Source organism: Haloferax sp. KTX1, from assembly GCF_902410085.1.
GTDB lineage: Archaea > Halobacteriota > Halobacteria > Halobacteriales > Haloferacaceae > Haloferax > Haloferax massiliensis.
The window spans coordinates 57372-111248 of the sequence record NZ_CABPRH010000009.1 but is presented as its reverse complement, the minus strand read 5'-3'; the positions used below and the strand labels follow the sequence as shown (position 1 = coordinate 111248).

Sequence of the window (53877 nt, the reverse complement as noted above, 5' to 3'; positions counted from 1 at the left end):
CACGGACGCCCAAGTCGCATACGTCGAACCCGACCCCGACATCGCCGAGGCAGTCGTGCAAGGCCTCGGCTTCGGCGACGCCGACGGCGACGACATCGAGGTCCCGGCCGAGTCTGTCGAGACGGTCACCGACACGGAGCTTCGCGTCGCAAAGGACCTCTGAGCCGCCGCCCGCGACGAATCGCTGTTTTCCGCCGCGAATCTCGACGCGTGAGCCGCGCGACAGTCGAACTGACGGCGTGACTCCGTGTTCCGTGTTCGGTCGACTATCGGTGACGTGGGATATCCAATTCTGTATAGCGATATTCAGTTGACGTGTGGCGTAGCAGACGGATTCCTGACCAATCGAAGACAACAGGAACGGGACGAAGAGACGAACCGCTGACAGCTACTTCGCCGTCGAGACGATTTTGATGACGTCTCCCTCTTCGAGTTCGTGGTCTTCGGCGATGCGGCGTTTCGCTCGCGCGTCGACCGCGTGGAGGTAGCCGTCGCCGATGTCGGAGTGGACCGCGTACGCGAGGTCCCGCGGCGTCGACCCCCGCGGGAGGAGGAAGGCGTCGGGGAGGACGTTGCCCGTGCCGTCGGTCCACTTCGACTCGTTTTGGACGGGGTAGACCGTGATGCGGTCGAGCACGTCGTAGACCGCGGTGTCGATGGCCTCCTGCGTCCCGGTGCCGCCGTGGTCGCCCATCAGGTCGCGGATGCGTTCGAGGCCCTTCTCCTGTGCGCCGCTCACGTCGCCGACGAGTTCGAAGTCGTCGTCGCCGGGGTGGTAGTCGATGATGCCCGCCTCGCGGGCCCGCCGGAGCGCGAGTTCGCCGTCCGCCGTGGCGGCGATGACGGGCTTTCCGGTCTCAGCGAGTCGTTCGAGGTTTTCCGGGGGCGCGATATCCACCTTGTTGGCGACGAGGACGATTGGCTTGGTCCGCTGGCGAATCGCGCGGGCGAGTTCGACCCGGTCAGCGTCGTCCCACTCCCTTGGGTTCGGCGAGTAGTCGAGGTCCCGCAGGACGGCGGCGATGTCGTGCTCGCTCGCGCCGACGCCCGTCAGGAGGTCGGCGAGGGCGTCGTCCATGTCGAAGTCGGGCGACCGCGACTTGCGGACCACGGACTCCCAGTTCTTGTGGACGATGCCCGCGAGCCACTGTTCGAGTTCCTCCTCGATGAAGTCGACCTCCTCGACGGGGTCGAAGCTCCCCACCTCGACGGGTTCGCCCTCGGCGTTCGTCCCGCCGGAGGCGTCGACCACGTTGACGATGGCGTCGGCGTTCGTCAGTTCGTCGAGGAACTGGTTGCCGAGGCCGCGACCCTCGTGCGCGCCGGGAACGAGACCGGCCACGTCGACGAGTTCGACCGGGACGTAGCGGATGCCGCCCTCGCAGTTGCCGCAGCGCTCGTCGCGGTCGAGACAGGGACAGCGGGTGCGAGCGTGCGTGACGCCGCGGTTCGCGTCGATAGTCGTGAAGGGGTAGTTCGCCACGTCGACCTCGGCGAGCGTCGAGGCCGTGTAGAACGTCGATTTGCCGGCGTTCGGCTTGCCGGCCAACGCGAGAGAGAGCATGGCTCGACGATGGTCGCGGACGCGGAAAAACGCTCGCGTGCGAGGAAGCGCGAGCGACGAAAGAGAGACCGGCGCGCAGTCAGTCCGTCAGTCGCCTGAAGGCGGCGCGGCCGGCGAGCACCACCCCGCTCCCGAGAATCGCGAGGAGGCCGCCGAAGACGACGAGGTACGGAGCGGCGTAGGCGACGGCGACGACGAGCGCCCGGAGGGCGACGAACGCGCCGTTCACCGACTCGGAGAACGCCTGTAAGACCGGCGTGTCGTACCACTGCGCCGGACCGGGCGGTCGCTCGGACAGCGAGACGCGGACGGTCGAGAGGGCGGCCCGCTGTTCGAGCGACTCCCGTTGGGCTTCGAGCCGCTCGATTTCGGTCTGGACCTCGGTCAGGCGCTCTTCGACCGCGAGCACGTCCTCTGTCGTGTTGGCCGACTCGTAGAGGTCGCGGAGGCGGTCGCGCTGGGCGCGGAGGTTGCTCAGGCGCGCTTCGAGGTCGACCAGTTGGTCGGTCACGTCCTCTGAGTTCGTCTCGACGCGCTCGACCTCGCCGAGGTCCTTCATGTCGGTCATGAACGCCGAGAAGTCCTCGGAGGGGACGCGAACGACGAGTTGACCCGAGCGATAGGTCCCGCCGCTCCGACGGTTGACGTACTCGTTGGAGTCGCTGACGTAGCCGCCGTAGGATTCGGCGGTCGATTCGACCGCGTCGCGCGACTCGTTGAACTCGTCGACGGTCAGTTCGATCTGGCCGTTCCTGATGACCGCCCGTCGCTGGACCTGCGGGAGGTCGTCGCCGCCCGCCTGTTCGACCTCGGCGGAACCGGACGCGTCGGCAGTGAGCGAGACGCTCTCCGACCCGCCCGCACCGCCGTCCGCCGCGCCGCCGGTACACCCGGCGAGGACGACGAGGAGGGCGACCGAGAGAAGTTTCAGTCGATTGTCCATAGACGACACTCTCGACGCGAAGGAATAATCGTTGGGTAGGCACAAACGGCGACTGTTGCTATCGCGGCCCGCGGGTGGCCGCGGTCGCTCGGTCGGTTCCGACGCCGACTACTCGGCCTCGCGGGGGAGGTTGTCGCGGTGGATGCGCATCTCGCCGCGGGCGCGCATCGTGCCGTCGACGTGCGCGCCGGCTTCGAGCACGAGGTCGTTACAGGACACGTCGCCGAGAACGCGCGCGTCCTCGTGGATTCGGACCTCGCCGTTTCGGGTGGTGACGTCGCCGTGGATGCGCGTCCCGCTCCCGACGACGATATCGTCGCGGGCGCGGAGGCTCCCGAAGACGTTGTCGTCCTCGGCGAGGTCGATGGACTTCGCGCGGATGTTGCCGTGGATTCGGCAGTCGGAGCCGACGTGCGCGGGCGTCGAGACGCGCCACGCGTCGTCGGAGACGGTGGCGTTCCGGGGAATCACGAGCGGGTCGTGCGGCGACTCACCGGAGAGGGTTTCTGCGAGTTCGTCGGCCGCCTCGTCCTCGCCGAGCCGGAGGAGCTGCGAGAGGACGATGAAGTAGAACACGAGCGTCGGAATCGGGTTGCGGATGACGATCCAGCCGTTGGCCTCGAACCCCTCTTCGATGTCGACGTCGTCGCCGATGTCGAGGTCGCCAGAGACCATCAGGCGACCGGCGATGTGGACGCGCTCGCCGAGGTAGGCGTTGTTGCCGACGAGGACGTTGCCGGCCACGTCGTCGAGCATGTCGAGTCGGCAGTCGGCTTCGGCTTCGATGTCGCCGCCGAAGGTGACGCGCTCGCCCGCGAAGACGTTCCGCCCGCGGACGCCGAACTCGACGGTGCTCTGCCCGCCGACGACGACGTCGCCGTCGGTGACGAGGTCGTGTTCCTCGACCGTCGTCCCGTCGGGGATTTCGAGCGCATCGAGCGGGTCCGTACCCAGTGACACGCTCCGAACCAACACCCGTGCCGTAATAAACCGTCCGCAAGACGAGCGTCAGACGCGACGGAGGCGGCCGGTTTCGCGACGACGACGCGTATTTAACTACGCGCGGGGTACAACGAGAGGTATGACGATTCTCTCTTTCGACGACGACGGCGTAGACGTGGTCTACGAGGGAACGGAGTTCCGCCTCGAAAAGGCCCTCATCGAGGAGGCCATCGGGAAGTCCTACCCCGACGTGACCGACCACGAGGTGCTGAAAATCGTCGAGAAGGAACCCGCTCTCTCCGGCGAACCCCGGCGCGTCCGCGACATCCTGAACTCGTCGTAACCGCCGCCTGAACGACCGCCCCCTCGGTTTCCGCGTATCGATCTCGAATCACGCGCGCTCGTCGCGCGAACTCAGAGCCGAAGTCGCTCTTCCAGACAGACTTTGACGATGGATTTCCCGATAGCCGCGCCGCCGGCGAAGGGGTCGAGTTTCGTCTCGCCCGCGCGCTCGCGGTAGGGGATGGGAACCTCGGCGATGTTGTAGCCGCGCATCGCGGGGCGGATGAGGAGTTCGGCGGACAGTCCCGTGTTCTCGGTCCACTCGATATCGTGGAGGAGTTCGCGGCGGTACGCCCGCATGCCGGTGGTCGTGTCGTGGACGGTCGCGCCCATGAGGAAGCTGGCGAGGCGGGCGAACGCGACGTTGCCCGCGCGGTTGAGTCGGGGCATCGTCTCCGCGCCCGTCGTGATTCGGTCGCCGGAGACCACGTCGTAGCCGTCGTTGATGAGGTCGAGGAACTTCGGGAGATACTCCATCGGATAGGTGTCGTCGCAGTCCGTGGTGACGACGACCGGCCGGTCGGGCGCGAGCACCGCGGCCTCGACCGCGACGCCGTACCCCTGCGGCTCCTGTTCGATGACGCGAGCGCCCATCTTGCGGGCGATTTCGGGCGTCCGGTCGTCCGAGCCGTCCACGCAGACGACCTCGGCGCGCCCGTCGGTAATCCGGTCGATGTCCGCCAGCACGGCCCCGATGGCCTGCTCTTCGTTGTACGTCCCCATCACGACCGCGAGGTCGTCGAAGGTGAACTCGGTCATTGGGCGGGGTTGTCGACGGCCGCTCTTGAGCGTTTAGGTTTGCCAAAACCGGAGGCGACGCGAGCGCCGGCGTTAGCTCAGTCCGCGGGTGTCGGGCTGGTCTTCCAGCTCTTTGGCGTGGTCGACGAGGTAGTCCATGAGGCGGGTCGCCGACGCCTCCACGTCGTCGAGTTCGTCGCTGGACTGCCCGCTGACGCGGACGGAGAGTTCGTAGAGGTCGAGTTCGACGTGCGGGACAGTCTCGTCGCCGTTGCCGTTGCCGTCGTCGCGCTCGTCGGTACCGCCGTCCGCCGCCTCGACGGCCGCGTCGGCATCGACTGGCTCGTCGCCGTCGGTCGGCTCGGTCGCCTCGGCCGCGTCGGCTGGCGAGGTCGAATCGGCGGTGTCGTCCGCCTCGGGGTCGGCGTCGGGGTCGTCGGTCATGTGCGGCGCGTCGCTTCGGGGGATGAAAAAAGCGCGGGGTTCCGTCACGCTCGCTCGGGTCGGCTGTCGTCCCGCCGCGGGCGCGAGCGAATCAGGCGACGCCCGGCTCAGCCGAGTTCGGCGTCGAGTCCCTCGCAGGCGCGGTCGTGGAGGCGACCGGTGACGGTCTCCATGAGGCGTTCGAGGTTGACGGCGTCCTCGCGGTTGTACGAGACGAGCGTGTCGAGCGACGACTGATCGCCGCGCTCGTACTCCCGCCAGAGTCGGACGGCGTCGCGCCCGGAGATGTCGGGGCGGTCGCGGTCGATGCCGATGTCCTTCTCGATTTGTTTCAGCCCGCCGGTGAGGTCGAGCGTCCGGCACGGATACATCAAATCGACGTGCGGCACGTCGATAGAGACGTCGAACGAGGTTTCGAGGAACGGCACGTCGAAGCGCGCGCCGTTGAACGTCGCGATGAGTTTCGCGTCGACGAACTGCTCGCGGAGGGCGTCGGCGGTCAGGTCCTCGCCGCTGACGAGCGTCGTCGTCTCGCCGTCCCGATGGAACGAGACGGTCGTCACCGAGTCGCGCTCGGGCGAGAGGCCGGTCGTCTCGATGTCGAAAAAACACGTCTCGTCGCGGAAGTTCTCGTACAGTCGCCAGCGCTCGCCCGAGGGGAAGCAGTCGTCGAAGAACCGCGAGTCGCCGTCGTCGAGGTGGGCGGCGGCGTCGGCGATGAACGTCTCGATTCGGTCGCCCGTCTTCGCGCCGACGAGCGAGGCGTCGAACTCGTCCCAGTGGGTCGACCCGGCCCGCCAGAGGTTCCGCTCCGTCCGCTCGCCCACGCCGCGGACGGGGATGAAGCTGTTCTCGATTCGCATGTCCGACAGGGGGGCGTCGACAACCCTAAATGCGTCGTCGTGGGGCGACCGCCGCGGTCGCCGCAGTCGGAGGCACTCGCGCCGCGGGCGTTTTACCCGCACGGCGCGAAGCCGGGGGTATGTGCGGCCGCTACACGCTGTTTACCCCACCGGAGGAACTCGAAACGCGGTTCGACGCGACGCCGACGCGCCCGCTTTCGGCGCGGTACAACTGCGCGCCCGGTCAGGAACTCCCGGTCGTGACCAACGACGCGCCCGAAGAGTTCCGCTTCCTGAAGTGGGGACTCGTCCCCTCGTGGGCCGACAGCGCGAGCGTCGGCAACGACCGAATCAACGCCCGCGCGGAGACCGTCCGCGAGAAGCGGAGCTTCGCCGACGCCTACGAGGCCCGCCGGTGTCTCGTTCCCTCGGACGGTTTCTACGAGTGGGTCGACCGCGGCGGGGACAAACAGCCCTACCGCGTCGCCTTCGAGGACGACCGCCCGTTCGCCATGGCCGGCCTCTGGGAGCGATGGACGCCCCCGACGAAACAGACCGGGCTCGGCGACTTCGGAAGCGGCGGCCCCTCGCGCGAACAGGAACCGCTGGAGACGTTCACCGTCGTCACGACCGAGCCGAACGACGTCGTCTCCGAGCTACACCACCGAATGGCGGTCGTCCTCGCGCCCGACGAAGAGGAGACGTGGCTCCACGGCGACCCCGACGAGGCGGCGGCGCTCCTCGACACCTACCCCGACGACGAACTCACGGCGTACCCCGTCTCGACGCGGGTGAACAGCCCCGCCAACGACGGCCCCGAACTGATAGAGCGAGTCGAAGCGTAGCGCGCCGGGTGAAATCGTCGGAATCCGGTCGTCTCGGCGACTCGAACGCGAACCGGCCGGGGTCGACGGGACCTCGGATTTTCCGAAATCGGTCGAACCCGAGAACAGGGATTGAGTATAGCGAGATGCGATATACGAGTCTCGAATCGGACAATCGACGACCGGGCAGAGAGACCCGATTCCGGAGAGTTGGCGACTGAGCCGCGTTGACGCGGAAAATCGCACTCCAGCGGTCGATGGCGTTTAAGCCTGCTCAGCATCACAGTGCGACAGCCGCGTCACGCTCCCGGTTCGGGTTTGTATCGCAGTCGGGAGTAACAGGGTGCATCGGCGGCGAGTCCGGTCGCGCAGACGGAGTGCGTCATCGCATCCGGGATTCGAGGCAGTCCGTTCGAACGAGTCACCAGCCGAGAGACGGTTCGCTCGAACGGGTCGTCCGCCGAACGAGTGAGTCGGTCAATCCGGCCGCGGGCGAGGCACCGAAATCCCGGACTCATGGAGCCCGTCAGGACGGCCACAGCGCGCTCGAACGCCGCTTCACCTGAGAGGGAGCCACGCCCCGAGTTACTGTTCTCACCGCGAGGAAAGGGCAGTGAAGGCGTCAAAAGAGAACGAATCGAGCCGGCAAGGACCTCGGTTGGATTCGTCTTCGAGTGCATTCGGAACGGCGTCACCCGGGTGTTGCGTGTTCGAATCAGACAACACCCACCGGAGTTCTTCGAGATAGAACCCACATAATAATAGACGATATCGATTTGAAACGAAGCTCCGTCCGGCGACATATATTCAGAGTAGAATGGCGGATATAATCGGTGAAATTTCCGAATTTATTCTAGTTGAAATATAGCCGTCCGAGAGAACGTAGATGACGCGTCGCCACGAGTATATTTCTGAGACAACGTACAGAAATTATGGACAGAATAGATCACGCCTAGTTGAGAGAAATAAAACGGTGACAAAACCAGCGCTATCCAATAATATAATAATTCAGTAATACTGAGCGTGGAATAACGAAACTCGTATAAGTGGTTCTTCCATGCGTTACTCCGGGGGTAACTGGTTGGAGAAGAACCATCCAAAAAGTGAATATGATCACAGAACTGAGATTGTACTGTGCGGGATTCGACCTAACGAAAGCAACGGAATGTCGTCCGAGTCTCAGATTCGTTCGAAACGCCCGAAATCGGCATTCTCCGGCGAAATTTAATATCCCGAATACTGCATGCAGATGGCCGAAAATGCGATGGCAGTATTCAGGATAACCCAGATTCGCCGCCGAAAATCCGCATGTACTGCTCAGGATAATCTCACTTATTCTGGACTGTACCGGTAGATTAACTATCGACCCCCGTGTCGACCCGTCCATGAGCGACGAGGCCGACCGCGCGACGGTGCAAACCTACCTCCCGGCCCACCAGAAGGCCATCTGGAAGGACCACGCGGACCGACTCGGGATGAGCCAGAGCGAATTTGTCAGAACGATGGTACAGGCCGGCCGGCGCGATTTCGATGTTCCTCCGAGAGGCGATAAAGCGACCACAACCCCCGGGGTCGAAGGGGTGGAAACGGGCCTCCAGAACGACGGTTCGAATCAGGACGAAGTGGGTGAAAATAACGATGGGTTCGAGGCCCGAATCGTCGAGGCGCTCGCGGCCGATTCGCATCGGTCGTGGGACGACCTCGTTTCGGCGCTGACCGACGACATCGAAGACCGGCTCGAATCGACGCTGCAGGAATTGCAGTCGAGCGGTCGAGTCGTGTACAGCGGGCGACACGGCGGCTACACGCTGGCGGAGCGCGATGGCCGCTGAAAACCCCGCCGAGGCGGAAGACCCCGTCGGCTACTTCCTGCAGGATATGACCTATCACGGGAAGACCGACCGGACCCGCGACGCCTACGAGCGCGTCCTCCGGGCGTTCGAGTCGTTCCTCGGCGACCCCTCGCGGAACCCTTCGGGGACCGCGCGATCGGTCGGCGACGCGACTCACCGCGACTGCATGGCGTGGATACACACCCTGCGAAACCGCGACGTCGCGCCGAGCACGGTGGCGACGTACGCCTCCTACCTCCACCGGTTTTACGCCTACATGGCGCAGGTCGGCGCGTTCGACTCCAACCCGATGAGCCTCGTGATGGAGGAGATGGACGAACGAATCGACACGAACCCCGCCCGACGCGAGCTTTCGGTCCCGCAGATGCGGGAGTTCGTCCGCGGAATCGCCCATCCGCTGGAGCACGCGCTGGTAGTCACCCTCCTCAAAACCGGGATGCGCGTCGGCGAACTGTGCAACCTCGACCTTCGAGACGTGTCGCTGGCGGCGGAGGCGGATACACCCGTAAGCGATGTATCGACCCGCGCCGCCCTCGACGGGCGCGGCCCGTCGATGTACGTCGCCGCCGACCCGAGCGTCGGGAGCGTCACCAACGGCGAGGAGCGAACCGCATCGAACAAGCGAAAGCGGTCGACGGTCGTCCCCGTGGACGACGAGTTGGAGAATGTTCTCCTGCGCTGGTTGGCGATTCGACCGGATTCGCCGTCACCGGCCGAACCGCTTTTCGTCGGCACAGCCTCGGGGTGGGGCCGTCGGCTGGACCCCGACGCCGTCCACCACGTCGTCACCTCTCACGCCGCCGACGCCGGCTGGTACCGGGCGGGCGGTGACCGGGAGGAAAACGTCACACCGCACTACTTCCGGCACTTCTTCACGACCCATCTCCGGGACCGCACCGGCGACCGCGGCATCGTCAAGTACCTCCGCGGCGACGTGGCCGGCGACATCATCGACACGTACACCCACAACTGGGGCGACAGAGTGCGCGAAACGTACGAATCGAACATTTACTCGCTCCGCTGAGGTGCGTGATAGCTGTTCGAAGCGCGACTTGTAAATTGTATCTCGCTATATCGAATTGGTAGGGTACGCGACCTATCGTTTGACGCCCGTCGCCTCGATTTGGACGGCGGCGTCGTTCGGGAGTTCGGAGACGCCGACGACGGTCATCGCCGGTCTCCGGTCGTCGAAATAGGCGCCGTAGGCCGACTCGATGGCGTCGATTCGGTCGAGGTCCGTCGTGTAGACCGTCGTTCGGAGCACGTCGTCTAAGTCGATTCCAGAGCGTTCGACGGCCACTTCGACGCGTTCGAGCGTGCTCGTCGTCTGGCTTCCGACCGACGGGAGGCCGTCCGTCGTCTGTTCCGGTTCGGGATACTGCGCGTCGAAGAAGACGAGTTGCAGGTTCCGCTTTCGGGCGCCGGAGCCGACAGTCGCCTTGAAGTGGTCGCTCTCGTATCGGACCGCATCGCCGTTCATACCTGTTCCTCCGTGGGATTCGTCCGAATCTGGTTCACGGTCGTACTACCCCGCCAGCGGCCATCGACGTATCGCTAGCATGTACTAATCCGGGAGAGATGTTCCCACGCGGGGGACGAGAGGGTCAAACGGACGCTTGACTCATACCGGCCTCTTTATCGACGGAGCGAGAACGACGCCCGAGACCGTGAGTTCGTTGCTCCCGCTGAAACCCGCCGCAGCATCGGTTCGAGACCGGGGACTGAGCCCGCTTCTCGTCGAACTCGACGACGACGACGCGGACGAAGTCCTGTCGGCGCTCTCGTCGGCCACCGCGAGGCGACTTCTCGCCGCCGTCTACGACGACCCGTGCCCCGTCTCGGAACTGGCCGACGAACTCGACACGACGCTCCAGACCGTCAGCTACCACGTCGAGCGATTGGTCGACGCCGAGTTGATAGAGCCCGTGACGACGTGGGTCTCCGCACAGGGCCGCGAGATGGCCGTCTACGGTCCGACCCGCTCGGCCGTCGTCCTCTTCGCGGGCGCGGAGCGAACCGAATCGAAGCTCTCGTCGGGGCTTCGGACGCTGGTCGCCGGCGTGGGCGTCACGCTGGTCGGAAGCGTCCTCGTGCAGGCGCTGTGGACCGCGCGACGGCCGCAGATCAGGTACGCAACGCCGGCACCGACCGCTCCCGCCCCCGAGCCGAGCGTCGCGGAGTTCGTCTCCGCCTTCCTCGCCGGCCCCGGCGCGCTCGTCCTCCTCGTCGGCGTCGCGCTCGCCGTCCTCGTGAGCCTCGGCGTGAGCTGGACTCAAAGGCGCGTTTGAGCCACACACAGGGGGAAGTGACCCCTCCGCGTCGGGAGAGCTGTGCAACGACGAACCCTCCTCGCCGCGACCGGAACCGGCCTCGCGGCGGCGCTGACGGGCTGTATCGCGAGCGCCGGCGACGGCGCTGACGACGCTGACGACGACGGAAACTCGCAGACTGAGTCGACTCCCGACCCGACACCGACGCCCGAACCGGTCGACGCCGTCTCGGTCGCGACCGGAGAGCGCCTCACGGCCGTCGTCGGCGGCGGCCCCGCCAGCGACGACGGGACGCTGAAACCGCACCACGTCCGCCTCGAAAACCCGACCGACGAGCCGTGGACCGCCCGTATCGACGTCTCGCGTCCGCTCGGTGCGGGCCACGCGGAGACCTACGAACTCGACCACGACGCGACGGTGAACGTCTCGCTTCGCGTCCCCGCGGACTACGAGGTGACGGTTACCAACACCGACTCGGACGCCGTGGCGACCGACTCGGTCGGTCCCGACGACTTCGGCTGCAACCGCTCGTGGACCGCGTTTTCGCCGGTCGACGGCGGTGTCTCGGTCTCCGGGGCATCCACCCGGATGGCCTGCGGGCCCCGGGTAGTCGCGGCCGACGACGCGGTCACGGTCGCGCTCGGCGACGGGTCGCTCCCGACCGAGGCCGTCAAGCCCCACGGCCTCGCCGTCGCGAACCCGACCGACGCGGCCGAGGTCGTCGAGTTCGCCTACGAGACGCCCGCGGGCGCGGTGGCCTTCGGCGGCGCATACCGCCTCGAACCCGGCGCTCGGGTCGGGGCGTCGCTGACCGAAGCCCGCGAGGTCACGCTTCGCGTCGCTCGGCGGAACGAATCCGGCGAAGAAACGACCGAAGCAGTCACCGTCGAAAAATCGCAGTTCGACTGCAACGCGTCGAACACGACCGTCTCGCTCACCGACGACGGCGGCTTCGAAGCGCGGACGCTCTCGACCCTGATGTTCTGCGGCGACGCGGAACCGAAAAACGAGTCGTCGGCGTAGGGCGTCGGTCGGCGGTCAGACCGTCAGTTCGGTCTCTACCTCCGGCGACGCGATGGCCCGTTTGACCGTCTCGGCGGCCGGCGTCGCCTCCGCGACGTTCTCCATCAGGACCGTCTCGCTCGGGAACAGGTGTTCGCCGAGGACGAGGCCGTGTTCGCGTGCGGTCGACCCGGTCATCGTGAGGTAAACGCCGATACCGGTCTCTGCGATGGCGGCCTCTTCTTCGGGCGCGCCGTTCGGATACGCGAACGTCACGTCGTCGAGACACCGCGTGCCGAGAACCGCCTCCACGAGGCGCTCGTAGCGCGGCGAGATACACAGGTCGCCCGCGTAGTCCGCGACGAAATCGCGGTCGAGTTCGGAGCCCGGCGGGAGGAGTTCGGGGTCGGCCATGAGCGTGTGATAGACCGTGTCGCCGAGCCCGGAGACGACCCGAACGTCGGTGTCCATCGGGTCGATGCGGGCGTTCACGTCCTCGATGCTCCCGAGGCCCTCGGGGCGGAGTTTGACGACCTCTTCGAGGACGAGGTCGGCGCTGTCGAAGCCGAGGCCGAACTCGTGGGTCCGGAGGGCGCGGAACGGCTCCTCGCGCCCGACGAGGTGGATGTCCACCCCGTCGATTTCGAGGACGACGCTGTCGAAGACGATGCGTCGCGGCATGCCGTCTCGGTCGTCGCGCAGGAGCGTGTACTCCGGCGCGGCCGGGTCCGAGAGGTCGCTGTAGTCCGCGAGTCGCTCGTACACGTCATGTTCCGGCTGGGTATGGCCCTTCGTGACCGACTTCTCGTATCGGAGTGTCGAGGTGATTTCGTCCGCCACCTCGGCGATGCTCTCGGTCGTGGCGAACCGTTCGAGCACCGCTTCGAGGGGGCGACCCTTTCGCGGAACAGCGACGCGCACCGTCTCTGTCATCATCGGAACGTCGGGGCGGCCCGCTAAACAGGTTGCGCTTCGGGAAAACGTCTCTCGGGAAAAAGCTCGGAAGCGCTACTCCGCGTCGTCGGTGTCGCCGTCGTCGCCGGCGGCCGGACCGCCGCCCATGCCGGTGCCGAACGCGCCAGCGAGGCGCTCGCGGAAGGTTTCGAGTTCGGCGACGGTGTCGTTCAGCTCTTCGATGTCGTCGCGCAGGGCCTCGATTTCCTCGTCCGCCGCGGCGTCTTCGACCCGCGATTGCACGTCCGCGAGGCGGTCGTCGAGCGCCTCGCGCGTCTCCACGATGTCCCCGTCGAGTTCGGCGATGTCCTCGCGGATGTCGCCGACCTCGGCGTGGAGCGTCGAGGCCTGTTCGGTCGCTTCCGCCGCGTCGGTTTCGGCCCCTTCGAGCCGGTCGACCGTCTCGTCCAACCGACCGGCGATGTCGTCGAGACGCTCGCGGACGGTCACGAGCTCCTCCTCGCGCTTGGCGAGCGTCTCCTCGACGCTGTCGAGACGGGCGGAACCGGCGTCGATGTTCCGCGAGGCGGTTTCAAGCCGCTCGTCGTGGTCCTCGAACCGGCCGTCGTGGTCGTCCAGTCGCCCCTCGACGGTCTCGAACTGCTCGTTGTGGGATTCGAGCCAGCCGTGGTAGTCGTCGAGGGTGTCGTCCGCGGTTTCGAGGTCGGACGCGAGGCCTTCGAGCCGGCCGTCGTGGTCGTCGAGGCGGCCCTCGGCGTCGGCGACCCGCGTGGCGACGCGGTCGGACCGCTCGTCGACCGCGGCGATGGTCTCTTCGGCCGCGTCGAGCCGGGAGGCCGCGTCGTCGACCGACTCGACCGCGCCGTCGACCATCGAGTCGAGGGCGTCGAGGTCTTCGCGGAAGTCGGCCATCTCGTCGCGGAACTCGGAGACGAGTTCGTTCCCGGTCCCCTCCTCGTCGATGAACTCCGCGAGCGCGTCGGAGTACGCCGCGAGGTCCTCCATCTGCGACTGGAGGCGGCGGATGCGAACGTCGGTGCTCCGGCGCGTCTCGGCGTCGACCGCCTCGCGCAGGACTTCGAGGTCCTCCTCGTCGGCCGCGCCCGACCGAATTTCGGCTGCGAGCGCGCCGACGAGACCGCTCGCGTCGGTCGCGGGCGCGCTTCCGGCCGGAGCCGCGTCGGCGGTCTCGTCGGCGTCGGTCGCCGAGTCCGCTTCGGCGTCGATGTCGAAATCGCCCCCGGCGTCGGGCTCCACCGCCGGTTCGGGGTCGGTATCGGGCTCGGGTTCGGGCTCTTCGAGATGTGCGGTCACCGCCGGTGTGGTGTCGGCCGCGACGGCGCGCGGGCCGACGGATTCGGCGGTGCCGGCGGCGGCGTCCGCGTCGTCGGTGTCGTCATCGCCGAGCACGTCGTCGTCGGGCGAAGGTTCGACCGGCCCGTCGCCCTCGTCGGACGTCTGCGACTCGGGTGCGTCGGCGTCAAGGTCCTCGTCGTCTCCACCGCGGAAGGCGGCCGCGAGGTCGCCGTCGCTCGGCTCGTCGTCGAGGGCTTCCGCGTCGGCGGTCGCGTCCGCCTCGGCGTCGACGGCGGCTTCGGGCTCAGAATCGGCGTCCGCGGGCGCGTCGAGGACGACTTCCCCTTCGTCCTCTCGGTCCGCATCGACGGCGGACGACTCGTCTCTGGGCGGGTCGCGGTTGCCCGCGAGCACGTCCCGGACGATCTGACTGCGGTCTTCGCCGAGGATGTCGTCGATGTCGTCGGGGTCGATGCCGCCGTCGACCGGGATGCGTTCGAGCGTCGGCTCTTCGAGGAAATCAGTCTGGTCGTGGCCGTCGGTGATGCGGATACCGTAGACCGTCACGAGTTCCTCGCCGGGGTCGAGCGTCCGCTCGTACTCGACGCGGTGGTCCTTGTAGGCCGTCCAGTTGTCGCTCTCGAAGTCGGGGTGGAACCCGACGCTCTCCATCGGGAACGACTCGGGGATGCGGTCGATGACCCGTATTCGGGTCGCCTCGTCTCGCGTCGAACTGATGACGAACTTGATGGCGGGAACGGGAAACTCGTCGGCGGCGAAGGTCTTTTCGACCGTGACCTCGCCGTCGGAAACCGAGGTAACCCCTTCGGACTCGCGGCTCATGGCCGCCACTTTCCCGACATCCATTATAAAACAACCGGGGACCGCGAAGTCACCCCGACGCCGTCTTTCGATTAGACCGTTCCGATGGGATGACTGTCGGTCGGCGACGACCGTCGCGGGGCCGCCGTCGCCGGAATTTCGGTCCCGGACGCGGCCTCAGAGGTCGACGCGATCGCCGATTTCGACGAGTTCGAGCGAGCGGGGGGCCTCGAAGCTCTTGGCGTGGTGATGCAGCGCCTTCGGGTCGGCGGTCAGACCCTTCCACATGTCCCAGTGGGTCGGCACGAGGCGGTCGAGGTCGAGGTCGCTCGCGGCCTCGATAATCTGGTTCTCGTCGTTGTACCACTTCGTGCGGACCGGCTCACCGGTCTCCTTGTCGGGGATGTTGCCGACGGTCCCGAACGCGAGGATGCCGAGGTCGAGGTCGTAGCGCTCGCCGATGTCGGCGAACTCCTCGGCGGGCTTGGTGTCGCCCCCGTGGATGAACGTGCCCGACTCGTGTTCGAAGACGTAGGCGACCGGGTGGCTCGCATCGGGGTCGTAGGCGGGTTCGACGTGGACGGTGAACTCGCCGATTTCGACGCTGTCGCCCTCCGCGACCTCCTCGAACTGGTCGTCGGAGAGGTCGTAGTCGTCGAACCACGCCTCGTCGTCGTAGGCGACCGAAAGCGAGTCGTCGGGGGCGACGAACGTCGCGCCCGTGTTTTCGAGGATGGGCGCTTGACTCGGGCCGTGAACGTGGTCGGTGTGCTCGTGGGTGGCGAGGACCGCGTCGGCCTCGGTCACGTCCTCGGGGTCGAACGGGACGGGTATCATGCGGACCGTCCGCGGCGGGTCGCCGATGCCGACGTACGGGTCGACGAACAGCGTCGTCCCCTCGCTACCCTTGATGACGAACCCGTTGCAGCCCAGATACCAGATGGCAACCGTCTCGGGGTCGGCCGACTCGACCGCGCGCGGGAGCCAGTCGCTCCAGTCGCTGACTGTCATAGAAACGTGTCCTCACGCGGGGGGACTAAGCGTTGCGCTCTCTCCCGTTGGACTCGTCGAGCGGGAGCGGACCGCTCGCCCTCTCCCTCTTCCTCCCGGCCGCCTCGACCGCGGCTTCAAAACGAGTGACTAATCTGAGAACGAGCGGCCGGATGTATCAGAACTAGATAGAATTTGAGGACATATGTGTCGTATAAGGTGTCACCCTGACAAGATATTTAATGAGTGAACTCATGCTACCAAACACCATGTCAGGAACTCACAAACAAACGGCGAACTTCTCTTCGATGGCTCGGACGATGCGCGCGTGCGGTGCGTGGGAAGCGGTCTCCCCGCTGGACGACGACTCGCGGCGAACGGACGAGTTCTGACGCGACCGAGAACGACAGTCCGACCCCGGTCGGGCGACGCGGCCCCGCACTTATCTTCTTCGACGCGGTCCGATACCACATGAGCGCAGTCGCAATCCGCGGTATCGACGAACGCCGAGGCGACGACGACAGCGATACTGACACCGACACCGGCGGACGCCGAAAAGAGGTGCCGCCGTGCGCGTGAGCGTCGTCGGCGGCAGCGTCGTTCCCGCACCGGTCGAGACCATCGCGGAAGACGTGGGTCGCCTGCTCGCCCAGCGCGGCCACACGGTCGTCTGCGGCGGTCTCGGCGGCGTCATGGAGGCCGCCTGCCGCGGCGCGAAGGACGCCGGCGGCACGACCATCGGCGTCCTGCCGGGCGAGGACCGCGACGAGGCGAACCCCTACGTCGACGTGGCCGTCGCGACCGGTCTCGGCCACGCGAGAAACGCGCTCGTCGCGATGAACGGCGACGCCGTCATCGCCGTCGACGGCGGCGGCGGGACGCTCTCCGAGATCGGCTACGCCAACGTCTTCGACCGCCCGACGGCCGGAATCAGGACCCAACAGGTCGGCTCGCTGGACGGCTTCGAACCGTGCGACTCGCCGGAAGCAGCCGTCGCATTCGTCGAAAACGCGGTCTGAGAACCCAGTTCGGTCGCGCCGTTCGTGCTACGCGTCGGCGACGCCCTCGTCGCGCTCGACGCAGTCGCGGAGCAGGTCGTCGACGACGGTCTCGCGGAACGACTCCCAGTCGGTCGTCGACGCCCACAGCCGGCCGGCGTCCGTCGGTTCGAGCGCGTCGCGGCCGCGCTCGCGCTCGCGCGTCGTGACGAACCCGTTCGCGGCGAGTCCCTCGACGGCCACGTCGAGTCTGGGGGCGAGCGCGTTCGAGAGTCGCTTTTCGAAGCGGTCGCCGGTCACGCTGTCGCGGGCGACGCCCACGCAGAACGAATCGAACGCCGACCACGTCTCCTCGTCGCGCGCGCCGGCGACGATACCGTGGTGTTCGGCGCGCTCGCGGAGTTCGGCGGCGACCGCGCGGCGGGTCCGCGGGCGGGAGCGCGGCGGCCCCGCGACGAGGACGGACAGCACCGCCGCTTCGAGGTCGCCCAACGGCGAGAGCGCGTGGGCGTCGAGTTCGAGGCCCGACTCGCCGGTCGCCGGGCCGGACTCGTCGAGTTCGGAGAGGCTCGTCGCGGCCGCCGTGGCCCGCTCGGAGAGGTCGGCCGTCCGTTCTGCGACCGGGGCGGCGGCGGCCGAGAGCTGCGACCGGGCGTCCAGATAGGCGTCGAGGTGCGCCTCGAAGCGGTCGAGCGACTCGAACAGCTCGATGGTCGCCCGGTCTTCGAACTTCCCGAAGCGCGCCTCACAGCTCGTCCGGAAGCGCCCGACCAGTTCGCGGGGGTCGTCTTCGACCGACGCGAGCAGGCGGCTCTCGGCGTCGAGCCACCCGTCGAGCGCGTCGAGGACCGCGTTCGGGTCGCGGGTGTCTTCGGGGTCCGGGCGGGGGGCCTCGGACTCGACGAGGTCGGCCAACTGTTCGCGGGCGCGGCCGACGTAGGAACTCATCGCGCCGAGCGGCGAATCGCCGCCGGAGCGCGCCCCGCGAGCGCCCGCGGGGCGGCCGACGCGGGAGTTCGGACGGGACCGGCGGGAGGGGCGTGACTCGCCGCTGGCCTCGGCGAGCGCGTCGCGCAGGTCCGACAGGGCGATGCGGAGCGGTCGAGCGACGGCCGCGGCCGCGGGGCCGTCGGCGACGCGCCGGAACTCGGCGAACGCGTCCGACGCGGCCTCGACGTCGGCGACGAGCGTCCGGAGGTCGTCGATGGCGGCGAGGTCGGGACGGTCGGTCGCGGGAATCGCCAAGAGCGAGACGGTCCCGCGGTCGAGGTCGCCGCCGTCGACGAGGGCGGTCCGCGCGGCGTAGAACGCGGCGGCGACCTGCGGGGGCGCGCCCGAGAGGTTCACTCGCACGTCGCCGTCCGCGGCGGCCTCGCGGAGCAGGTCGGCCGTCGCGGCGTACAGTTCCTCGAACGACGCGGTGAAGGGGAGCCGCGCTTCGTCGAGCGTCCCCCGGCCCGCGAGCCGTTCGGAGACGGCTTTCGCGGCGCGGGCGCTCGCTCGCGGCGCGCCGGGCGTACAGTCGTCCGGGTCGCGACCCTGCTCGGGGTCGGCCTCGTCGCGGACCAGCCGAACCCGGTCTGCGTCGACGTCGGCGGCTTCGAGCGGGGTGACGACCCGCTGCACGTCGAGTCCGAGAACGGAGAGGTGGGTCGTCGGCATCTGTCTGACCAATTCGCTACCTGTACCCTGAATGTTGTGGTGCTCCTGAGAGCCGCCTGTCAGAAGCGCCGGCGCGGCGTCAGACCCACGAGCGGATGAGGTTGCGGCCGACGACGCCGAGGCCGAGCATATCGACGACGAACAGGATGACGCCGCCGACGATGGGGACGAGCGACAGGACCGCCGCGACGAGCGCGCCGACCGCGACCGAGACGCCGAGCGGGGGCGACCCGCCGGAGGCGGTGCCAGTCACGAGCGAGCCGAGGAGGACCGTCGAAACCGCGCCGCCGACGATACTAAGCAGGATGAGCGCGAGGAACCCCGGAATCGCCACGATGAGGCCGATGATGGTGATTGCGAGGAGGACGAGGACGATGGCGCCGCCGATGCTGACGCCGAGGCCCCAGAGGAACGACCCGCCGGGGTCGTCCCGAATCTCGGCGATGGCGTCTCTGGTGTACGCCGGGGCCGCGGCGACGAGGATGCCGCCGACGACGAGGTCGATGAGGAAGCTCCCGCCGGCGCGGAACACCGGCGAAATCTGCTGTGCGGATTCGAGGTTCTGCGCGGCGGCGGTCCCCGCGAGCGCGAGGACGCCGAGCAGGCTCAGGAGGACAGTTCGTGTTCGTGGAGGGACCATACGTGTCCGTCGAATGGCGACTCGTATAGGTATTCTGGATGGACTGTCAGAAGATCGGACACGTCCGAAGCGAGGCGGAAGAGTCGAAACAGGACGCTCCCCTCGGCGGCGTCGTGAGAGCCACGCGCCGAGGCGGGGGGCTCACCGGGAGTCCCGGGCTACCAGGTTCCGTGGAACGTGTCGAATTCGAGGGAGTCGAGGGGTTCGTCGCCGACGGCGATGCGGTACTCCTGCGGCGTCAGCATCGGCTTGTGGAACCGCGGACCGTCGTCGGTCGTGATGCGCGGACAGCCGGTGTTGACGAACGCGTCCATGTCGAAGTTCCGGAGCCGGTCGGGCGTCACCTCGTCCATGGTGATGAGATAGGCGTTGTCGTTGTCCTCCAGAATCTTCTCGGCGATTTCCATGCGGCCCTGACCGATTTTGGTACAGAAGATGACGCCCCACTTCTCGGCGTCCATCGCCTTGTGGACCGAGGCGTAGCGCTGTTTCATGAACTTCCGCGTGTCGGCGATGGTGACGACGTTGTTGACGGGGTCGGCGATGACGACGTTCTTGTCGGGGTGTTCCATCGCGAGGCCGAGCGGGTGGAACTTGCCGCCGCCGACGTAGAGCACGTCGTCCGCCGGGATGTCCGCGGAGGCGTAGTTGCAGCCGAGGACCTGTCCCTCGTAGGTGAGGCGGTCGTCGCCCTTGCGGGTCTGGACGGTGTAGCCGCGCTCTTCGAGCCAGTCGCACATGTCCTCGAAGCGGTTCATGTGCTGGGCGGTGGTGACGAGGCCGACCTCGTCGCCCTCGATGTCGTCGAGCGCGTCCTCCATGATGGGGAAGGGGTCGACGTTGGAGAACAGCGGGACGTAGATGATCTTGTCCGACTCCTTCATCGGCGAGTGGCCGAAGTGGACGAACACGTCGGTCCGCCGCATGAGGTAGGTGTCGAGGTCGCACGCGCCGTAACACGGCTGCCCGGAGAGCATGAACGTCACGTCGTCGTCGCAGAGCTGTCGGAGGTCGTCGGCGACCGCCGGGCCGCGGCGCTTCAGCCCCTCGGGGAACTGGAGGCCGACGCGCTTGGCGTCGCGCTCCTCGATGGCTTCGACGATCTGTTCGAGTTCGTAGTCCCACTCCCGGTCGTGCTTGAGCGACATCCCGGTGTTTCGAAGGTCTCCCTCCGAGGTGGCGTCCTGACTCATTGCCCCATCGTTGCGGACGGAGCCGTTTAACCACCGCGCTTCCCCACGAATGAGCGTCACACACCCGCACGCACGCCGAAGCGAACCGCGGCGTCGACGGCGGCGTCACCCGGTTACCCCGTTGTCACTCGGGGATTCAAGGCTCGCGGCGGCCTACCGCCGTCCATGCCAGACATCCCCCTCGAACACGTCCACGTCGAACCGTCGGAGCCGGGCGACGGGCCGGCTCCCGCCGTCGTCCTGCTCCACGGCCGCGGCTCGAACGAGCAGGACCTCCTGTCTATCGCACGGGAGTTCCCCGACCACGTCCACGTCGTGAGCCTCCGCGCGCCCGACCCGCTGCAGGGCGGCTACACGTGGTACGAACTCGACCTCTCGGGCGGCGGCCTCCACCAGAGCCAGCCCCACGCCGAGCAGTTCGAGCGCTCGCGGACCCTCGTCCGCGAGGCAATCGCCGGCGCGGTCGAGGCGTACGACATCGACCCCGACCGAATCGGCCTCCTCGGGTTCAGTCAGGGCGCGATTACCAGTCTCTCGCTCCTCCTCGACGACCCCGACGACTACGCGTGGGTCGTCGCGCTCCACGGCTACCTCGCTGACTCGCACGCCGACCTCGACCCCGACGGCATCGCCGGCAAGCCGGTGTTCGTCGGCGGCGGGTCGATGGACCAGGTCATCCCGGCCTCGCGGGTCGAACGCGCGGCCAAGCGCCTCCGCGAACTCGGCGCGGACGTGACCGCGAACGTCTACGGCGCGCCCCACGGCGTCGGCCCGGACGAACTACGGGACGTGGTCGCGTTCGTCGAAGCCCGCGTCTGAGCCGCCGTCTGCGGAATCACCCGTTTCCCCGTTCGGCAGGTTGAAACCGCTCGCACCCCAACGCGCGGCTATGAGCACGCAGACGACGCGGCTCGAAGAACTCGGGCGCGAACTCGGCGAAGCCATCGCCGACCATCCGAAGTACGAAGCCTACGAGGAGGCGAAGGCCGCCGTCGAAGCCGACGACGACGTGCAGGAACTCATCACCGAGTTCAACCAGCTCCGCGAGGAGTTCAACGTGTCCCGGCAGATGGGCGAAGCGACCCAAGAGGGGCTCCGAAAGGTCCAAGCGGCCCAAGAAGAACTCCACTCCGAGCCCGTGATGGAGGAGTACCTCCTCGCGCAGGCCGAACTCGTCGGCGAGTTGGAGAAGATTAACGAGGCCATCTCGGAGCCGCTTGCGGTCGACTTCGGCGGCGAGGCCGGCGGCTGTTGTAACGACTGAGGACGACTCGGCGCGACTCGTTTTCGCCGCAGGTTCAAGTACCAAGCCGGGGCCAGCCCCGGCTATGTTGGCAATCGCGGGCGGCAAGGGCGGCAGCGGGAAGACCACCACGACCCTCGGACTGGCGAGCGCGCTCGACGGCCCGGTGCTCGCCGTCGACGCCGACAGGGACATGCCGAACCTCCACGCGATGGCCGGCGTCGAACGCCCGGTGGACGCCGCCTCGGGCGCACCCGTCCGAGAGCCGTCGGTCCGGTCGCATCCGACCGACTCGACCGTCTCCGTGCTGCCGGCGCCCGCCGGGGCCGACGACGACGCCTTCGAGCGGTGGCTCCGAACCGCCGCGGACGACGAGCGGCGCGCGGTCGTCGACTGCCCCGCGGGGGCCGGCCCCGACGCCGCCGTCCCGCTCCGCGTCGCCGACGGCGTGGTCGTCGTGTCGCCGCTGTGCGCGCCGGCGCTCCGCGACGCCGCGAAGACGGCCGCGATGGCGCGGGCGCTCGGCACCCCCGTCGTCGGATGTGTCGTCTCGCGGTCACGAATGGCCCCCGAGGCGGTGTCCGACCTCGTGGGCGCGCCGGTGCTCGGGACCGTTCCGGAGGAGTCGTCGCCAGTCCTCACTCGTCCGACAGTTCGGGCGGCGTACAGTCGGATAGCCGACAGGATATCGGGGAAGGAGTAATATGAGCCTCCGCCTAACACACGGGCATGTCTCGACTGGCGACGGGAATCGACGTGCTCGACCGCCAACTCGGCGGGGGCATCCCCGCGGGGAGCATCGTCCTCCTCGCCGCCGACCCGGCCAGCCAGTCCGAACTGTTTCTCCACGAACTGACGACCACGCGGGGGACGCTGTGGCTGACGACGGTTCGCTCCGCCGAGGCCGTCACCGACGCGCTCGAACGGAACCCCGGTCCGACGGGGAACCCCACCGTGCGCGACGTGGGCGGCGACGCCCCGCTTGACGCGGCGAGCAGTCTGGTCCGCGACCTCCCGGAGGGCGCGAACCTCGTCATCGACGTGGTCGACGTGCTCGAACGGAGCGAACCGCCCCGCTACCGGCGGTTCCTCAACGACCTCCAGACCCACATGGTCAACACGCGGGGGCTGACCGTCCTCCACGGCCTGAAAGGCGAGACGGTTCCCGACAACCGCGACCTGACCGAGCACATGGCCGACGTGGTGTTCGACCTCGATACGAAGATAGACGGCTCGGAGATCGTCAACCGACTCGCGGTCCCCAAGTTCCGCGGGGGGCGGGCGCTCAACGAGACCATCAAACTCCGGCTGGCGGAGCGCGTCACCGTCGACACCAGCCGCGACATCGCCTGACCCGAGAGTCGCGTCCGGCCGGGAGAGAGGTCGCTTAGAACGCGAAGTAACCGAACGTGGCGAGCGTGACGACCGCGGTGAGCGCCATCCACGTCCGGGCGGACAGCGCCGCGCCGCGGGAGAAGACGTAGGCGAAGTACGGTACGAGCGGGGAGAGGCGGTAGACGAACGGCACCTCGATACCGGCGCCGTATTCGAGCGAGAGCGTCAATGCGACGGCACAGAGCCCGGCGACGAGCGCGACTTTCACGTCTGTGATGTCGCGGAACTCGTCCGTCGCGGCGTCGTCTGACGAAGCCATAGCTACGAGGCGGTCGGAAGGCGAGTGTCAAGAAGCCGCCGATTCGCCGGGACGGCGAGGGCGGTTGACTCGCTTACTCTTCGTCGGCGTCGAGTTCCGCGGCGAGTTCGTCGGCGTCGATGTCGACGTCCTCGATTGCCTCTTCGATGTCGGCGCCGCCCGCGCCGCCCATCATACCGCCGAGGCCGCCCATGCCGCCCATGCCGCCCTCGATGGTCTCCTGGACGATGACGCGGTCGATGTCCAGCCGCTGCATGATGTCCTGGGCGATCTGCTGCTTGGAGAACATCCACTGCTGGTTCATCGTCATCTGCGGCGTCGCCTCGATGTAGAGCGTGTCCTTCTCGACGGTGACGGTCTCCGTCTCGGGTTCGGCGTCCTCGTCCTCGTCCTCGTCGGACTCGACGACCTGCTCCTCTTCGACCTCGTCCGTCTGAATCCAGACTTCGGGGGCCTGCTGGAGGTACATGCCGAGGAGGCCGGAGGCCTGCTCCTCGCGGTCGTCGACGAGTTCGAGCACTTCGTACTCGTATTCGAGGTCCTCGCCGGCGAGGGGGTGGTTGAAGTTGACGCGGGCGCGACCGCCGATGATGGTCTCCAGACGGCCCTGGTCGCCGTCGATGGTGACCTGCGCGCCGGGGTAGCGGTCGTCCTCGTCGATCTTGTTGGCGCTGACCGTGCGCACTTCGTCCTCGTCGTACTCGCCGAAGGCGTCGACCGCCGGAATCTCGACGGTACCCTCGTCGCCCGCCTCGGCACCGATGAGGGCGTCGTCGACCTCGGGGAAGACGTGGCCGGCGCCGACGATGACGACGCGGGGCTCGAACTCGTAGCCCTCGACGTCGATCTCGGCCTCTTCGGCCACTTCTTTGTCCGTCGTGTCGACGACGTCGCCGTCCTCGATCGTTCGCACCGTGTACGCGAGGCGAACGAAGTCGCCGTCCTGAATACCGGACTCGACCTCTTCATCGACCTGCTCGGCCTCCGCCTGCTGTTCGTCGCTCATACACGCTACGTGACTCGTGCGACCCTTAAGAATCACGTTTCGCCGTCGCGGCGCGTTCGAGGCGGCCGACCGCCGGGAACTCGACCCCGAGGGCCGCTGTGGGGTCGAATCGCTTATATCATTGTCAATAGTTATAGAAAGACGAGGCATGTTCACATGGCACAGACTGGCTTGTTCCTCGGGTTCGTCCTCGGCGTCGTACTGCTGGTGCTGACCGTGTTTCTGACCGGTCGCGGCTGGCGACACTACTCCGTCACGAGCGTTCCGACGCCGACCGGTGGCGGGTCGGCGGGGAGCGGGGGAAGCGCCGCCCGCCGGTGGGCCGACGACCCGACGGTGCTGTCGGTCGTGTTCCTCCTCGCGGCGCTCGGGTTCGGCGCGGTGGCGGTGCTGTTCGTCGGCGGCAGCGCCATCCCCGAGGGCGTGTCGGACGCCGCGGGGCCGGTCCTCGTCGCCGGGACGCTCACCGTCGTCGTCGCGTACCTCTTTTACGGCACGTATCACGCTGCACGCGGGCGAGGACTGGCGCGGTCGCAGGCGGCGCTTCTCGGGTCGTGGGTGCTCGGCCTGCTGTTCGTCGTCGGCATCGCGCTCAGGTTGGTGGGCCTCCTCTGAGATGGCGACCTCGTACGCGGGGCGACTCGACCCCCGCCACGCGCCGCGGTTGTGGTGGCTCGCGGCGCTCTGCTGGGTCGAGGCGCTCGCCGTCGGGGCGTATCTCTCCGCCGCACCGGGGCGCGTCGAGAGCCTCCGGTACCTGTTGTACCCGCTCGTCTGGATAACCGTCGGCGCGGCGGCCGTCCTCTGGACCGACCCGCCGCGGGCGAGCAGTCGGGCGCGACTCGTCGCCGGCGCGGTCGCAGTCGCGTACTTCGTCGTCCTCGCGTCGCTGGCCGGACTGGTGTCCGTGGACTTCGCCGCGCTTCTCGGCGGGAGCCACGGCCACGCCGCCGCCCATCGCCCGACCGGTTGGCAGTTCTCGCTCGCCGCGCCCGGATGGGGGCCGCGGGTCGGCTACGCCGGCGAAGTCGTTTCGGCGACGTTCGTCCCGTACCGCGTCGCCGGCTCCCTCGCGCTCGCGTACCTCGTCTACGCCGCCGTCCTCGACGCGGCGAAGCGCGCGCTCTCGGGGGCGCTCGGACTCGTCTCGTGCGTCGGCTGTACCTTCCCACTCGTCGGCGGCCTCGTCGCGGGCGCGGCCGGCGGCACCGGCGTCGTGAGCGCGCTCCGGGCGCTCTCGGTCGATGTCTCGACGCTGGTGTTCGTCGCCGCCGTCGTCCTGCTCACGGTCGGTCCGTCGCTGGTGGAGCGGACGCGACGATGAGCCGACGCGCCGAGGGAGGAGAGGTCCGCGCCGCGGCTCGACGCGGAGCCGTCTGGACAGTCGCGCTGGCGGTCGCGTCCGCCGTCTGTTCGACTCCTGCGCTCGCGCACGCCGGCTCGCTGGCCGGATCGCTCCGCTCGGTTCCGGCCCCGTTCTGGCTCGTCGTCGTCTCCGGCGGCGGCGTCGTCTGCGTCTCGTTTCTGCTGTCGGCGTTCGTCACCGACGACGAGACCCTCGACGCCTTCGGGCGCGCGGGCGTCCGACTCGGAGGACTCGCCGGGGCCGTCGCAACCGCGGCGGCCGCGCTCAGGCTCCTCGGCGTCGCCGCGCTCGCGCTCGTCGTCGCTTTCGGGCTGTTCGGGCCGGCCGTCGGCATCGTCAACCTCGGCGTCCTGCTCGTCTGGGTCGGCTGGTGGGCCGGATTCACGATAGTCACCTACCTCGTCGGGAACGCGTGGCCGCTCGTGAACCCGTGGCGGACGCTCGGTGCGGCGCTCCGAGGTCGGTTCGGGGAGGCACGGGGGCTGTCGCGGCCGTACCCCGACCGACTCGGGTCGTGGCCGAGCGTCGTCGGTCTCCTCGGACTCGTCTGGCTGGAGGTCGTCAGCCCGCTCGCGGCGGCCCCGCGGGCGCTCGCGGCCGTGGTCGTCGCGTACAGCGTCGTCACCGTCGGCGGCGCGCTCGTCTACGGCGACGCGTGGTTCCGCCGCGCTGATCCCGTCGCTCGGGTGTTCCGACTGTACGGCCTGCTCGCGCCGGTCCGACGAATCGACGGCGGCGGTCTCTCGGTTTCGGTTCCCGGCGCGGGGCTGGCGCGCACCCGCGAGCGACTCGGTGCCGACGACGTGGCGTTCGTCGTCGCGCTCCTCTGGGTGACGACGTTCGACGGACTCGCGGTTACCGTCGCGTGGGGCCGCGTCCTCGACGCCGCGGCTCCGGTGCCCGCGTGGCTCGTGAACCTCGCCGGAATCGTCGCCGGCTTTCTCGTCTTCCTCGGCGGCTACCGACTGGCCGCGAGCGTCGCCCGCGGAACCGCGGACACGTACGTGACCGTCGGCTTCGTCGCCGGCTGGTTCGCGCCCGCGTTGGTCCCCATCGCCGCCGGCTACCACCTCGCGCACTTCCTCGGCTACGTCGTCGGACTCGCGCCCGCGCTGGTCGCGGTCGCGGCCTCGCCGCTGTCGCCGCCCGCGAACCCCTCGGTGCTGGTCGTTCCGGCGTGGTTCGGCGGCCTCCAGTTGGCGTTCGTCGTCCTCGGCCACCTGCTTTCGGTGTGGGTCGCCCACGCCCGCGCGTTCGACCTCTTTCCGGGTCGGCTGCAACCGCTCCGGAGCGAGTACCCCTTCGTCGCCGTCACGGTCTGCTACACGATGGCGAGCCTGTGGGTCGTCGCCCAACCGACGGTCGGAGGTGTCGCGGGGTGAGTCGCAGAACGAGTCGTGGGATGGGTCGCGGAGAATCGCCCGTCGTCCCCGAGACCGCCGTCCCCGACGGCGAGACTGCGACCGCGACGTGTCCCTACTGCGACCGGCCGTTCCGACGGGAGCGGCTCCGAGACCTCCACGTCGGCGCCGCTCACGAGGGACTGAGCGACGGCGAAATCGCGGCGTACGAGGCGGCGGTCGAGGCCGAGGCCGAAGACCTGTTCGTCTATCACCTGAAGGTCGCCGGCGCGCTCGGGATGGTCTTCACGGCGCTGTTCCTGCTCGCGGTCGTCGGCTTCAGCCTGTGAGCGCGGCGCGGGTCATTCAGGCGTGACCGCTGTCCCCGCCGTGTTCCCCCTCGTGGGGGTCCGGCAGACGCATCACGACCCCGGTGAGGACGCCGACGCCGGCCAGCGCGACGACGCCGCCGACCACGACGAACGATTCGCTCGCGCCAACCGCCTCCGAGCCGAGGAGGACCGCGAGTCCGACCACGACGGCTCCGAAGGCGGCCGCAAGTGCGACGGTATTCTGATTCATGCGTGACGTTACCACACCGAGGTCAAAGAAGGTACGTGCGAGTGCGGGGGAGGAAAAATGAGGCGCTGTTGAAGTCCTCAGTTACGTACACGCCTGTCGTGAGATCTCAGTCTGACCCAAACAGCGCTTGCGTGAGTGCGCCACCGTAGGCGACTCGCGAACCGAGCCAGAGCGCGCCGAGGGTGACGCCCACTGCCATGAGGGAGGGTCCCGGCTCCAGGAGGCGACCGCTCGCCACGCGGGCAAGGCGGTCCGCCAGAACGATACCGCCGAACCAGACCGCCAAGAACGCGACATGTTGGTGAAGGGACTTCCGTCGGCGCGCGTGACGGTAACCGACGACGAGGAATCCCACGAGCAGCAAGGTGCTTACAGCCGCGAGGGCGAGAGAGCGGAGCCGTCCGCCGAGCGCAAACGCCGAGGGGATGCCGATTACCATCGCGAGAACAAAGATGGTCTGGACGACCAGTCCAAAGGATGGTCCAGTGTTGGAGGGCTGTTCAGACACAGATTGCGGTCACGGACGACGAAGCAATGAATCTTCTCCACACGGCCGGATACCGGTCGTTCAGGTTGGCTCTACCCTACTCACCGACCAGACCATCTCTCGTGACGCTCCCCGTTATCCCGGATACTTCGCTGAATACACCCTCTGGGCGTGTCACACGGATTCTATCAGATTCTGAGAGATTCAGCAGAGCCACAAAAGGAGAAAAACAACGCCCAGTCAGGCGGCGTTCTCGCCGGTCGTCGCGGCGGCGACGACGAGCGCGAAGACGGCCACCGCGAGCGCGAGACCGGGACCGACGACGAGCGGGTCGGTGAGTCCGCCGGGGGCGACGCGGGTCATCATGACGGTCACGCCGACGCCGACGGGGACCGAAAACAGGAGCGCGTAGCCGACCGCGACGAGGGTTTCGCGGGAGCGCCAGCGGGAACGGGAGTCGGCTCGCACGGTCACAGGAGCGAGTACGACGCCGCGAGCGTGAGCGCCAGCGCGGCCGCGAGGCCGATGCCGACCAGATACGTCAGCGAGCGCGGTTCGAACCGGAGGTGCTGGAAGTACGCCGCGACCAGCACCGCCTTCGCGGCCGACAGGACGAGGATGACGCCGAAGGCCAGCCAGTAACTCAGCCCGGCGAACTCGACCAGCACTTGGACGGTCGCCGAGACGAACAACACCGCGTAAATCGCCGTATAGAGTTTCGTGGACACCATCTCTGTCACCTCACAGGATGTAGAACAGCGGGAACAGGAACAGCCAGACGATGTCGACGAAGTGCCAGTAGAGGCCGAAGTACTCCACCGAGCGGCTGTCTTCGAGGTACGCGCCCCGCCAGGCGCGCGCGGTCAGGTACAGTGCGACGACGAGCCCCGCGATGACGTGGGCGGCGTGCAGGCCGGTCGTGAGGAAGAACGTCGAGGCGCGGACGTTCGTCGAGAGCCACAGCCCCTCGTGGAACAGGTGCTGCCACTCCAGTCCCTTGTTGACGAGGAAGCCGATGCCGAGGACGAACGTGGCCCCGAGGCTCGTCACGACGCCCCACTTGTGTTGCTTCTCGGCCGCGACGAGCGCGAGGACGACCGTGAAACTGCTCGTGAGCAGGATGTAGGTGTTCACGAGCCCCGGAATCGGGTCCGGCGGAATCGGCTCCCAGCCGGTCCAGCCGAAGGCGACGCGGGTGAACACGTAGGCTCCGATGAAGCCCCCGAACAGCACCACGTCGGACGCGAGGAATATCCACATCCCGACCTTACCGTTGTCGATGCCGGCGAAGGGCCACGCCTCGCCCTCCTCGAAGACCGGGCCGTGGAACGGTTCGAGCCCCATGGCGACGAGCGACCCGAGGGTGACGACGCCGCCCGCGACGGTCGTGGTCGCGTAGGCGGCCCCGACCATCCCCTCGGGGAACGCGGCGTCCTGAAGCGGCGAGAGGCCGAGGAGGACGAGGAACGCGCCGGCGGAGAGGACGAACGGCCAGATGCTCGCGTGGCTCGGCCCCTCGACTTCGGTCGCTTCGGCGGTCGGGAGCACAGAGGAGACCGGCGTCGTCGCCGAGGCGGTGACGCCGCCGTCGGAGACGGCCGCGCCGGTCGGCCCGCCGGACCGGTCCTCGCTCGGTTCGACCTCGCCGGTGTCGAGGAATTCGAGGTGGCCGTTTCGGTAGGTCGGCGTCCCGTCGAAGTTCTCCAGCGGCGGCGGCGACGAGACGGCCCACTCGGCCGTCGTCGCGTACTCCCACGGGTTGTCGGGCGCGGGGTCGCCGGCGAAGGCGCTCTTGAACAGGTTGTAGAACATGATGAGGAACGACAGCCCGAGGACGAAGCCGCCGACGGTGGCGAGTTGGTGCCACGGCGCGAGTTCGGGCGCGTAGTCGAACACGCGGCGGGGCGTCTCCCACGCGACGAAAAGCGGGAAGTACAGCAGGTTGAAGCCGACGAAGTAGACGGCGAAGTGGAGCTTGCCGAGGAACTCGTCGTACATCCGGCCGGTCATCTTCGGGAACCAGTAGTAGAGGCCGCCGACGAGCGCCGTCACCCCGCCGACCATCACGTAGTGGAAGTGGGCGACGACCCAGTAGGTGCCGCGGAACTCGTAGTCGAGGACGACCGCGCCGAGGAAGACGCCGGTGATGCCGCCGATGATGAACAACAGGAGCGCCCCGAAGACGAACAGGAACGGCGTCGTGAAGCGAATCTTCCCCTTCAGCATCGTGTAGATGAGCGCGAACACCATCAGGTCGAACGGGAGCGAGATGCCGATGGTGGTGATCATGAACAGGGTCTTGACTTGGAGGTTGATGCTCGTCAGGAACATGTGGTGCATCCAGACGGCGAAGCTCTGGATGGCGACGAGCACCATCGCGAGGATGAACCACTTGCGGCCGACGATGCGGCGGCCGGTGAACGTCTGGAACACCTCGGCCATGACGCCGAGCGCCGGGAAGAAGACGATGTACACCTCGGGGTGGCCGAAGAACCAAAACAGGTGGGTCCACAGGAGCGCCCCCGCCGGCGACTCCATGGCGAAGTAGGTCGTCCCGAGCAGGCGGTCCGAGGAGAGCACCAAGAGCGCGGCCAAGAGCGCCGCGAAGGCGAAAAGCATCATCCAGACCGTCAGGAGAATCGTCCAGCTGAACAGCGGGAGGTTCCGGAGCGTCAGCCCCTCGGCGCGCATCCGGTGCATCGTCGTCAGGAAGTTGACCGACGAGACGGTGACCGAGGCGACGAACAACACGAGCGCCAACACGGCCGTCGACGCCCCCACGTCGGGCGTGAACGTCGGGACGTTCAGCGGGGCGTACATCGTCCACCCGCCGGAGAACGTCCCCCCTTGGAAGAACGAGACGCCGAACAGGATGCCCGAAAAGAGATACAGCCAGTACGACAGCGCGTTGAGCCGCGGGAACGCGAGGTCCTTCGCGCCGAGTTGGAGCGGGACGACGTAGTTGGCGAAGCCGAATGCGAACGGCGAGAGGAACCAAAACACCATCAACAGCCCGTGGGCCGAGACGGCCTGATTGTACGCGACGGGCGCGAGAATACCCTCGCCGAGCGCGCGCGGGGCGAGCAGTTGGACGCGCATGAGCCACGCGAGGACGCCGCCGAGCACGAGGAAGAAAAGCGACGTGACGATGTAGAGGATTCCCACGTCCTTGTGGTTCGTCGTGACGAACCAGCGTTTGATGCTCCCCGTGCCGGGGAAGTCGTGCCCGTGGTCGTCGCCGTCGCGGGCGACCTCGTGGCCGCCGTCGGCCGCGACGTCCCGCTCGGGAGACGCGCCAGTCATGGAACCACCGCCGGTCGGAGGTTCGACTCGTTCGCGGTCGCGCTGCCCGTGGTCGCGTTATCGGCGGTCGCGTTCTCCGCGGTCGTGTTCGCGTACCACGCCTCGTACTCGTCGGGCGGCATCACGATGACCTCGGCGGACATGTAGGAGTGGCCCACGCCGCAGAGCTCGTAACACTGCGCGGTGTAGGTCCCCGGTTCGTCGGCGGTGAACCACGTCTCCGTCTCCTGACCGGGGATGGCGTCGGACTTGACGCGTAACTCCGTGATGCCGAAGTTGTGGAACACGTCAGCGGTGGTAATCGTCAGTTGGACGGGCCGGTCGGCCGGGACCCGGAGCACGCCGTCACTTGTGTGGCCGTTCGGGTAGGTAAAGCGCCAGCCGAACTGGTACCCCTCGACCTCGACGTCGAGCGACTCGGCGTCGGAGGGGCCGTCCTCGACGTACAGGAGCGTCAGGTACGTCCACGAGACCAGCGAGACGACGATGACCATGCTCATGAAAAACGAGGTGAACAGCTTTCGCCCGCCGCCGCTCCCCGACGGGAGTTCCCCGAGGACGAGGCGGTCCCCGTCGTCGACGTGACCGTTTCCGGAACCGGAGCGATACCTGTACGCGTTGTAGAGCATGTACCCGACGACGACGACCCCGACGAGCGTCCCCAAAAGCAGGAACACCTCGAAGATGCTTTCGAAGACGAACTCGCGGGTCCCCCGCGGGACTAACCCCGACTGGAGCGGGAACGCGGCCGTCAGTACGAGTTCTGTGACCATTGATAACACCACCCAAATAAGATAATTAACGTTCGTGATGATTATTGTTTCGGAGCTATCGGGTTCGAACGGCGTCGAGCGGCCGGTTCCGGTCGTTCACGGCGAGAGGGGAGGCGGACGGTGGAAGCGGGAGACGACAGACGCCGGACGAAAGGCCAAAAGAGACGCATGTGGCGGCGAGAGGTGCGGGCGACGGCGGACAACAGGGGCCGCGCCCCCGCCGGCGCTCAGACCTCGTGTTGCGGGATATCCGCGAACAGGTCGAGCAGGTAGCCGAGCGAGAGGCCGTACACCCAGTGGGCCAGAAGCGAGAACACGAGGAACGAGGCGACGACGAACGCGTCGGCGGGCGGCCAGAACGCCGGCACGAAGCCGACCCAGTAGAGCGTCGCGAACGATACGCCGCGGAGGTACTCCGGCGACTCCGGCGGGAGGAACGCGCCGACGACGACGAACGTCACCGGGAGGACGACCACGCCGCCGATGCCGAAGAGGAAGGCCCCGAGGGCGAGCGTCGGTTCGTAACCGAAGAACCTCGCCATCCCGGCGAATCGCGTAATCGGTTCGGTCGTAAAGAGGCCGAAGAGTTCGGGGATGCCGACGAGAACGGGCAGCATCAACACCGTCCCGACGAACCCGCTCGCCATCGCGGTGAGGACGACGCGGCCCGTGATTTCGTAGTCGGCGGTCTCGCCGACGCGCTGTCCAACCGCGGTAGCCGAGTTCGGCGTCTCTTGGCTCATACTCCCGTCATACTACGGGTTCTTACATGATAAAAGATAACAAATGCCACAGTACTGAGGGGTCGCCGACGCGAGTCACCGACGTTTTTGCCCCCCGGACGCGCCCGTGAGAGCATGTACGAAGTCGAGGTCAAGGTCCGCGCGGACCACGACGCGGTTCGCGAGCGACTCGACGCGGCCGAGGCCGAACGGGTCAACCGCGTCGCCCAGACGGACACCTACTACGACGCCCCGCACAGGGATTTCGCCGAGACCGACGAGGCGCTGCGCCTCCGGCGCGAATCGCGCTACGAGGACGGCGACCTCGCCGACGAGGAGACCGTCGTCACCTACAAGGGGCCGCTCGTCGACGAGTCGTCGAAGACCCGCCGGGAGTACGAGACGGGCGTCGACGACGGCGAGACGATGAACGACATCTGCGAGGCCGTCGGCTTCGAACCCGCCGCGACCGTCGAGAAAGAGCGCGAGCGGTTCGCCCTCGACGGCTACACCGTCTCGCTCGATTCGGTGTCCGGACTCGGCGAGTTCGTCGAGGTCGAAGTCGAGGTCGAATCCGGCGTCGACGACGCCCGCGAGGGGGCGTTCGCCGTCCTTCGGGAGTTCGGTCTCGACCCCGACGACCAGATTCGGACCTCCTACCTCGGGATGCTCCTCGGCGCTCCCGAGGAGTAGGCGGGCAGACGGCTCTCGGTCGTCCGCGCTCTCGGCAGATACTGCCCGAGCATACTCTCAAGTAATACGATTGTGGCCAAAGGTTTCCGCAAGTTATAGAACCGCCCGCCGGGTACGTCCCGCCAATGAGCGACCGAAATATCCGCCTCGAATCCGCCGACAAGCGCGCGGTCGAGGACCAGGAGGTCGAAATCGTCGAGCGAAAGGGGATCGGCCACCCCGACTCTATCTCCGACGGCATCGCCGAGAGCGTCTCCCGCGCCCTCTCGAACCTCTATCTCGACCGCGTCGGCAAGGTGCTTCACTACAACACCGACGAGACCCAGCTCGTCGCCGGCACGGCCGCGCCCGCCTTCGGCGGCGGCGAGGTCATCGAACCCATCTATCTCCTCATCGTCGGCCGCGCCACGAAGGAGTACGACGGCGAGAAGATTCCCGTCGACTCGACGGCGCTCCGGGCCGCCCGGGAGTACCTCAACGAGAACATCCCCGGGCTCGACGTGGGCACGGACATCATCGTCGACGTGAAACTCGGCGAGGGCTCCGGCGACCTCCAGGACGTGTTCGGCGAGGAGACCCAGCAGGTCCCGATGGCCAACGACACGAGTTTCGGCGTCGGCCACGCCCCCCTGACCGAGACGGAGCGCATCGTCCTCGAAGCCGAGCGCGCCCTCAACGGCGCGGCCTACGGCGACGACCACCCGGAACTCGGACAGGACATCAAGCTCATGGGCAAGCGCGAGGGCGACGTCATCGACGTGACCGTCGCCGCCGCGATGGTCGACAGACACCTCGACGACATCGACGACTACGTCGCCGCCGTCGACGACGTGCGCGAGTTCGTCACCGACCTCGCCACCGACTACACCGACCGCGAGGTCAACGTCGAAGTCAACACCGCCGACGACTACGACGAGGGCTCCATCTACCTCACGACGACCGGCACGTCCGCCGAACAGGGCGACGACGGCTCCGTCGGCCGCGGCAACCGAGCCAACGGTCTCATCACGCCGAACCGCCCGATGAGCATGGAAGCGACCTCCGGCAAGAACCCCGTCAACCACATCGGGAAGATCTACAACCTGCTTTCGACCCACATCGCCGAGACGGTCGTCGCCGAGGTCGACGGCATCCGCGACCTGCAGGTCCGCCTGCTCTCGCAGATCGGTCGCCCCATCGACGAACCGCACGTCGCCGACGCGAAGGTCATCACGGCCGAGGGCGTCACCGTCGCCGACATCGAAGACGAGGTGGTCGCCATCATCGACCGCGAACTCGCGGACGTGACCGATATCACCCGTCGGACCATCGAAGGCGAACTCAGCACGTTCTGAGGCGTCGCGTCGGCGGTCGCAGAAAAGACCGCGCCGCCCGCGAGGGCGGACGATTACTTCTCGCCGTAGTACTTCTCGACCAGTCGCGCGGCCGCCTCGGCCGTCTTCCGGTAGTCGCGGTCGCCGTCGGGCGTCCGAACCGCGTATTCGTAGTGCCGACTGCTCGGCACGTACCACTTCTCGGGATAGCTGTCGAGGACGTACTGCGGGTCACCGTTCGTCGGCGCGCCCGCGTCCGCTTCGACGACGGGTTCGGTGACTGATTCGGCGTCGGCGTCGGCGTCGGCGTCGGACTCGACGTCTGTCTCCTCTCGCGCCTCGTCGGCACCGTCTCGGGGGGCCATCACGGACGGGTCGGACTCGACGAGAAGCGTCTCGGGCACGTCCGGGTGCGACGCCGAGATACCGCGGTGGACGCCGGGCGTGTTCGACGCCGCGAGCGTCTGGTCCATCAGAATCCGCTGCATGCTAATCTCGTGGTCGTCGCCGGGGGCGCGCTGGTCGTAGGTGCCGTCGGCGTTCATCTCCCACGCCTTCCGGTTGTCGGCGAAGCCGAGTTCGAGGACGAACCGCAGCTGCTCGCGGATGTCCGGGTCCTCGACGGGCGCGACGGCCTCCACGCGCTTGTCGAGGTTGCGGGTCATCCAGTCCGCGGAGCCGACGTAGTAGTCCGGGTCGCCCGCGTTCTCGAAGTAGAAGATGCGCGAGTGTTCGAGGAAGCGGTCCACGACGCTCCGGACCGTGACGGTCTCAGAGACGCCCTCCAGTCCGGGGCGGAGCCGACAGATGTCGCGGACGAGCAGGTCGATGTCGACCCCGGCCATCGAGGCCTCGTACAGTTCCTCGACGATGCCGGGGTCTTCGAGGGCGTTCATCTTGGCGACGATGCGGGCGTCGCGGCCTGCGCGGGCGTGTTCGGCCTCCCGGCGGATGCACTTCGTGAACTCGTTTCGCATCGTCACGGGCGCGATGAGGAGCTTCCGGAACTCCTCGTCCAACGAGGGTCCGGTGAAGAAGTTGAACACTTTCACGAGGTCCTGGCCGATGTCGCGGTCGGCGGTGAGGACGCCGAGGTCGACGTAGCCCTTCGCGGTGCCGGAGTGGTAGTTCCCGGTGGCGACGTGGGAGTACAGCCGGACGCCGTCTTCCTCCTCGCGGACGACGAGCGCGGTCTTCGTGTGCGTCTTGAGGCCGATGGTGCCGTAGGCGACGTGGATGCCCTCCTCTTCGAGCCGCCGCACCCATTCGAGGTTGTTCTGCTCGTCGAACCGCGCTTTGAGTTCGACCATCGCCGCGACCTGCTTGCCGTTGTCGGCGGCGTCGATGAGCGCCTCGATGACCTTCGAGTCCGAGGCCGTCCGGTAGATGGCGGCCTTGATGGCCAGCACGTCGGGGTCGGTGGCGGCCGCGTCGAGGAACTGTTGGACGGTGTCGCCGAACGAGTGGTACGGGTGGTGCAACAGCACGTCCTTGCGGCGAATCTCGTCGAAGACGGTGTCGCCGTCCTCGCCGGCCGCCTCGGGGGAAGCCCCTCCCGAGCCGATGCCCGCGTCGGTGGGGCCGAGGGCCGAAAACCGGGGGTGCGGTTGCGGCGTCCACGACGCCAACGAGAGGTCCGGGCGGTCGAGGTCCGCGAGGTCCATCAGCTCGCGGTAGTCGAGCGGGCCGCGGAGTTCGAACACCTCGCGGTCGTCGAGGTCCAACTGCTCGACGAGGAGGTCCCGCGCGGCCTCGGGCGCGTCGGCCTCGATTTCGAGGCGGACGACGGTGGCGAAGCGGCGCTGTTCGAGCACCTCCTCTATCATGTCGATGAGGTCTTCGGCGACCTCCTCGTTGCGGCGGACCTCGGCGTTCCGGGTGAGTTTGAACACCGCGGTGTCCACGACCTCGACGTTCGGGAACAGGAGGTCGAGGTTGGCGCGGATGACCTCCTCAAGGAGGACGTACCGGACCTCGTCGCCGTCGGTGTCGACCTCGACGAGCCGGGGGCGGTTCTGCGGAATCTTCACGCGCGTGAACGTCTGGTCGCCGTCGTCGTCGCGGGTGATGACCGCGAGCGACAGCGAGAGGTTCGAGATGAAGGGAAACGGATGGGCCGGGTCGAACGACAGGGGCGTGAGCGTCGGCAGCACCGAGAGTTCGAAGTAGTCGCGCATCTCCGCGCGCTGGTCGGGCGTCAGGTCGTCGTAGTCGCAGATGCGGATTCCCGCGTCGGCGAGCGCGGGGCGAATCTCCTCGCGGTAGCACGCGGCCTGTCGCTCGAACATGGGTCGGGCCTTGTCGATGGCCTCCTCCCACTGCTCGCGGGGCGTCCGACCGTCGGTCGTCCGCTCGGTCACGCCGGCGTCTATCTGCTGTTTCAGCCCGCCGACGCGCTTCATGAAGAACTCGTCTAAGTTCTTCGTGAAGATGGACAGAAAGCGGACCCGTTCGAGAAGCGGGTTCCGGTCGTCGAGGGCCTCGTTGAGCACGCGAGACTGGAACGCCAGTTCGCTCAGCTCGCGGTTGAGGTAGTACTGCGGGTCGGCGAGGTCGATGTCGGCTGGCGACTCGTCGGTCATTGGCATCGAGTGGGCATCGAAGTGGCGGCAGTTGTTCGTCGAGCGCGGCCGCGGGCGGTCGGCGATCGTACGAAACAGAAACGGCGTGAAATCTATTAAGTGGTTTATATTGTTTCGCCGTCTGTCTACGGTTCAGTAAATTGCACTATTTACAGATATATAACACTATTAGCGGCGGAGCGGGGCGGACCGCGCCGAATAGTGACGCCCCGCGAAACGAGACGCTGAAGGGTGCCGGCGAAGAACGACGACCGTGAATCAATCGGCGCGCGTCGTCCTCGTCGGCTACGGAGAGGTGGGCACGAAGAGTTCGAGCGTTCGGGCGAAGATGGAGGCCAAACTGCGGACGAACCTCCAGGCGGTCCTCGACGACCGCTCGCTCTCGGGCCGCGTCGAGCGGGAGTGGTCCCGTCTGCTCGTCCGCGACGCGGCCGACGCCGACGCCGTCGCGGCCGCCTGCGCCGAGGTTCCGGGCGTGGTCTGGGCGCGCCCCTGCGTCGCCTGCGACCCCGTCCTCGACGACATCGTCGGGGTCTGCCGCGGCCTCGCGTCCGACCACCCCGACGGGGCGAAGTTCGCCGTCGACGCCGACCGCATCGGCGACGCCGACCAGCACGACTTCACCAGTTCGGACCTCGAACGCGAGGCCGGCAGCGCCGTCGTCGAGGCGACCGGCGCGCCCGTCGACCTCGACGACCCCGACCGCACCTACCGAATCGAGTGCCGCGAGGAGACGGCCTATCTCTCAGTCCGGCGGTTCGACGGTCCCGGCGGACTCCCGCTCGGGACGCAGGGGCGGGCCGTCTCGCTCGTCTCCGGCGGCATCGACTCGCCGGTGGCGACGTGGGAACTGCTGCGCCGCGGTTGCGAAATCGTCCCCGTCTACGTCGACTTGGGCGACTACGGCGGCGCGGACCACCGCGCGCGGGCCATCGAGACGGTTCGGACCATCGCCCGCCGCGCCCCGAACGCGGACATGCGGGTCCACGTCGTCCCGGCCGGCGACGTGGTCGAGCGACTGATGGACACCGTCGAGGACACCCGGATGCTCTCGCTTCGGCGCGCGATGCTCGCCATCGCCGCCGAGGTCGCCACCGACGAGCACGCCCACTCCGTCGTGACCGGGGAGTCGCTCGGCCAGAAGTCGAGCCAGACCGGCGAGAACCTCGCCGTCACCGAGGCCGCGGTCGACTACCCCGTCCACCGCCCGCTTTTGACCCGCGACAAGACCGACATCGTCGCGGCCGCCCGCGACCTCGGCACCTACGACGACTCGACGCTCCCCGTCGGGTGCGAGCGCGTCGCGCCGAGTTTCCCCGAGACGAACGCCTCGCTGTCGGCCGTCGAGGCCGCGGAACCCGACGACTTGTTCGACCTCGCGGCAGAGGCCGCCCGGGAGCGGGTGGTCGTCTCGCCGGACGGCGGATGAGAGCGCGGGTGAGCGCGTCCGAGCGAGCAGACCGCGGCTCCCCCGGACGAACCGTGGCACGGTATCGATACACACCCGAACCGTGTAAACGACCACCACAGTAACGATTTATCAAACGTTCAGATTCGTTTCGAATGAACAATTGCACAAAAATGGATTTATCTACCGTGAGCGCTAGGGTTCTCCCATGTCGAAAACATCGCGTCCCGGTCGCGGACACCCCGGCCCCGAGTGGCGCGTCAGCCACCGGGCGTCGCGGACCGACTGGAGCGACACCGTCGAGCGCTGCGCGGCGTGTCACGCCCGCGTCGACCTGAGCGAACCCCACTATCAGGTCCTCCTCGAACGGGACACCGACAAGCCCGGCAAGATAACCCTCGAACGCGAGCGCGTCGTCTTCTGCGACGAGTCCTGCGCCGCCGAGTGGGAATCGACCGCCTGAGTACCGGAACCGCTTTACCGAGTCCGGCCCCTCCCTCTCGACGTGACGCAGGTCTGTCTCGTCGGCGCGGAGGACGTCCACCTCCAGTACGAACTGCTGTCGCGCGACACCGCGCGCGCGGCGCTTTCGACCTACGACATCTCCGAACCGTTCGACAACTCGCTCGCGGTCGACACGGTGAGCCTCGGCGCGGCCGTCTCGCTTCTCAACGACCTCAACTGGTATCTCGTCCGCTTCGTCGACTTCTCCTTGGTCCGCGAGCCCTCCGTCTCGTCCGACGAGTGGCTCTCGCGCGACCTCGCCCGGCAGATTCGAGACGGGAAGGTCCAGCCCGAAGACATCGGCGACCACCTCGCCATCTACGGCGTCGAAGACGGCCGCCTCGTCGAGCCGATGTACGTGACGCGCGTCGACGGCTCGGTGCCCGACTACGACCTCAGAGACGTGGAGCGAACGCTCGTCGTCAGAGTCGCTGAAGACGAGTTCGGTCGGTAAGCGAGGCGACCGGCGAAAAACCGCGGTTTACCGCTATTCCTCGGCGTCGAACATCCCGGTCGACATGTAGCGCTCGCCGGAGTCCCAGAAGACGGTCACGACGAGCGGTTGGTCTGCCTCGTCGGCCTCGGCGTCGGCGAGTCGCTCGGCGACGCGCTTGGCCGCGAGGAGCGACGCGCCGGACGACTGGCCGACGAGGACGCCCTCCTCGCGGGCGAGGCGGCGACACTCGGCCTCGGCGTCGGCGAGTTCGACGATTTCCACGTCGTCGATGAGGTCGGTGTCGAGGTTGGGGCTGACGAAGCCCGGCCCCATCCCCTGAAAGTCGTTGTTTCCGACCTCGTGCCCCGAGAGGACGGCGCTCTCGGCGGGTTCGACGCCGACGACGCGCATCGAGGGGAACTCCTCGACGAGGCGGCGGCCGTTGCCCGAAATCGTGCCGCCGGTGCCGATGCCGGCGACGAAGGCGTCGATGCGGCGGTCGCCGACCTGTTCGAGAATCTCCTCGGCGGTCGTCCGGTAGTGCGCCTCCGGGTTCGCCGGGTTCTCGAACTGCCGGAGCTGGTACATCCCCTCGGCTTCGAGTTCGTCGGCGCGCTCTTTCGCGGCGGAGATGTCGCCCGCGACGAGTTCGATGGTCGCCCCGTAGGCGCGCATGATTTCGCGGCGCTCGGGCGACATCGAGTCCGGCATGACGATCGTCAGGTCGTAGCCCTTCGCCGCCGCGACGACGGCGAGTCCGATACCGGTGTTCCCGGACGTCGGTTCGACGAGGTGGTCGCCCGGCGAGATGTCGCCGGCCTCCTCGGCCGCCTCGACCATCGCCAGCGCGGGGCGGTCCTTCGCCGACCCGCCCGGGTTCTTCGACTCTATCTTCGCCGCGATTGTCGACCCCTCGGGGGAGTCGACGCGGACCAGCGGCGACCCGATAGCGTCGAGGATACTGTCGTCCATCGACCCTCCGTTGACGGTGCGACACTAAACGACTGGCGGAGGCGGACGATACGGCCACCGTCTCAGGGAGAGACAGCTCCGCGCGCGGACGGCGAGCCCCGCCGCGAGCGCACCCGTTAAATCCGCGCGGCCGGTACGCCCTGTCATGGCTGAAGCCGAGACGCTCGAAACGATGCAACCGAACCCCGCGTGGGACGCGGCCTCGTACCCCGACGTGGTCGACGCCCTCGCGGCCGCAGACTACACGTTCAAGGTCTGGGGCGGCGACTGGTGCGGCGACTGCCGCGGACAGCTTCCCGACTTCGCGGCGGCGCTCGACGCCGCCGGCGTCCCCGCCGAGCGAATCGACCACTACCCCGTCGAGAAGGCCGACGACGGCTCGAAGGTCGGCCCGCTCGTCGAGGAGTACGACATCGAACTCATCCCGACGGTCGTCGTCGAACGCGACGGCGAGGAGGTCGCTCGCTTCGTGGAGGAAGCAGACGTTCCGATTGCGGCCTACCTCGCAGAGCGGCTCTCGAACTGAGCGCCGACTCCGGTTTTTCGTTTTCTCGAACCCACTAATCCGCCCACACAGTCGAATCCCCTGCGTCAATCGAGCCCGCCGAAACCGTGATACGACACCCGCGGGTACGCCGATGCGATGCGACGAGCGCAGGTGGCGCGGGAGTCGGAAGATGCCTGAGAAGCGCGGTGGAGACGCGGGTGAGCGCCCGGACGACGGGGACGAACCGCGGCACTATCTCCTCGACAGCGACGACTACCGCCGCGACCTCCTCCCGGTGTTCTCCGAAGCCGTCCCCGTCGCGCACGCGGTTCGGGCGGAACTCGACGAGAGCTGTCTCGACGGAGAGCACGGAGCGTTCGGAGAAGACGGTATCGAGCGATGCGCCGATGCGCTCGCAACCGTCGACGCGCTCGACCCCGAGCGCCCGGACGACGGGACCCGCGTCTTCTCTCTCGACCGAGACGGCGAGGACGCGCTGTTCGCGCTTCTCGACGCCGCGACGGCGATGGTCGGGGAGAACTTCGTGTTCCGCCTCGCCCTCCTCGACGAACGCGGCGACGAACTGCTCGTGACGATTCCCCACGAGTCGATGCTCTGGGGCGAGTCGCCGCCGCTCCCCGAGGCGGCCGTGGCGTCGATTCGGGACCTGCTCGCCGACCGAGTCGGTCTGTTCGCGGCGTCGACGGTCCACGAGCGCTGGGAGACCGACGACCACGCCTACCGCTTCGAAACCACGGCAATCGTGCAATCGACGCTGGACCGGAAGACGAGTCTGACGTACTGTTCCGCGCTCTCGGCGCGGCACCTCGACGTCGTCGACGGAACGACGCTCGTCTTCGACACGCCGATGGGAGAGAAAGTCGTCCCGTGTGTGACCCGCGAGCGCGCCGAGCGAGTCGCAAACACGGTGCGGTCGTTGCGGCGGCGGTACGACGGGACGCGACTCTGAGTCGAGGGACCAGCTTAGTTGTCGTCGCCCGCGCCCGCGTCGCCCGCCGTGAACCACGCCAGCGCCTCGTCGAGGTCGCGGGTCGGCGCGGAGCAGGTGAAGTTCTCGCAGGCGTAGACGGTGGGGTCGCCGTCGGCCGCCTCGCGGCCGGCCCAGATCGGCGGGGCCTCGTCGAGTCCGAGTTCGTCCAGCCACGCGTCGAGTTCCTCGTCGGTGCCGGGGCGACGGGAGACGACGAGGCCGGGGAGATACCGCGAAGCGAGCGTCTCGAGCCACTCGTCGGGGAGCTCGTCGGCGGCGATAGTGAGTTCGGGGACGCCGCTGGCGGCCTTCTCGGCGGCGAGCGCGAGCGAGACGTGTTCGAGCGGACTGCCGCGGACCCGGTTGGCGAACGACCCGAGGACCGCGTCCGCGACGTCGCCGAAGCCGTCCTCGGGCGCGAACTGTTCGAGGTCCAAGAACAGCGACGTGGCGACGCCGAGGCTCGACGGCGTGGACTGGTCGGTCGGCTCCTGCGGGCGGGTGACGAGCGATTCGCCGCTCTCGGGGGTAAAGTAGAGCGTGCCCGCGTCGGCGTCGTAGAACTCGCGGCGGGTCGCCCGTGCGAGGTCGAGCGCGAACGAGAGCGGCGCGAGGTCGCCGGTCGCCTGATAGAGGTCGAACGCGCCGCGCGCGAGGAAGGCGTAGTCTTCGAGGTAGCCGTCGCCTTTGACCTCGCCGTTCATGGCGCGCCGCGAGAGCGTCTCGGTCTCGTCGTCCCAGAGGCGCTCGCGCACGAAGTCGAGGGCGCGGCGGGCGTCGGCCGCGAGCGAGTCGTCTCCGAGGACGACCGACCCCTGCGCGAACGCCGAAATCATCAGGCCGTTCCAGCCGGCGAGCACCTTCTCGTCGCGGGCGGGTCGCTCGCGTCCCTCGCGGGCGGCGAACAGCGCCTTTCGGGCCGTTTCGAGCCGGTCTTCGACCTCGGATTCGTCGAGGTCGTACTCGTCGGCGAGGTCGGCGGTCGTCGCCGAGACGTTCAGGACGGTCGTCTTGCGCTCGAAGTTGCCGCCGGGGGTGACGCCGTAGCGGTCGCAAAACAGGTCGGCGTCGAGTTCGGGGAGGAGGTCGCGCACGTCGTCCGGCGTCCAGACGTAGAAGGTTCCCTCCTCGCCGCCGGACTGGGCGTCGAGGGTGGCGAAGAAGCCGCCGTCGTCGTGGGAGAGTTCGCGGCGGACGAACTCGAACGTCTCGGCGGCGACGGTCGCGTACGACTCGTTGCCGGTGAGTCTGGCGGCGTCGAGATATCGCGAGGCGAGGCCGGCCTGGTCGTACAGCATCTTCTCGAAGTGCGGGACGGTCCACTCGCGGTCGACGCAGTAGCGGTGGAAGCCGCCGCCGAGGTGGTCGCGGAGGCCGCCGTTGGCCATCGCGTCGAGGCTCTGCCGCGCCACGTCGAGCGCCTCGCGGCGGCCGGAGACGGCGTAGCCGCGGAGCAGGGCGTCGATGCGACCGGGTTGGGGGAACTTCGGTCCGTCGCCGCCGAAGCCGCCGTGGTCGCGGTCAGCGCCGCGGAGCGCGGCCTGCACGGTGCTGTCGAGAACGTCCGAACCCGGGGCCTCGCCGGCCACGTCGGGCGTCTCCTCCAGTCGGTCGGTGATGGCGCTCGTCCACTGCTCGGCGCGGTTCTCTATCTCGTCGCGGTCGGTCCGCCACGACTCGGCGAAGCTCTCGACGAGGTCGCGGAAGCCGGGCGCGCCGCGGCGGGGTTCCGGCGGGAAGTACGTGCCGACGAAGAAGGGCTTGCCCTCGGGCGTGAGCCAGACCGAAAGCGGCCAGCCGCCGCCGCCGGTGACGAGCTGGCAGATGGTCTGGTAGATGCGGTCGAGGTCGGGGCGCTCCTCGCGGTCGACTTTCACCGGGACGAACTGTTCGTTGAGCACCTCGGCGATGTCGGGGTCCGAGAAGCTCTCGTCGGCCATGACGTGACACCAGTGGCACGCCGAGTAGCCGACCGAGAGGAAGATGGGCTTGTCCGCCTCGCGGGCGGCGTCGAGCGCCGTCTCGTCCCACGGTTGCCAGTTGACCGGGTTGTCGGCGTGCTGGCGGAGGTACGGGCTCTGCTCCTCGTCGAGTCGGTTGCGTCCCACCGGGTCGGACATGCGTCGCAGTCGGCGCTCCGGCAACTAAAGCGGCGTGGAGACGGCCGTCGTGGCCGGCGCGGGGCGTGGGCCGGACAGCGAGTCACCCTCGGTGGCGACCGAACATAACCACAATCGTGTCTATTTCGTCGCCGATAAAGAGCAATCTTTACACTCCCGTGCGCAGGGTATGCGACCATGAGCGAGACCGTCCTTCTCGTCGGCGGCGGCGGCCGCGAGCACGCGATTGCCCGCGCGCTGGCCCCCGACTGCGACCTGTACGCCTGCGCCAGCAACCGAAACCCCGGCATCGCCGCCCTCGCCGAGGGCTTCGAGACGATTTCGGAGACCGCCGCCGAGGACATCGTCGCCTACGCCGAGTCCGTCGACGCGACGCTCGCGGTCGTCGGTCCCGAGTCGGGCCTCGCGGCCGGCGTCGCCGACGCCCTCGACGAGGCCGGCGTCTACACCTTCGGCCCGCAGGCGGCCGAGGCGCGCATCGAGACGGACAAGGCGTTCCAGCGGCAGTTCATGCGCGACGAGGAGATTCCGGGCAACCCCGACTTCGCCACCTTCGACGACATGGAGGCCGCCTGCGACTACATCGACGACTACGACGGCGACCTCGCGGTCAAGCCCGCGGGCCTCACCGGCGGCAAGGGCGTGAAGGTCATCGGCGACCAGGTGACGCCCGAGGAGGCGAAGGCGTACCTCCGCGACTCGGACTACGAGCGCGTCGTCCTCGAAGAGCGCCTCGTCGGCGAGGAGTTCACGATTCAGGCGTTCGTCGCCGACGGCGAGTTCCGCGTCAGCCCCGCCGTGCAGGACCACAAGCGCGCCTACGAGGGCGACGAGGGACCGAACACCGGCGGCATGGGAAGCTACACCGACGTGACGCCGTCCCTGCCGTTCATGGCCGACGGCGACTACGAGGCCGCCGTCGAGGTCATCGAGGCCGTCGTGGAGGCGCTGCCGGACTACAAGGGCATCCTCTACGGCCAGTTCATGCTCACGACCGAGGGCCCGAAGGTCATCGAGTTCAACGCCCGCTTCGGCGACCCGGAGGCCATGAACACGCTGCCGGTCCTCGAAACGCCGTTTATCGACGTGCTCACGGCCGCCCGCGAGGGCGAGTCGCTCCCCGAACTCGACTTCGCCGAGGCCGCCACGGTCTGTAAGTACGCCGTCCCCGAGGGCTACCCGACGGACCCCGAGGCCGGCGCGGAAATCACGGTCGAGGTGGACGAGGACGCCGACGCCCTGCTGTTCTACGCGAGCGTCGACGACCGCGAGGACGGCCTGTACACGACGACCTCGCGGTCGTTCGCGGTGGTCGGCGTCGCCGACAGCATCGCCGCGGCGGAGGAACTCGCGGAGGACGCGCTCGCCGACGCCGGCGAGGGCTTCCACATCCGCCACGACATCGGCACGGCGGCGCTCGTCCAGCGCCGCATCGACCACATGGCCGAACTCCGCGGCGAGTAAGCGGCCGACCCCGCGGGCCGTCTTTCTACTTCTCTTTCTCTCGTCAGCCCCGCGCCGAGGGCGCTTTTACCCCCGCGGTCCAATCGACTGACGTGACCGACGACGATGCCGCCCCGGCGGACCCAGAGACCCGCCGACACGACCGAATCCAGCACCACCCGACGCCCGGTCCGCGGAATTCGCTCCAGTACTGGACCGACGCCAAACCCGTCTGGCGCGTGATGCTCAACTACGTGTTCGTCCTCGTCGCCCGCATCGCGCCGTCGCTCCGAGTCAGAAACTGGGCGCTCCGACGCATCGGTGTGACCGTCGGAAGGGGCGTCTCGTGGGGCCTCGAAGCGACGCCCGACGTGTTCTGGCCGGAACTCGTCACCGTCGAGGACGACGCCATCGTCGGCTACGACGCGGTCATTCTCTGTCACGAGTTCCTGCAGGACGAGTACCGGACCGGCGAGGTCGTCGTCGGCGAGCGCGCCATGATCGGCGCGAAGGCGACCGTCCTCCCGGGCGTCCGCATCGGCGAGGGCGCGCAGGTCGCGGCGAACTCGCTCGTCACGCGAGACGTGCCCGCCGGCGAGACGGTCGCCGGGGTTCCCGCGAGACCGATGTCCGGCGGCGAGGCCGACGGGGACGGGGAGTGACCGACTCGCCGTCGCCGTCAGGTGGCCGTGAGGGCGGCGAGCGAGCGACTTCTCGCGGGGCGGTGGGCGGTCGGGTCACCTGCGGACGCGGCCGACGCCCTTGTTGAGGACGCGCGCGTTCGGCACGACGAACTCCGTCTCCTCGGCTTCGACGTGGGTGACGAACATGTCGAACTCCTGGACGACGCCGCGGACGTCGCCGACGACGATTTCGTCGCCGATGCTGTACGGCTGGGTGAAAAGGAGGTACGTCCCCGCCGCGCCCGAGCGAAGCAGGTCGCGGAAGGCGACGGCGCTGAACACGATGAGACCCAGCAAGTACGCCGCGAGGAGGACGATGAGCGCGAGCGTGGCGACGCCGACCTGCGAGAGCGCGACCAGCGTGGCGAGGAAGAAGACGGTGTACTTGGCGAGCGCGGGGAGGAGATTCACCTGCGGGAGTTTGACCGCGCGGAACCGCTCGGCGACGAGGAGTTCGACCTTGTCGCCGACGACGACCCCGGTGATGAGGACCAGAATGGCGATGAACAGTTGCGGGAGAATGGCGATGACGAGGCCCCAGAACCGGTCTGCGTAGTTGACGCCGGCGAACGAGAGCGCGGCGAAGACGCTGATTCCGAGGACGAAGTACCGCGTCAGCCACGACAGGATTTCGACCGTCGAGGTCTCGAAGTCGCGGGCGGTCCGCTCGAAGGCCGTGCCCTCGATGGCCTCCGGAACGCCGACGCTGACGAGGAGTCGGTGGACGAGCGTCCCCGCGACGTACGCGAGCACCAAGCCGAAAAGCAGGATGGTGAGCACGCCGAGAAACCGTATCCCGGCGATTCGAACGATGTCGTCGACGACGCCGCCGACCGTCTGGAGCGGGACGACGGGTGCGGACACAGAGACAGATGCGGATGCGGATTCGGGTGCGACCGTGGGCGCTGACGCGGGACCGACCGACGAATAGACGAGGGACGCCGAAGCGGACCCCGGCATCTCAGTACGCCTCCGGGTCGATTTCGAGAATCATTTTGCCGCCCTTGAACGCCCGAACGAGGCCGTCGGACTCCGAGAGGACGATGGCCGTGGCGTTGGTGTCGCGGGTGATCGCGCCGCCGGCCATGTGGCGCGCGCCCAGCCCCTTCGGGATGTCGACGCCCTCCGCCGAGGGTTCGAGGTAGCGGTACGCCGAGACGATTTTCCCCGAGTCGGAGATGACGAACGCGCCGTCGAGCCGCGAGAACTCCTTGAGCATCACGTTGACGATGGGGTCGCCGACGTAGACGTGGGACTTCTCGAAGGGGTTGTACGAAAGCGGCCGGGACTTGTTCATCACCTTGCCCGCGTCGCCGACGATGAACAGCGCGCCGACGGGTTCGCCCTTCTGGCCCTTCTTGCCCAGTTCGATGGCCACCTCGAACACGTCGCGGATGACGCCCGGGTCCGCCCGGGAGTTCGCGAAGAGGTCGTAGATGCCCGACCGCATGTTCTCGTCGACGCGAACGCGGACGAGCGAGTCGAGGTCGCCGCCGAAGACGCCGACGTTGCAGGCGATGGTGTCGCCGGCCTCGACGATGCTCTGTTCCATCGCGCCCTCGACGCCGAAGCGGATGCGGTCCTTGACGTTCTGGAACTGCAGGGGCAGTTCCACGAACGTCTCGGCTTCGACCGTGTTCTCCGGCGCGATGACCACCGTCGGAACGTCCGTCTCGGCGAACTGCTCGTAGTGGGAGTGGCTCGGCGTGAACAGGAACAGCCCATCGACGTCCGCCACGAGGTCGCCCAATAATTCGGATAACGCCGCCATTGGTGGAGAGACACACCGGGCGAGAAAAAGGGTTGTGTCGCGTCTGACGCGTGGCGTGCGCGATTCGACCGGTCGAGACCGGCGACTGATTCTCCCCGAAGAGGGGTCGAGCGGGACCTATCGCCCCAGAATCGGCGCTCTGAGCGCGGCGACCTCGTCGAGAATCGCGTCGGCGTCGTCCGGGTCGACGCCGTTTTCGTCGAGCGCGGCCGCGAGGTGTTCGGCGATGGCGTCGAAGTCCTCGCCCGAGAGGTCGAGGTGGTCGTGGGCCGCCCGCATGTCGGCCCCGTCGTACTCGACGGGACCGCCCGCGACGGCGCTGATGAACTTGACTTGGTGGGCGCGCTGTTCGACCATGTCGATGTCGTCGAAGTAGTGCGCGACCGAGTCGTCGGCGAGGACGCGGTCGTAGAAGTCCGAGACGACTGCTTCGACGGCCTCGCGGCCGCCGAGGCGAGCGTAGAGTGACTGCGCAGGCATTCGTCCGCGAATTGGACACCACGACGGTAAGGTTTCCTCCGAACGTATGCGGGGTCTTTAAACGAGGAGTGCGGGGTCGCGGCGGGGTGAGAGGGCGTTCTGTTTGAATCTCCCGCGTCTGGGCCCCACAAGAGATTTGACAGCGAGAGGTGGTGTTACCGATTAGAGAGATGCGTCACTCGATCCCTGTCGTGCTAACCGCTCTGCTGATTGTTCTCGCGGGGTGCTCGGGAACTGGAGCCCCCGACACAACGACAGCCGAAACGACGCCTCAGTCCGCGGCGACCACACAGTCACCGACTGAGCCGACCGCGACGTCCGAGCGGACGAGTGCGCTCACCGGCCGGACACCCGAGACCCGACTATCACTCCATCCAGAGGCCGGGTTCACGGGGCGCGTCGCTGTCGCAGTCGGCGGTGAAGCGGTCTTCAACGAGACGCTCTCCGACTACGGCGGAGACGGCGGCCTCGACCTGACCGACCAGTTGCAACCGACCCGTCAGACGGTCTCGGTCGCGGTGAACGGAACGGTACAGTGGGAGCGCCCGGTCGGCACCACGGAGTCGTTCGAACTCACCGTCCTCGAAAACGGGACCGTGGAGGTCCGCGAGCACACGATTCGATGACGAACGCTCGGGAAGGCGCGCGGGACAGGGTTCGAACCACGGTCGCAACGCTTCGCGTTGCTCCCTGATTCGAACCCTTCTGTCGCGCAGACACGTCTCTCACGGTGTTCGAGACGGTATGCGCGGGACAGGGTTCGAACCGGGCCGAGACTCGCTGTGCTCGTCTCGTAGGGTTCGAACCTGTCTGCTCCCTCGCTCACTTCATTCGCTTAGTGCGCGGGACAGGGTTCGAACCTGCGAAGGTCTACACCACAGCGTCCTAAGCGCTGCGCCTTTGGCCACTTGGCTACCCGCGCGCAGTCGGGCGACGCTCGCCCTTCGACCGCACATTTCCCGCAACGGTATATAAACGTCACGAGCGCCCGCCGCGGGGATTATGCTCCCGCGGCCGCAACGACGACCATGTACAGCGCCCGAGACCAGCGAGACAACCGAGAGTGGCTGGCCCGCATCGACGCCGCCGCCGACGGCCTCGAACTCGGCAGCGAGGCCCGCTCGTACGCCTCGGACATGTTTCTCACGCAGTTGCCCGACGAGGAGCGCTCGAAGCGAGCCGTCGCCGCCGCCAGCCTCTACGCCGGCGCGCTCATCGCCGGCGAGGAGCGCTCCCAGACCGCCGTCGCCGAGTCGATGGACGTGTCGCGGCTCAGCATCCAACAGCGCTGGAAGGACCTCCTCCGAGAGGCCGGCTTCCGCCCCCCGAGTTGGTAGGCGGTCACTCCGAGGAGCGCGCGGGTGCCATCCGGCGAGTCAAGACGGCGTAGGTCGCCGCGGTGGCGAGGACGCCGGCGACGAGACCGGCCGGGATGCCGACGAAAAGCGAGAAGAAGACCCACCGAGCGGCCATCTCGGTGACGGCGATACCGACGAGGACCGCGGCGACGACGCCGACGGCGAAGCTGGCGAAAAGCGGGTGTCGCATGGGCGACAGTACGACCGTGGGCGTGAAAACTATTCGTCGCTGGGGGGCGTCCGGCCGCGGCCCTCGCGGTCGGGCGTGAGGTTGCCGTGGCGGTCTATCTCCCCGGAGACGATTCGCGTCGAGGAGATGCGGTCGCCGTCCTCGGCGGGGACGTGCTCGACGACCTCGATACGGAGGGGTTCGAGGCCCTTCTCCTCTCGAATCTCGTTGACGCGTTCGCCGCCGCGTCGCGTCTCGGGCGAGACGATGAGGACGTCGAATCCGGGTTCGGTTGCGATGCCGGTCGGTCTGTCGAGTTCGCGGACCTCGAACTCGCGGTCGTACGCCTCGGCGAGCGGCCGGAGTTCGGCTTCGAGGTCCGCCTTGCGGTCGTCGAAGGGCCGGACGTAGCGGTCGACGTGTCGCGTCTTCGGCGCGAGTTCGTCGCTCGTGAGTCCGACCGTGACATCACCCAACTCGAACGCCCGCTCGAACAGCGCGAGATGTCCATCGTGGACAGGGTCGAACGTCCCGCCCAGCGCGACGTGCATACTCTCGCGGTGGGTACGGCGCGACTTAAGCGGGTCGGGTTAGCCTAACGGACCAACGCGCGGGGTGAGCGGGGGGCTACGAAGCCGGGCGAACCACCGTAGAAGCCGGGAGACCGCGGGGCTACTCCTCGCGGACCGTAATCGTGACCGGTTCGGTCTCGTCGGTGCGGTCGGTGCCGAGGTGTCGGTCGAGGTTGAACACGGCGTTCAACTGCGCCTGCACCTGCCCGGTGACGCCCTTCACGAGGTCGCTCGGCGCGATGGCGACGTACTCGTAGGGGTTGTTGCCCGCGCCGGAACTCTTCCGCTTGCGGCGCTCGACCGTCTCGTCGTCGGCGAGTTCGGCCAGCGCCTCCCGAACCGTGCTGGGGTAGAGGCCGGTCCCCTCGGCGACTTCCTCGCTCGTCGAGTGTGGGTGTTGTCGGAGGTGGACGTAGATTCGCGCGCGGGTCTCGGTGTCGAGAATCCACGCGAGCAGGTCCACCAACCCGTCGTCGAACTCGGAGACGGCGCAGTCGGCCGCGCCGCCCGAGTTGTCTTCGTCCGTCGACTCCGCGCTCCCCTCTGTGCTCTGGTCCGCAGACATTTGTGCTACGGCAAAGGTCAAAACTGGGGCGCTAAAAAATGTTTCCTGTCGCGCGTCGGCGTGCGACTCAGTCCAGCGTCAAGTGTTCGCACAGGGCGTCGAGCCCGGATTCCTCGTGAATCCGTCGCTGGACGGCGGTTCCGGATTCGGCGTCGAGAAGCGACCGGAGGCCGTCGACCCCGAGGCGGTCGGACTCGCGTTCGACGAACGATTCGAGGCTCACGACGCCCTCGGAGTCGGGGGCGATGAAGTCGGTGTCACGGCCGTAGCGGGTCGCGCGCCACTTGTTCTCGTCGAGGAGTTCGCGGCGGACCGGCGTCCCCGACTCGCCGGACTCGTAGCGGTCGGCGAGGTCCAACACGAGGGCGTGGACGTACTCGACGAAGTCGGCGACGCGCTCGGGGTCGGTCTGGGCGTCGGGGGTGCGGATTTCGACCGTCCCGTGGCCGGTGTGGGGGCGCACGTCGTACCAGAGTTCGCCCCGGTCGTCTATCGAGCCGTACTCGACCATCCGGCGCTCGAAGCGCTGGAAGTCCTCGAAGTCGTCGAAGGCGGTCGGCATGCCGGTGTTCGGGAGGTTCTCGAACACCTTGGCGCGGGCGGAGGCGAGGCCGGTGTCGAAGCCGTTCCAGAACGGGGAGTTCGCGGAGAGCGCGAGGAGCGGCGCGAGATACCAGCGGAGTTCGTTGGCGACCCAGACGGCCTTGTCCGCGTCGTCGACGCCGACGTGGACGTGGAGGCCGGCGGTCGTGTTCCGGTGTTGTGGGTACTGAATCCGGTCGAGTTGCGCCTGATACCGGGGCTTCGTCGCGTGGTCGAGTTCGCGCCACTTGGCGGCGGGGTGGAGCCCGGCCGCGGCGATGCGGTAGCCGTGGTCCGCGGCGTGGTCGACGAGCGCCTCGCGGACCGTTTCGACGGCCGCGCCGGCCTCGTCGGGGGCCTCGATGAGCGGCGTCTGCGTCTCGATAGTGAACTTGAACAACTCGTGGTCGAGCCGTCCCGCGAGCGGTTCGGGAGGTTCCGGTCCGTAGACTAAGTCGTCGATACCCGAGGTGGGGCGGCCGTCGGCATCGACGATGTAGAATTCCTCTTCGACGCCGAGCGTCCCCATTCGGTCGAAGGCGTCCGCCGACCCTAGTTCCATCGCAACGGCGTAAGTTGCGCCGAATTAAAAACACCGTGGGAGCCGGCGAACGCGTCGCACGACCGCGGGCGAGCGATTCGGGAGCTAGTGACGCACGGAAATCACGTCTCGGAACACAGTCGTCGGACGGTGCGATGACGGAACCGCCGCCGGCGACCTACTTCGGCCGGGCGACGATGCCGAGGTGGTCCGCGTGAAAGCGGTCGAGGCGGGCGGTTTCGAGGAGTTCGTACGCCGAGTCGAGTTCGGCGAGCGCGTCGTCGAACACGTCGTCGGGCTCGGCGGTCACGTCCTCGCTCCGCGCCTTGACGGCCATCAGGAGCCGACCGTCGTCCGCGAGGAACTGTCGGTTGCGGACGGCGACGGTCGCCTGCCCGCGGGTCGCCACGTCCATGACGAGGCAATCGATGCCGGATTCGACCACGTGGGCGTAGGACTCGGGGTCGCGCGCGTCCTTCAACAGCGGAAAGAGGTTGTCGCGGTCCTCGGCGACGCCGACGAGGTCGCGGACGGGGCGCGGGGCGAACTCCACGGCGTAGGTCGGCCCGGCGAAGTCGGCGACGTGCGAGACGGTCGTCCCCGAGGCGGCCCCGAGGTAGAGCACCGACTCGCCGCCGGCGAGGCCCGTGTCCATGCCGAGTTCGAGCATCGCGCCGAGCTTCGAGCGCCCGGCGTCCCACGCGCGCCAGCCGTCGGAATCAACGGGTTCGCCGTAGACCCGTGCGCCCTCGGTCGAGAGGCGCTGGCGGCCGCCAAACGTCCGGCGTTCGACGCCGTCGGGAAGGTCGGCACCGGCGTCGGCCGCGGAACTGTCGTCGCTCATTCGTCGGCCTCCCCGTCGGCGCGGGCGCGAATCGTCGCCATCCGGTCGGCGAGTTCGGCGTGCAGGTCCGGCCGGTAGTCGCCCGAGTAGTGGTCGATGCGCGCGGCGATAGAGAGCTTCCCGGCGAACGCGCGGGCGGCCGACCCGCGGTCCTGCGGGCGCGTCCCGCGGACGTACTCGTGGGTGAAGATGACGCCGTGTTTGGGCGAGGTGGCGCGGCCCTTCAGGTGCGCGAACAGGGCGTCTTCGGCCCCGAGCACTTGGACCGTGCCGCTCGGTTTCTTGGCGAGGTTTTCGAGGCCGCCCGCCAGCGCGATGAGCCGCGCCGCGAGGACGGGGCCGGCCATCTCGGCGAGGTTCGGCGCGGCCGTGGGCGCGCGCTCCTCGATGAACGACCGGAGGTCGTCGCGCTCGTCGAGCAGGTCCACCGCGCGGGTGGCGTAGGAGACGACGCGCTCTTCGGCGGCGGTCTTGGGGTCGTGGGCGGCGATGTCGCGGACGCCGTCGAGGCCGCGCGGGACGTCCTCGTAGAGCGTGCCGGCCCACTCGACGACCCGCTCGGCGAGTTCGTTCGCGGTCCGTTCGGCGTCGTCCATCGCGCGCACGG

General features: G+C 68.0%; 62 protein-coding genes and 1 tRNA gene (2 of these 63 running past the window's edge). 28 read left to right on the top strand and 35 right to left on the bottom strand.

From position 1 onward, the window contains the following. Positions 1-163, top strand: the 3' portion of a protein-coding gene (locus tag FY251_RS14530; protein ID WP_148415777.1) for a hypothetical protein. The gene continues 83 nt to the left of window position 1, outside the view; 163 of the gene's 246 nt are visible here — the last part of the coding sequence; its start codon lies off the left edge, out of view; the stop codon is at positions 161-163. A 225-nt stretch (positions 164-388) separates the two neighbouring features. Here the strand turns inward: FY251_RS14530 and FY251_RS14525 are convergent, their stop codons facing one another. The 3 genes from FY251_RS14525 to FY251_RS14515 all read right to left on the bottom strand — a co-directional run bounded on the left by FY251_RS14525 (position 389) and on the right by FY251_RS14515 (position 3467). Further along, complete coding sequence (locus FY251_RS14525) at positions 389-1564, bottom strand: redox-regulated ATPase YchF (RefSeq protein WP_148415775.1); 1176 nt, start codon at positions 1562-1564, stop codon at positions 389-391. 79 nt (positions 1565-1643) lie between these two features. Then, positions 1644-2507, bottom strand: coding sequence for a DUF4349 domain-containing protein (locus FY251_RS14520; protein WP_148415773.1), 864 nt, complete (start codon positions 2505-2507; stop codon positions 1644-1646). A 108-nt stretch (positions 2508-2615) separates the two neighbouring features. Beyond that, positions 2616-3467 (bottom strand): polymer-forming cytoskeletal protein, encoded by an 852-nt coding sequence (locus FY251_RS14515; RefSeq protein ID WP_148415771.1) that lies wholly within the window; start codon positions 3465-3467, stop codon positions 2616-2618. A 121-nt stretch (positions 3468-3588) separates the two neighbouring features. Here FY251_RS14515 and FY251_RS14510 point away from each other — a divergent pair, with 121 nt between their 5' ends. Beyond that, positions 3589-3792, top strand: coding sequence for a DUF5800 family protein (locus FY251_RS14510; RefSeq protein ID WP_007274390.1), 204 nt, complete (start codon positions 3589-3591; stop codon positions 3790-3792). 71 nt (positions 3793-3863) lie between these two features. Here the strand turns inward: FY251_RS14510 and FY251_RS14505 are convergent, their stop codons facing one another. The 3 genes from FY251_RS14505 to FY251_RS14495 form a co-directional block, all read right to left on the bottom strand. Next, positions 3864-4550 (bottom strand): dolichyl-phosphate hexose transferase, encoded by a 687-nt coding sequence (locus FY251_RS14505; RefSeq protein ID WP_148415769.1) that lies wholly within the window; start codon positions 4548-4550, stop codon positions 3864-3866. Positions 4551-4622: 72 nt separating this feature from the next. Beyond that, complete coding sequence (locus FY251_RS14500) at positions 4623-4973, bottom strand: hypothetical protein (protein ID WP_042666205.1); 351 nt, start codon at positions 4971-4973, stop codon at positions 4623-4625. A 107-nt stretch (positions 4974-5080) separates the two neighbouring features. Beyond that, positions 5081-5836 (bottom strand): ribonuclease H-like domain-containing protein, encoded by a 756-nt coding sequence (locus tag FY251_RS14495; protein WP_148415767.1) that lies wholly within the window; start codon positions 5834-5836, stop codon positions 5081-5083. A 119-nt stretch (positions 5837-5955) separates the two neighbouring features. Between FY251_RS14495 and FY251_RS14490 the strand changes: the two genes are divergently transcribed. The 3 genes from FY251_RS14490 to FY251_RS14480 all read left to right on the top strand — a co-directional run bounded on the left by FY251_RS14490 (position 5956) and on the right by FY251_RS14480 (position 9516). Then, entirely contained in the window at positions 5956-6660 is a 705-nt protein-coding gene (locus tag FY251_RS14490) for an SOS response-associated peptidase (protein ID WP_148415765.1), read from the top strand. A 1364-nt stretch (positions 6661-8024) separates the two neighbouring features. Further along, entirely contained in the window at positions 8025-8471 is a 447-nt protein-coding gene (locus tag FY251_RS14485; protein ID WP_148415763.1) for a DUF5805 domain-containing protein, read from the top strand. Beyond that, positions 8461-9516 carry a tyrosine-type recombinase/integrase gene (locus FY251_RS14480; protein ID WP_148415761.1) on the top strand — a complete coding sequence of 352 codons (1056 nt, stop codon included), beginning with the start codon at positions 8461-8463 and terminating at the stop codon, positions 9514-9516. Before FY251_RS14485 ends, FY251_RS14480 begins: the two co-directional genes overlap by 11 nt. Before the next feature lie 72 nt (positions 9517-9588). On the opposite strand, the gene FY251_RS14475 is transcribed toward FY251_RS14480, so the two are convergent. Continuing rightward, positions 9589-9972: a RidA family protein gene (locus FY251_RS14475; RefSeq protein ID WP_148415759.1), complete on the bottom strand. Its 384-nt coding sequence runs from the start codon at positions 9970-9972 to the stop codon at positions 9589-9591. Between the two features lie 187 nt (positions 9973-10159). Here FY251_RS14475 and FY251_RS14470 point away from each other — a divergent pair, with 187 nt between their 5' ends. Both FY251_RS14470 and FY251_RS14465 read left to right on the top strand, forming a co-directional pair. Continuing rightward, positions 10160-10780, top strand: a complete 621-nt coding sequence (locus FY251_RS14470) for a transcriptional regulator (protein ID WP_148415757.1) — start codon at positions 10160-10162, stop codon at positions 10778-10780. A 42-nt stretch (positions 10781-10822) separates the two neighbouring features. Then, positions 10823-11785: a hypothetical protein gene (locus tag FY251_RS14465; RefSeq protein WP_148415755.1), complete on the top strand. Its 963-nt coding sequence runs from the start codon at positions 10823-10825 to the stop codon at positions 11783-11785. Positions 11786-11800: 15 nt separating this feature from the next. On the opposite strand, the gene FY251_RS14460 is transcribed toward FY251_RS14465, so the two are convergent. From FY251_RS14460 to FY251_RS14450, 3 genes are all read right to left on the bottom strand, one after another. Next, a complete protein-coding gene (locus FY251_RS14460; protein ID WP_148415753.1) occupies positions 11801-12697 on the bottom strand; it encodes a hypothetical protein in 897 nt (298 codons plus the stop codon). A gap of 75 nt (positions 12698-12772) precedes the next feature. Next, positions 12773-14818: a hypothetical protein gene (locus FY251_RS14455; protein WP_148415751.1), complete on the bottom strand. Its 2046-nt coding sequence runs from the start codon at positions 14816-14818 to the stop codon at positions 12773-12775. Between the two features lie 156 nt (positions 14819-14974). Then, positions 14975-15808: an MBL fold metallo-hydrolase gene (locus FY251_RS14450; RefSeq protein ID WP_148415749.1), complete on the bottom strand. Its 834-nt coding sequence runs from the start codon at positions 15806-15808 to the stop codon at positions 14975-14977. A 248-nt stretch (positions 15809-16056) separates the two neighbouring features. Between FY251_RS14450 and FY251_RS23135 the strand changes: the two genes are divergently transcribed. Both FY251_RS23135 and FY251_RS14440 read left to right on the top strand, forming a co-directional pair. Further along, positions 16057-16179: a hypothetical protein gene (locus FY251_RS23135; RefSeq protein WP_255516708.1), complete on the top strand. Its 123-nt coding sequence runs from the start codon at positions 16057-16059 to the stop codon at positions 16177-16179. Positions 16180-16356: 177 nt separating this feature from the next. Beyond that, positions 16357-16806 carry a TIGR00725 family protein gene (locus tag FY251_RS14440; RefSeq protein ID WP_148415745.1) on the top strand — a complete coding sequence of 150 codons (450 nt, stop codon included), beginning with the start codon at positions 16357-16359 and terminating at the stop codon, positions 16804-16806. A gap of 27 nt (positions 16807-16833) precedes the next feature. Here the strand turns inward: FY251_RS14440 and FY251_RS14435 are convergent, their stop codons facing one another. From FY251_RS14435 to dph2, 3 genes are all read right to left on the bottom strand, one after another. Then, a complete protein-coding gene (locus FY251_RS14435; protein ID WP_148415743.1) occupies positions 16834-18447 on the bottom strand; it encodes a DUF6293 family protein in 1614 nt (537 codons plus the stop codon). Positions 18448-18526: 79 nt separating this feature from the next. Beyond that, entirely contained in the window at positions 18527-19087 is a 561-nt protein-coding gene (locus FY251_RS14430) for a hypothetical protein (protein WP_148415741.1), read from the bottom strand. 158 nt (positions 19088-19245) lie between these two features. Further along, positions 19246-20280, bottom strand: coding sequence for a diphthamide biosynthesis enzyme Dph2 (gene dph2, locus FY251_RS14425; RefSeq protein ID WP_148415739.1), 1035 nt, complete (start codon positions 20278-20280; stop codon positions 19246-19248). Positions 20281-20445: 165 nt separating this feature from the next. On the opposite strand from dph2, the gene FY251_RS14420 reads away from it, so the two are divergent. The 4 genes from FY251_RS14420 (at position 20446) to FY251_RS14405 (ending at position 22876) form a co-directional block, all read left to right on the top strand. Next, positions 20446-21099 carry an alpha/beta hydrolase gene (locus FY251_RS14420; RefSeq protein WP_148415737.1) on the top strand — a complete coding sequence of 218 codons (654 nt, stop codon included), beginning with the start codon at positions 20446-20448 and terminating at the stop codon, positions 21097-21099. A 70-nt stretch (positions 21100-21169) separates the two neighbouring features. After that, entirely contained in the window at positions 21170-21544 is a 375-nt protein-coding gene (locus FY251_RS14415) for a YlbF family regulator (RefSeq protein ID WP_004041523.1), read from the top strand. Positions 21545-21608: 64 nt separating this feature from the next. Further along, positions 21609-22226, top strand: a complete 618-nt coding sequence (locus tag FY251_RS14410) for a CDP-4-keto-6-deoxy-D-glucose-3-dehydrase (protein ID WP_148415735.1) — start codon at positions 21609-21611, stop codon at positions 22224-22226. Positions 22227-22252: 26 nt separating this feature from the next. After that, positions 22253-22876 carry a transcriptional regulator gene (locus FY251_RS14405; RefSeq protein ID WP_148415733.1) on the top strand — a complete coding sequence of 208 codons (624 nt, stop codon included), beginning with the start codon at positions 22253-22255 and terminating at the stop codon, positions 22874-22876. 34 nt (positions 22877-22910) lie between these two features. Here the strand turns inward: FY251_RS14405 and FY251_RS14400 are convergent, their stop codons facing one another. Continuing rightward, positions 22911-23177, bottom strand: coding sequence for a hypothetical protein (locus FY251_RS14400; protein ID WP_089777704.1), 267 nt, complete (start codon positions 23175-23177; stop codon positions 22911-22913). Positions 23178-23250: 73 nt separating this feature from the next. Continuing rightward, entirely contained in the window at positions 23251-24183 is a 933-nt protein-coding gene (locus FY251_RS14395) for a peptidylprolyl isomerase (protein ID WP_148415731.1), read from the bottom strand. A 156-nt stretch (positions 24184-24339) separates the two neighbouring features. Here FY251_RS14395 and FY251_RS14390 point away from each other — a divergent pair, with 156 nt between their 5' ends. From FY251_RS14390 to FY251_RS14375, 4 genes are read left to right on the top strand one after another with little or no spacing between them, the layout of a single operon-like run. Further along, entirely contained in the window at positions 24340-24798 is a 459-nt protein-coding gene (locus FY251_RS14390) for a hypothetical protein (RefSeq protein ID WP_148415729.1), read from the top strand. A 1-nt stretch (position 24799) separates the two neighbouring features. Then, entirely contained in the window at positions 24800-25507 is a 708-nt protein-coding gene (locus FY251_RS14385; RefSeq protein WP_148415727.1) for a hypothetical protein, read from the top strand. Next, positions 25504-26931 carry a hypothetical protein gene (locus tag FY251_RS14380; protein ID WP_148415725.1) on the top strand — a complete coding sequence of 476 codons (1428 nt, stop codon included), beginning with the start codon at positions 25504-25506 and terminating at the stop codon, positions 26929-26931. The genes FY251_RS14385 and FY251_RS14380 overlap by 4 nt, the downstream gene beginning before the upstream one ends. A 20-nt stretch (positions 26932-26951) precedes the next feature. Further along, entirely contained in the window at positions 26952-27239 is a 288-nt protein-coding gene (locus FY251_RS14375; protein WP_148415723.1) for a hypothetical protein, read from the top strand. A 16-nt stretch (positions 27240-27255) separates the two neighbouring features. Here the strand turns inward: FY251_RS14375 and FY251_RS14370 are convergent, their stop codons facing one another. From FY251_RS14370 to FY251_RS14340, 7 genes are all read right to left on the bottom strand, one after another. Then, positions 27256-27471 carry a hypothetical protein gene (locus FY251_RS14370; RefSeq protein WP_148415721.1) on the bottom strand — a complete coding sequence of 72 codons (216 nt, stop codon included), beginning with the start codon at positions 27469-27471 and terminating at the stop codon, positions 27256-27258. 106 nt (positions 27472-27577) lie between these two features. Then, positions 27578-27979, bottom strand: coding sequence for a hypothetical protein (locus FY251_RS14365; RefSeq protein ID WP_148415719.1), 402 nt, complete (start codon positions 27977-27979; stop codon positions 27578-27580). Between the two features lie 219 nt (positions 27980-28198). Next, on the bottom strand, positions 28199-28432 hold the full coding sequence (locus FY251_RS14360) for a hypothetical protein (protein WP_148415717.1): 234 nt from the start codon (positions 28430-28432) through the stop codon (positions 28199-28201). After that, the gene (locus tag FY251_RS14355) at positions 28429-28689 is read right to left on the bottom strand and encodes a cytochrome C oxidase subunit IV family protein (protein WP_007274417.1); all 261 of its coding nucleotides are present in this window, start codon (positions 28687-28689) and stop codon (positions 28429-28431) included. The genes FY251_RS14360 and FY251_RS14355 overlap by 4 nt, the downstream gene beginning before the upstream one ends. Positions 28690-28699: 10 nt before the next feature. After that, positions 28700-31261, bottom strand: a complete 2562-nt coding sequence (locus tag FY251_RS14350) for a cbb3-type cytochrome c oxidase subunit I (protein ID WP_148415714.1) — start codon at positions 31259-31261, stop codon at positions 28700-28702. After that, entirely contained in the window at positions 31258-32034 is a 777-nt protein-coding gene (gene coxB, locus FY251_RS14345; RefSeq protein WP_148415712.1) for a cytochrome c oxidase subunit II, read from the bottom strand. Before coxB ends, FY251_RS14350 begins: the two co-directional genes overlap by 4 nt. A 227-nt stretch (positions 32035-32261) precedes the next feature. After that, a complete protein-coding gene (locus FY251_RS14340; protein ID WP_148415710.1) occupies positions 32262-32777 on the bottom strand; it encodes a DUF6789 family protein in 516 nt (171 codons plus the stop codon). Positions 32778-32891: 114 nt separating this feature from the next. On the opposite strand from FY251_RS14340, the gene cyaB reads away from it, so the two are divergent. Both cyaB and FY251_RS14330 read left to right on the top strand, forming a co-directional pair. Further along, the gene (gene cyaB / locus FY251_RS14335) at positions 32892-33449 is read left to right on the top strand and encodes a class IV adenylate cyclase (protein ID WP_148415708.1); all 558 of its coding nucleotides are present in this window, start codon (positions 32892-32894) and stop codon (positions 33447-33449) included. Positions 33450-33574: 125 nt separating this feature from the next. Beyond that, a complete protein-coding gene (locus FY251_RS14330; protein ID WP_148415706.1) occupies positions 33575-34783 on the top strand; it encodes a methionine adenosyltransferase in 1209 nt (402 codons plus the stop codon). Positions 34784-34836: 53 nt separating this feature from the next. Here FY251_RS14330 and ppk1 read toward each other — a convergent pair whose 3' ends face one another. After that, positions 34837-37344, bottom strand: a complete 2508-nt coding sequence (gene ppk1 / locus FY251_RS14325; protein WP_148415897.1) for a polyphosphate kinase 1 — start codon at positions 37342-37344, stop codon at positions 34837-34839. Between the two features lie 253 nt (positions 37345-37597). Between ppk1 and thiI the strand changes: the two genes are divergently transcribed. From thiI to FY251_RS14310, 3 genes are all read left to right on the top strand, one after another. Next, positions 37598-38773 (top strand): tRNA uracil 4-sulfurtransferase ThiI, encoded by a 1176-nt coding sequence (gene thiI / locus FY251_RS14320; RefSeq protein ID WP_148415704.1) that lies wholly within the window; start codon positions 37598-37600, stop codon positions 38771-38773. Between the two features lie 187 nt (positions 38774-38960). Further along, complete coding sequence (locus FY251_RS14315; RefSeq protein WP_148415702.1) at positions 38961-39215, top strand: hypothetical protein; 255 nt, start codon at positions 38961-38963, stop codon at positions 39213-39215. A 42-nt stretch (positions 39216-39257) separates the two neighbouring features. Continuing rightward, a complete protein-coding gene (locus FY251_RS14310) occupies positions 39258-39710 on the top strand; it encodes a DUF5804 family protein (protein WP_148415700.1) in 453 nt (150 codons plus the stop codon). A 33-nt stretch (positions 39711-39743) separates the two neighbouring features. Here FY251_RS14310 and FY251_RS14305 read toward each other — a convergent pair whose 3' ends face one another. Continuing rightward, positions 39744-40664 (bottom strand): PLP-dependent cysteine synthase family protein, encoded by a 921-nt coding sequence (locus FY251_RS14305; RefSeq protein WP_148415698.1) that lies wholly within the window; start codon positions 40662-40664, stop codon positions 39744-39746. A 145-nt stretch (positions 40665-40809) separates the two neighbouring features. Between FY251_RS14305 and FY251_RS14300 the strand changes: the two genes are divergently transcribed. After that, positions 40810-41190 (top strand): thioredoxin family protein, encoded by a 381-nt coding sequence (locus FY251_RS14300; RefSeq protein WP_148415696.1) that lies wholly within the window; start codon positions 40810-40812, stop codon positions 41188-41190. 151 nt (positions 41191-41341) lie between these two features. Then, positions 41342-42121: a hypothetical protein gene (locus tag FY251_RS14295; RefSeq protein WP_148415694.1), complete on the top strand. Its 780-nt coding sequence runs from the start codon at positions 41342-41344 to the stop codon at positions 42119-42121. Between the two features lie 14 nt (positions 42122-42135). Here FY251_RS14295 and FY251_RS14290 read toward each other — a convergent pair whose 3' ends face one another. After that, the gene (locus tag FY251_RS14290; RefSeq protein WP_148415692.1) at positions 42136-44262 is read right to left on the bottom strand and encodes a thioredoxin domain-containing protein; all 2127 of its coding nucleotides are present in this window, start codon (positions 44260-44262) and stop codon (positions 42136-42138) included. Between the two features lie 177 nt (positions 44263-44439). Here FY251_RS14290 and purD point away from each other — a divergent pair, with 177 nt between their 5' ends. Beyond that, positions 44440-45726 carry a phosphoribosylamine--glycine ligase gene (gene purD / locus FY251_RS14285; RefSeq protein ID WP_148415690.1) on the top strand — a complete coding sequence of 429 codons (1287 nt, stop codon included), beginning with the start codon at positions 44440-44442 and terminating at the stop codon, positions 45724-45726. A gap of 92 nt (positions 45727-45818) precedes the next feature. Beyond that, a complete protein-coding gene (locus FY251_RS14280) occupies positions 45819-46367 on the top strand; it encodes a DapH/DapD/GlmU-related protein (protein WP_148415688.1) in 549 nt (182 codons plus the stop codon). Positions 46368-46442: 75 nt separating this feature from the next. Here FY251_RS14280 and FY251_RS14275 read toward each other — a convergent pair whose 3' ends face one another. The 3 genes from FY251_RS14275 to FY251_RS14265 all read right to left on the bottom strand — a co-directional run bounded on the left by FY251_RS14275 (position 46443) and on the right by FY251_RS14265 (position 48639). Further along, positions 46443-47348: a mechanosensitive ion channel domain-containing protein gene (locus FY251_RS14275; protein WP_148415686.1), complete on the bottom strand. Its 906-nt coding sequence runs from the start codon at positions 47346-47348 to the stop codon at positions 46443-46445. A gap of 1 nt (position 47349) precedes the next feature. After that, the gene (gene dacZ, locus FY251_RS14270; RefSeq protein WP_004976646.1) at positions 47350-48159 is read right to left on the bottom strand and encodes a diadenylate cyclase; all 810 of its coding nucleotides are present in this window, start codon (positions 48157-48159) and stop codon (positions 47350-47352) included. A 117-nt stretch (positions 48160-48276) separates the two neighbouring features. Further along, a complete protein-coding gene (locus FY251_RS14265; RefSeq protein ID WP_148415684.1) occupies positions 48277-48639 on the bottom strand; it encodes a group 1 truncated hemoglobin in 363 nt (120 codons plus the stop codon). A 191-nt stretch (positions 48640-48830) separates the two neighbouring features. On the opposite strand from FY251_RS14265, the gene FY251_RS14260 reads away from it, so the two are divergent. Further along, complete coding sequence (locus tag FY251_RS14260) at positions 48831-49265, top strand: hypothetical protein (protein ID WP_148415682.1); 435 nt, start codon at positions 48831-48833, stop codon at positions 49263-49265. A 213-nt stretch (positions 49266-49478) separates the two neighbouring features. Here the strand turns inward: FY251_RS14260 and FY251_RS14255 are convergent. Then, positions 49479-49561 (bottom strand) — tRNA-Leu (locus FY251_RS14255). A 106-nt stretch (positions 49562-49667) separates the two neighbouring features. Between FY251_RS14255 and FY251_RS14250 the strand changes: the two genes are divergently transcribed. After that, positions 49668-49976 (top strand): cyclin, encoded by a 309-nt coding sequence (locus FY251_RS14250; RefSeq protein ID WP_089777673.1) that lies wholly within the window; start codon positions 49668-49670, stop codon positions 49974-49976. Positions 49977-49980: 4 nt separating this feature from the next. Here the strand turns inward: FY251_RS14250 and FY251_RS14245 are convergent, their stop codons facing one another. The 6 genes from FY251_RS14245 to FY251_RS14220 form a co-directional block, all read right to left on the bottom strand. Next, on the bottom strand, positions 49981-50187 hold the full coding sequence (locus FY251_RS14245) for a hypothetical protein (protein ID WP_148415680.1): 207 nt from the start codon (positions 50185-50187) through the stop codon (positions 49981-49983). A 29-nt stretch (positions 50188-50216) separates the two neighbouring features. Then, positions 50217-50717 (bottom strand): phosphopantetheine adenylyltransferase, encoded by a 501-nt coding sequence (locus FY251_RS14240; protein WP_148415678.1) that lies wholly within the window; start codon positions 50715-50717, stop codon positions 50217-50219. A gap of 121 nt (positions 50718-50838) precedes the next feature. Further along, positions 50839-51303, bottom strand: a complete 465-nt coding sequence (locus FY251_RS14235) for a winged helix-turn-helix domain-containing protein (RefSeq protein ID WP_089777670.1) — start codon at positions 51301-51303, stop codon at positions 50839-50841. Positions 51304-51370: 67 nt separating this feature from the next. After that, the gene (locus FY251_RS14230; RefSeq protein ID WP_148415676.1) at positions 51371-52447 is read right to left on the bottom strand and encodes a glutamate--cysteine ligase; all 1077 of its coding nucleotides are present in this window, start codon (positions 52445-52447) and stop codon (positions 51371-51373) included. Positions 52448-52604: 157 nt separating this feature from the next. Further along, entirely contained in the window at positions 52605-53270 is a 666-nt protein-coding gene (locus tag FY251_RS14225) for a fibrillarin-like rRNA/tRNA 2'-O-methyltransferase (RefSeq protein WP_148415674.1), read from the bottom strand. Then, positions 53267-53877, bottom strand: the 3' portion of a protein-coding gene (locus FY251_RS14220; RefSeq protein WP_148415672.1) for an NOP5/NOP56 family protein. It continues 232 nt past the right edge of the window; 611 of the gene's 843 nt are visible here — the last part of the coding sequence; its start codon lies beyond the right edge, outside the window; its stop codon occupies positions 53267-53269. Before FY251_RS14220 ends, FY251_RS14225 begins: the two co-directional genes overlap by 4 nt.

Bases quoted from the DNA above. Each gene is read 5' to 3' on its own strand.
- FY251_RS14525 (WP_148415775.1), bottom strand. From the start codon at position 1,564: ATGCTCTCTCTCGCGTTGGCCGGCAAGCCGAACGCCGGCAAATCGACG.
- FY251_RS14520 (WP_148415773.1), bottom strand. From the start codon at position 2,507: ATGGACAATCGACTGAAACTTCTCTCGGTCGCCCTCCTCGTCGTCCTC.
- FY251_RS14510 (WP_007274390.1), top strand. From the start codon at position 3,589: ATGACGATTCTCTCTTTCGACGACGACGGCGTAGACGTGGTCTACGAG.
- FY251_RS14505 (WP_148415769.1), bottom strand. From the start codon at position 4,550: ATGACCGAGTTCACCTTCGACGACCTCGCGGTCGTGATGGGGACGTAC.
- FY251_RS14500 (WP_042666205.1), bottom strand. From the start codon at position 4,973: ATGACCGACGACCCCGACGCCGACCCCGAGGCGGACGACACCGCCGAT.
- FY251_RS14495 (WP_148415767.1), bottom strand. From the start codon at position 5,836: ATGCGAATCGAGAACAGCTTCATCCCCGTCCGCGGCGTGGGCGAGCGG.
- FY251_RS14490 (WP_148415765.1), top strand. From the start codon at position 5,956: ATGTGCGGCCGCTACACGCTGTTTACCCCACCGGAGGAACTCGAAACG.
- FY251_RS14485 (WP_148415763.1), top strand. From the start codon at position 8,025: ATGAGCGACGAGGCCGACCGCGCGACGGTGCAAACCTACCTCCCGGCC.
- FY251_RS14480 (WP_148415761.1), top strand. From the start codon at position 8,461: ATGGCCGCTGAAAACCCCGCCGAGGCGGAAGACCCCGTCGGCTACTTC.
- FY251_RS14475 (WP_148415759.1), bottom strand. From the start codon at position 9,972: ATGAACGGCGATGCGGTCCGATACGAGAGCGACCACTTCAAGGCGACT.
- FY251_RS14460 (WP_148415753.1), bottom strand. From the start codon at position 12,697: ATGACAGAGACGGTGCGCGTCGCTGTTCCGCGAAAGGGTCGCCCCCTC.
- FY251_RS14455 (WP_148415751.1), bottom strand. From the start codon at position 14,818: ATGAGCCGCGAGTCCGAAGGGGTTACCTCGGTTTCCGACGGCGAGGTC.
- FY251_RS14450 (WP_148415749.1), bottom strand. From the start codon at position 15,808: ATGACAGTCAGCGACTGGAGCGACTGGCTCCCGCGCGCGGTCGAGTCG.
- FY251_RS23135 (WP_255516708.1), top strand. From the start codon at position 16,057: ATGTCAGGAACTCACAAACAAACGGCGAACTTCTCTTCGATGGCTCGG.
- FY251_RS14435 (WP_148415743.1), bottom strand. From the start codon at position 18,447: ATGCCGACGACCCACCTCTCCGTTCTCGGACTCGACGTGCAGCGGGTC.
- FY251_RS14430 (WP_148415741.1), bottom strand. From the start codon at position 19,087: ATGGTCCCTCCACGAACACGAACTGTCCTCCTGAGCCTGCTCGGCGTC.
- dph2 (WP_148415739.1), bottom strand. From the start codon at position 20,280: ATGAGTCAGGACGCCACCTCGGAGGGAGACCTTCGAAACACCGGGATG.
- FY251_RS14420 (WP_148415737.1), top strand. From the start codon at position 20,446: ATGCCAGACATCCCCCTCGAACACGTCCACGTCGAACCGTCGGAGCCG.
- FY251_RS14415 (WP_004041523.1), top strand. From the start codon at position 21,170: ATGAGCACGCAGACGACGCGGCTCGAAGAACTCGGGCGCGAACTCGGC.
- FY251_RS14410 (WP_148415735.1), top strand. From the start codon at position 21,609: ATGTTGGCAATCGCGGGCGGCAAGGGCGGCAGCGGGAAGACCACCACG.
- FY251_RS14405 (WP_148415733.1), top strand. From the start codon at position 22,253: ATGTCTCGACTGGCGACGGGAATCGACGTGCTCGACCGCCAACTCGGC.
- FY251_RS14400 (WP_089777704.1), bottom strand. From the start codon at position 23,177: ATGGCTTCGTCAGACGACGCCGCGACGGACGAGTTCCGCGACATCACA.
- FY251_RS14395 (WP_148415731.1), bottom strand. From the start codon at position 24,183: ATGAGCGACGAACAGCAGGCGGAGGCCGAGCAGGTCGATGAAGAGGTC.
- FY251_RS14390 (WP_148415729.1), top strand. From the start codon at position 24,340: ATGGCACAGACTGGCTTGTTCCTCGGGTTCGTCCTCGGCGTCGTACTG.
- FY251_RS14385 (WP_148415727.1), top strand. From the start codon at position 24,800: ATGGCGACCTCGTACGCGGGGCGACTCGACCCCCGCCACGCGCCGCGG.
- FY251_RS14380 (WP_148415725.1), top strand. From the start codon at position 25,504: ATGAGCCGACGCGCCGAGGGAGGAGAGGTCCGCGCCGCGGCTCGACGC.
- FY251_RS14375 (WP_148415723.1), top strand. From the start codon at position 26,952: ATGGGTCGCGGAGAATCGCCCGTCGTCCCCGAGACCGCCGTCCCCGAC.
- FY251_RS14370 (WP_148415721.1), bottom strand. From the start codon at position 27,471: ATGAATCAGAATACCGTCGCACTTGCGGCCGCCTTCGGAGCCGTCGTG.
- FY251_RS14355 (WP_007274417.1), bottom strand. From the start codon at position 28,689: ATGGTGTCCACGAAACTCTATACGGCGATTTACGCGGTGTTGTTCGTC.
- FY251_RS14350 (WP_148415714.1), bottom strand. From the start codon at position 31,261: ATGACTGGCGCGTCTCCCGAGCGGGACGTCGCGGCCGACGGCGGCCAC.
- coxB (WP_148415712.1), bottom strand. From the start codon at position 32,034: ATGGTCACAGAACTCGTACTGACGGCCGCGTTCCCGCTCCAGTCGGGG.
- FY251_RS14340 (WP_148415710.1), bottom strand. From the start codon at position 32,777: ATGAGCCAAGAGACGCCGAACTCGGCTACCGCGGTTGGACAGCGCGTC.
- cyaB (WP_148415708.1), top strand. From the start codon at position 32,892: ATGTACGAAGTCGAGGTCAAGGTCCGCGCGGACCACGACGCGGTTCGC.
- FY251_RS14330 (WP_148415706.1), top strand. From the start codon at position 33,575: ATGAGCGACCGAAATATCCGCCTCGAATCCGCCGACAAGCGCGCGGTC.
- ppk1 (WP_148415897.1), bottom strand. From the start codon at position 37,344: ATGACCGACGAGTCGCCAGCCGACATCGACCTCGCCGACCCGCAGTAC.
- FY251_RS14315 (WP_148415702.1), top strand. From the start codon at position 38,961: ATGTCGAAAACATCGCGTCCCGGTCGCGGACACCCCGGCCCCGAGTGG.
- FY251_RS14305 (WP_148415698.1), bottom strand. From the start codon at position 40,664: ATGGACGACAGTATCCTCGACGCTATCGGGTCGCCGCTGGTCCGCGTC.
- FY251_RS14300 (WP_148415696.1), top strand. From the start codon at position 40,810: ATGGCTGAAGCCGAGACGCTCGAAACGATGCAACCGAACCCCGCGTGG.
- FY251_RS14295 (WP_148415694.1), top strand. From the start codon at position 41,342: ATGCCTGAGAAGCGCGGTGGAGACGCGGGTGAGCGCCCGGACGACGGG.
- FY251_RS14290 (WP_148415692.1), bottom strand. From the start codon at position 44,262: ATGTCCGACCCGGTGGGACGCAACCGACTCGACGAGGAGCAGAGCCCG.
- purD (WP_148415690.1), top strand. From the start codon at position 44,440: ATGAGCGAGACCGTCCTTCTCGTCGGCGGCGGCGGCCGCGAGCACGCG.
- FY251_RS14275 (WP_148415686.1), bottom strand. From the start codon at position 47,348: ATGCCGGGGTCCGCTTCGGCGTCCCTCGTCTATTCGTCGGTCGGTCCC.
- dacZ (WP_004976646.1), bottom strand. From the start codon at position 48,159: ATGGCGGCGTTATCCGAATTATTGGGCGACCTCGTGGCGGACGTCGAT.
- FY251_RS14265 (WP_148415684.1), bottom strand. From the start codon at position 48,639: ATGCCTGCGCAGTCACTCTACGCTCGCCTCGGCGGCCGCGAGGCCGTC.
- FY251_RS14250 (WP_089777673.1), top strand. From the start codon at position 49,668: ATGTACAGCGCCCGAGACCAGCGAGACAACCGAGAGTGGCTGGCCCGC.
- FY251_RS14245 (WP_148415680.1), bottom strand. From the start codon at position 50,187: ATGCGACACCCGCTTTTCGCCAGCTTCGCCGTCGGCGTCGTCGCCGCG.
- FY251_RS14240 (WP_148415678.1), bottom strand. From the start codon at position 50,717: ATGCACGTCGCGCTGGGCGGGACGTTCGACCCTGTCCACGATGGACAT.
- FY251_RS14235 (WP_089777670.1), bottom strand. From the start codon at position 51,303: ATGTCTGCGGACCAGAGCACAGAGGGGAGCGCGGAGTCGACGGACGAA.
- FY251_RS14230 (WP_148415676.1), bottom strand. From the start codon at position 52,447: ATGGAACTAGGGTCGGCGGACGCCTTCGACCGAATGGGGACGCTCGGC.
- FY251_RS14225 (WP_148415674.1), bottom strand. From the start codon at position 53,270: ATGAGCGACGACAGTTCCGCGGCCGACGCCGGTGCCGACCTTCCCGAC.